This is a genomic window from Variovorax sp. MSC1_012 (assembly GCF_023667525.1).
GTDB lineage: Bacteria > Pseudomonadota > Gammaproteobacteria > Burkholderiales > Burkholderiaceae_C > Variovorax > Variovorax beijingensis_B.
This window is the reverse complement of record NZ_CM174443.1, coordinates 847278-904948: the sequence shown is the minus strand read 5'-3', so window position 1 is coordinate 904948 and position 57671 is coordinate 847278. Positions and strand designations below refer to the sequence as shown.

Genomic DNA, 57671 nt, shown 5'->3' with positions numbered 1-57671 from the left:
CAGCCCGAGCGTCAGCGGCACGAACAGGAAGTGGTAGAGCGCCGTGACGGCGAACTGCAGGCGCGATAGCGCAACGATGTCGAGGTCCATGGGGTGGCTTCCTTTTGTGTTCCCTGTTTCGGTCTTTGGCTTCTGTCGGTTCAGTCGGGCCGCAGCGCATTCAGTGCGGCGTCGAAGGCGGGGCTGCCGCGCCGCAGTTCGGCAACGATGCGGCCCTGGCGCATGCACACCAGGCGGTCGGCCAGCGCGGCCTCGCGCCGCAGGTGCGTGGCGATCAGCAGCGTGCGCGGGCCGGCCTCTCTGGACAGGCGCTGCAGCACGTCGTGCGCGATGGCGGCGTCCAGCGCCTCGGTGGGCTCGTCGAGCAGCCACAGCGGCACGGGGCGCAGCAGCAGCCGCGCGAGCGCGAGCCGGCGCGACTGCCCACCCGAAAGGCCGAGGCCGCCTTCGCCAAGCGCGGTGTCGAGTCCGGCGGGGAAGGAGCGCACGTCGCTCGCAAGGCCGGCCGATTGCAATGCGTTCCACAGGCGGGCGTCGTCCGCGGCGGGGTCGGCGAGCCGGAGGTTGTCGCGCAGGCTGTCCTGGAAGAGCTCGGTGCGCTGGGTCAGCAGGCAGGCTGGCTGCGCGTTGACGCTGCCGGCCAGCGGCGCGATTTCTCCGGCGATCACCGCGAGCAGTGTCGACTTGCCCGCGCCGCTCGCGCCGATCAGCGCCACCCGCTCGCCTGGCGCGATGGCCAGCGAGACATCGTTCAGCGCAGGGATGCCGCTGCCGGCGTGCGCCGCGCTCAGGTCGGCCAGGTTCACTGCGCACGCCGCGCCGGGTTCGACAGCGGCGACGCCTGGCCGCGCCTCGCCCGGCGCCATGCGCGGCGCGAGGCGCCGGACCGCGAGCCAGGTGCGGCCGGCATCGAGCGCTCCGCGCCGCAGGGCCGCGAAAGGCTCCGTGGCCGTCAGCGCCACGAGCAGCCCGAGCGCAGCGGCAGGTGCGCCGATGGCCCCCTCGCCCACGAGCGCGCCCACCGCCAGCAGCACGCCCACCAGCGTCAGCGTGCCGGCCACGCCGTAGGCCGCGCCGGCCGAAGTCTCGAGCCTGTTCAGCGCGAGGTCGGCCCTGGCCAGATGCGCATCGGCGTTCATCAGTGCTTCGCGCTGGGCATCGGCACGCCCCGCCATCACCAGGTCGGTCTGGCCCGCGACGAGATCGACGGTGCGCGCGCGCAGCGCCTCGATGCCATGTGCGCGGCGCACTGCCGGGCGCCGGGCGCGCCGCGCGATGAACAGCGCCAGGCCCCACCCGACCGCCACCAGCCACAGCAGCAGCGCGAGCCCCACGCCGGCGTGCATGAAGCCGAGCACCACGCCCGCGAGCAGCGCCGCGCCCAGCGCCGCTGCCGCAGGCACGAGCAGCCGCAGGTAGAGCGACTCCAGCGCATCGATGTCGGAAGTCAGCCGGAACAAGAGCCGCGATGGCCGCATCGCCAGTTCGAGCGCCGCGCCCGGGCGTGCCCAGCCGCGGAACAGGCGCACGCGCAATGCCGCGAGCACGCCGAAGGTTGCGTCGTGCGTGACCAGGCGTTCGCCGTAGCGCGATGCGGTGCGTCCTACCGCCAGCATTCGGATGCCGGCCGAGGGCATGAACACGTCGAAGGTGAAGGCCGTGGCCGCATGCAGGCCCGCGAGCGCTGTGGCGGTGATGAACCAGCCCGACAGGCCGAGCAAGGCCATGCCGGCCAGCACGGTGACTGCCGCCAGTACGCCGCCCCACAGCAGCGCGCGGGGCTGCGCTGCAAGGAACGGCCGCAGCACCAGCCGGAGGTCGCGCCAGCCGCCCCGTGAACTGCTCATGCTGCGCGCTCCAAGGCCGCATCGGCCGGCTCGGCATCGAGACGGATCGAGCGGTTCATGCGCGCCGCCAGCACCGGGTCGTGCGTGGCGACGACCAGGGTCTTGCCTCGCGCCAGTGCCAGCAGCGCGTCGGCCACCTGGGTGGCGGTTTCGGTGTCGAGGTGGGCGGTGGGCTCGTCCACCAGCAGCAGGTCGGCACACGGATGGACCGCGATGCGCGCCAGCGCCAGGCGCACTGCCTCGCCGCCCGACAGGCCGATGCCGCCCTCGCCCAGCGCCACGCCCGGATGCGCCTGCGCCACCGTCTCGAGCGACGCGAAGCGCATCGCCGCCGCGACCTGCGAGGCGCCCACGCCCGCGCGCCCGAGTGCGACGTTGGACTCGACCGAGCCCGCGAACACATGCGGCTTCTGCCCCATCCAGGCGATGCGCTGGCGCAGCGCATTCACAGTGCGATCGGACAATGGCACACCGCCGATCGAGATTTCGCCGTGCGCTACCGGCAGCAGCCCCGCCAGCAGCGACAGCAGCACCGTCTTGCCCGTGCCGCTCGCGCCGGTGAGCGCCACGTGCTCGCCGGCCGCAATACGCAGGTCCAAGCCATCGAAGACCTTGCGCTCCTCGCCCGGCCAGGCGAAATGCAGATCGCGGATCGCGATGGCGGGTGCGGAGCCTGCGCGGGCCGCGCCTGTGGCAGCACGTGCGACCGGCGCCTGCGCCCCAGGCAGGGGCAATGCGCGCCTTTGCAGCGAATCGAGCGCCTGCAGTGCCGCCTCGCCAGCCGCGCGGTCATGCCAGACCGCCGAGAGTTCGCGCAGCGGTTCGAAGAACGCCGGCGCGAGCAGCAGGATGAACAGCCCTTCCCCCAGGCTCAGCTGGCCTCCCCAGGCACCGAAGCCCAAGGTGCCCAGCAGGTGGAAGCCGACGTAGGCCGCCACCATGGCCACGCCCAGCGCCGAGAAAAGCTCCAGCACCGCCGACGAGAGAAAGGCGATGCGCAGCACCGCCATGGTCCGTTCCCGCAGCGACTGCGCTGACTGCGCGAGCCGCTCGGCGGCGGCATCCACCGCATCGAGCGCGCGCAGCGTGGCCAGCCCGCGCAGTCGGTCGAGCAGGAAGGCGTTCATGCCGCCCATCTCGACCATCTGCGCCTCGCTCGCGGCCTTGGCGCGCCAGCCGACGATGGCCATGAAAAGCGGGATGAGCGGGGCGGCAACCAGCAGCACGAGCGCCGCCACCCACGAAAGGCTGGCCACCACCGCCAGGATGACGACCGGGACCACCATCGCGCGCCAGCGCGCGGGCCGGTAGCGCACGAGATACGGCACCAGCGCTTCGGCCTGCTCGGCGAGCACACTGGCCGCGCGCCCGGACTCGGCACGCTCCCGGTCCAGCGGCGAACCGGCCGCCAGCGCGAAGGCGGTCTGGGCGCGAAGCGCCGAGAGCTGCGCCCTCGCACGCCCGAAGATACGCCGTGCGCCCCATGCCTCGCAAACAGCCCGCAGCACGCCGAGCAGCAGGATGCCGCAAGCCGGCCATTGCACCGCCAAGATCCCCTGCCCCGAGGCCAGCCCCTGCACGGCCATGGCCAGCAGCGCCGCCTGCGGAATCCACGTGAGCGCCGCCACGCCTTGCACGAGGCTTGCGGCATCCGACCGCGCAGAAAACTGCAGCGGCGGCCGTGGCGGAGGATGCTTGATCATTCCTTGATATTTTGTATTTTCAGTATTTACTGAATATTCGCAATCTTACCAAAGATGAAAACCCATGAAGCAGCCGGAGCGTGACTGCTCCGGCGGCCTCTTGCAACCCTTTATTTCAGCGGAAACGGCCGGCGCCCTGCACTGCCGGCACAGGGCGGCTCAGGTCAGAACGAGACGAGCATCCCGCTGACCAGCAGCGCCGCGAACAATGCCGCAACCGCGCGCCATGACGCCGGCCGCACCTCGACCCCGCGGTACAGCAAGAGCGCCGCGCCCACCGAAAGCCCGAAGGTGGCGGCCATGCCCAGCGCATCGATCCAGCCGGCATGCGGCCCCAGTTGCGCCACCACTGCGTTGGTGGCCAAGAGCACCGGAAAGTGGATGAGGAACAGCGAGTACGAAATGCGGCCCAGGCGCTGCAAGGGCATGGCCGCATCGGGCCAGCTTCCGAGCGACAGCCAGCCCCGCCGCTGGGCAACGGCAATCAGCAGCGCGCTCACGAGGGCGATGGCGATGCGGCTGCGCCAGTCGATGGCAAGCGCGCTCGCGCCGGTCAGCGCCAGCAGCACGACGGCGGTGTGCCAAGTGCTGGCCCGCGTGGCGCGTCCGATCCAGAAGGCCAGCATGCCGAGCCCGTAGGCACCGAAGAAATAGAACGCCGTGTCGTCGAGATCGGCATTGCGGTTGAAGAGCACCAGCGAGGTGGTGGCCGCCGCCAGCACCAGCGCCACGGGCGTCCAGCGCGCGCGCGAGACTGCCGTGCCCGGCGCCGGCGTCCGCCGCAGCATGGCGGGAAGCCCCATGAGCGTGAGCGCCAGCACGAACAGCTGGAAGTCGATCGCCACGTACCAGACGCCCGTGGACAGCGCCTCGTAGCCCAGCAGGTCCTGCATCAGCAATCCGTGCGCGAGCAGCTGGCCGATGCTCGGCGACGCCGGCACGTCGTCGCCGAGCATCCAGGGCCGCACGAGCGCCGCCACCAGCACGCACACCGTCAGCGCCGCCAGGTAGGGCATGATGAGGCGGCCATAGCGCTGCAGGATGCGCGCCATCGGCCGGTCGACGCGCAGCACGCCGTCGGGCGCCAGGCTGGCCGCCGCAAGAAAGCCGGCAATCACCAGGAAGACCTGCACCGCGAGCCGGCCGTCATCGGCCAGCCAGCCCAGGAAGCCCGGCGCCAGCGGAAAGGCGCCCACCGGCATCGTGCCGTAGCGCGTCAGGTGGTGCCCGACGATCACCGCACAGGCCACGCCCTTGGCGATGTCGAGCAGCGGCATCCGCCCGCGCTGCGCGGGCCCTGCGGCAGGCGCCGGATTGCCCGCGCCGCTCAAAGTGCGAGCCGCTGCCTTGCCTGCTGGTATTCGCGCTTGAGCTTTTCGATGAAGGCCGCGGCGCTGGCCACTTCGGTCACGGCGCCGATGCCCTGGCCCGAGCCCCAGATGTCTTTCCAGGCCTTGGCCTTGCTGCCCTCGCCGCCGCCGAAGTTCATGGTCTTGACGTCGCCTTCGGGCAGGTTGGCCGGGTCCATGCCGGCCTTGACGATGCTGGGCGCCAGGTAGTTGCCGTGCACGCCGGTGAACAGGCTGGAATAGACGATGTCGTCGGAAGTGCCCTCGACGATGGCCTGCTTGTACTCGTCGCTCGCGCGCGCTTCCTCGGTGGCGATGAAGGCGGTGCCGATGTAGGCGAAGTCGGCGCCCATGGCCTGCGCCGCGAGCACCGCGCCGCCGGTGGCAATGGAGCCCGACAGCGCAATGGGGCCGTCGAACCACTGGCGGATTTCCTGCACCAGAGCGAACGGGCTCTTCACGCCCGCATGGCCGCCGGCGCCGGCCGCCACGGCAATGATGCCGTCGGCGCCCTTCTCGATCGCCTTCTGCGCGAACTTGTTGTTGATGATGTCGTGCAGCGTGACGCCGCCGTAGCTGTGCACCGCATCGTTCACGTCGGTGCGCGCGCCCAGCGAGGTGATGACGATCGGCACCTTGTACTTGACGACCATTTCCATGTCGTGCTCGAGCCGGTCGTTGCTCTTGTGCACGATCTGGTTGATGGCGAAGGGCGCGGCGGGCTTGTCCGGGTTGGCCTTGTTGTAGGCCGCGAGCTCCTCGGTGATCTCGGCCAGCCAGTCTTCGAGCTGCGCCGCGGGGCGGGCGTTGAGCGCCGGCATGGAGCCGACCACGCCGGCCTTGCACTGCGCGATCACGAGCTTCGGGTTGCTGATGATGAACAGCGGCGAGCCGATGATCGGCAGCGGCAGGTTCGCGAGCACGGGGGGCAGCTTGGACATGTCTTCTCCGGGATAGGGTTCGGTTTTATATAGGAGAAAGGCCTGCATCGCCCGTCAGATGGGCGACACGGGCCGTGGGTCAGAAGGCGTCGAGCGCCAGTGCCGTGACGCTTTCAGCGCCGTCCACGATGCTGTCGCGCAGGCCCGGCGCCTTGGCAAGGATGTGCTCGGCGTAGAAGCGCGCGGTGGCGATCTTGGCCTGCATGAAGTCCACGTCGACGCTGTGCGACACCAGGTCCTCTGCAATGATCAGCGAGCGTGCCAGCTGCCAGCCCGCCACGAGGTTGCCCGCGAGCATCAGGTAGGGCACGCTGCCCGCGAACACCGCGTTCGGCGAGGCCTTGGTCTGGCCCGCGACGAAGTCGACCACTTCCGCGAAAGCCTCGCGCGCGGCCTTCAGGCGCTTCCGGACGGCGGCCGCGGCGGGGCTGCTGCTCTTGGCCAGCTCGGCCTCGGTCTTCTCGATCTGCACTGCAATGGCCTTGGCGGTCTGGCCGCCGTCGCGCGCGGTCTTGCGGCCCACGAGGTCGTTGGCCTGGATGGCGGTGGTGCCTTCGTAGATCGTGAGGATCTTGGCGTCGCGGTAGTACTGCGCCGCGCCGGTCTCCTCGATGAAGCCCATGCCGCCATGCACCTGCACGCCGAGCGAGGTCACTTCCAGGCTCATCTCGGTGCTGTAGCCCTTCACGAGCGGCACCATGAATTCGTAGAAGGCCTGGTTCTGCTTGCGCGCCTCGGCATCGGGGTGGTGGTGCGCGGCGTCGTAGGCGGCGGCGGCCACCGAGGCCATCGCGCGGCAGCCTTCGGTGTAGGCGCGCATGGTCATCAGCATGCGCTTGACGTCGGGGTGGTGGATGATGGGCGCGCTCGCGTTCATCGACCCGTCGACCGGGCGGCTCTGCACGCGGTCTTTCGCATAAGCCACGGCGTGCTGGTAGGCACGCTCGGCAATCGCGATGCCCTGCATGCCCACGGCATAGCGGGCGGAGTTCATCATGATGAACATGTACTCGAGGCCGCGGTTCTCCTGGCCGACGATGTAGCCCACAGCGCCGGGTCCGGCGCTGTCTGCGATGCTCGCCGCCATGCCGTCGCCATACTGCAGCACCGCGGTAGGCGAGGCCTTGATGCCCATCTTGTGCTCGATGCTCACGCAGTGCACGTCGTTGCGCTCGCCGAGCGACCCGTCCTTGCCCACGATGAACTTCGGCACCACGAACAGGCTGATGCCCTTCACGCCCTCGGGCGCGCCGGTCACGCGGGCCAGCACCAGGTGCACGATGTTCTCGGCCATGTCGTGCTCGCCGTAGGTGATGAAGATCTTGGTGCCGAAGACCTTGTAGGTGCCGTCAGGCTGCGGCTCGGCGCGGCTGCGCACCAGCGCAAGGTCGCTGCCGGCCTGCGGCTCGGTGAGGTTCATGGTGCCGGTCCACTGCCCGCTCACCAGCTTCTCGAGGTACACCGCCTTGAGTTCGTCGGAGCCGGCCGTGAGCAGCGCCTCGATGGCGCCATCGCTCAGGAGCGGGCACAGCGCGAAGCTCATGTTGGCCGAGTTGAGCATTTCGCCGCAGGCCGCGCCGATGGTCTTGGGAAGGCCCTGGCCGCCGAAATCCGCCGGATGCTGCAGGCCCTGCCAGCCGCCCGACACGTACTGCGCAAAGGCTTCCTTGAAGCCCGGCGTGGTCGTGACCTGGCCGTCCTTGAAGGACGAGGGATTGCGGTCGCCCTCGATGTTCAGCGGCGCAACCACGTCCTGGTTGAAGCGCGCACATTCCTCGAGCACGGCCTGCGCGGTTTCGAGGCCGGCGTCCTCGAAGCCCGGCAGCCTGGCGATCTCGCCGATGTTGGCCAGGTGCTCGATGTCGAACAGCATGTCCTTGAGGGGGGCGGTGTAGCTCATGTCATGTCTCCAGATACAGCGGATACGAAAAGGGCATCGCGAACGATGCCCTCCGGCTCAATCAATGCCTTGAGCCGATCAGAGCGCCTTCACCAGTTCCGGCACCGCCGTGAACAGGTCGGCCACGAGACCGTAGTCGGCCACCGAGAAGATCGGCGCCTCTTCGTCCTTGTTGATCGCCACGATCACCTTGGAGTCCTTCATGCCGGCCAGGTGCTGGATGGCGCCCGAGATGCCGCAGGCGATGTACAGCTGCGGTGCGACGATCTTGCCGGTCTGGCCCACTTGCCAGTCGTTGGGGGCATAGCCCGCATCCACCGCTGCGCGGCTCGCGCCCAGGCCGGCGTTGAGCTTGTCGGCCAGCGGGGTCATCACTTCGGTGAACTTCTCAGCGCTGCCGAGCGCCCGGCCGCCCGAGACGATGATCTTGGCGGCGGTAAGTTCGGGGCGGTCGCTCTTGGTGACTTCGCGGCCAACGAAGCTCGACTTTCCGCTGTCGGCCACGCCTTCGGCGGTTTCGACGGCTGCGCTACCGCCCGTTGCTGCTGCGGCGTCGAAGCCGGTGGTGCGCACGGTGATCACCTTGGTGGCGTCCGCACTCTGCACGGTAGCAATGGCGTTGCCGGCGTAGATCGGGCGCTCGAAGGTGTCGGGGCTCACCACCAGCGTGATGTCGGAGATCTGCGCCACGTCGAGCTTGGCGGCCACGCGCGGGGCGACGTTCTTGCCGTTGGCGGTCGAGGGGAACAGGATGTGGCTGTAGTTGCCGGCGATGGCGAGCACCTGGGCGGCGACGTTCTCGGCCAGGTTCTCGGCCAGGCTGGCGCTGTCGGCCACGATGACTTTGCTGACGCCCGCGATCTGCGCGGCAGCCTTGCCGGCTTCGGCGGCGTTGGCACCGGCCACGAGCACGTGGACGTCGCCGCCGCAGGCGAGCGCCGCGGTCACGGTGTTGAGGGTCGCGGGCTTGACGGTCGCGTGGTCGTGTTCGGCAATAACAAGTGCGGTCATGTTCAGATCACCTTCGCTTCGTTCTTCAGTTTGTCCACCAACGTTGCAACATCAGGCACCTTGATGCCGGCGCCACGCTTGGGCGGCTCGCTGACCTTGAGGGTCTTCAGGCGGGGCTTCACGTCCACGCCCAGGTCTTCGGGCTTGAAGACGTCGAGCTGCTTCTTCTTGGCCTTCATGATGTTGGGCAGGGTGACGTAGCGCGGCTCGTTCAGGCGCAGGTCGGTGGTGATGACCGCCGGCAGGCTGAGCGTGATGGTTTCCAGGCCGCCGTCGACTTCGCGCGTGACGGTGGTCTTGCCGTCAGCCACTTCGACCTTGGAAGCGAAGGTGGCCTGCGGCAGGTCGGCCAGCGCGGCGAGCATCTGGCCGGTCTGGTTGGCGTCGTCGTCGATGGCCTGCTTGCCGAGGATCACGAGCTGGGGCTGTTCCTTGTCGACCAGGGCCTTCAGGAGCTTGGCCACGGCCAGGGGCTGCAGCTCTTCGGTGGTCTCGACCAGGATGCCGCGGTCGGCACCGATGGCCATGGCGGTGCGCAGGGTTTCCTGGCACTTGGCGTCGCCGCAGGAGACGGCGATGACTTCGGTGACCACGCCCTTTTCCTTCAGGCGCACGGCTTCTTCCACCGCGATCTCGTCGAAGGGGTTCATGCTCATCTTGACGTTGGCAATGTCCACCCCGGTGCCGTCGCTCTTCACGCGCACCTTGACGTTGTAATCGACGACCCGTTTGACAGGCACTAGAACCTTCATTGACTTGACTCCATTGGGATTGCAAAAAGGGGGCTTCGAGGGCAGCCGGTCATTTTAGGGTCCGGCCCTTGCCGCACCTGCGCTCATGGCGACTGGCACCGCAGTGCAACAAAAAAGAACGATCGTGCTTTTTCGTGATTATACGGCAGCCTCGCGCGTGGCGGAAACGCCCGGCGGCAGCGACTCCACCCGCAGCACGCGCTGCGGATACGGAATGTCCACGCCCGCGCTGCGCAGGCCCTCGAGAATGGCAATGTTGATGGCCGAGCGCACGTTGTCCTTGCCCTTGTCAGGGTCGGCCACCCAGAAGTTCAGCGTGAACTCCAGCCCGTCGGGCGCAAAGCTGGCGAGATAGGTCACCGGCTCGGGATCGGTCATCACCCGGGCCTGCGCCTTGGCCGCTGCGCAGAGGATGGACTGCACCTGCGCTACGTCGCTGTCGTAGCCCACCACGATGCTGGTCGTGATGTTGAACTTGCGGTCCGCCATCGAGAGGTTCTCGACGCGGCTGGTGATGAGCGACTCGTTCGGCACGATGGCCTCGCGCCCGTTGCCCGCGCGGATGAGCGTGTAGCGGGTCTTGATGTCGGTGATGCGGCCCTCGAAGGTGTCGACCTTGACGTTGTCGCCGATGCGGATGGAGCGCTCCAGCAGGATCACGAAGCCGCTCACGTAGTTGGCCGCCAGCTTCTGCAGCCCGAAGCCCAGGCCCACGCCCAGCGCGCCGCCCAGCACCGAGAGTGCCGTGAGGTCGACCCCCACCGCCGACAGCGCGAACAGCAGCCCCACCAGCAGCAGGAAGGCGCGCACCGCATTCGACGCCACCTTGCGCATCGAGAGGTCGGTCACGGCCTCGCGCAGGATGCGCTTCTCGATGGTGGCGGCAATCCACAGCGCGATCACCAGCACCAGGCCGGCCGAGAGCACGCCCTGGAAGATGGTCTGCAGGCTGACGCGCGTCTTGCCGAAGGCCAGCGTGATGTCGTCGAGCTCGGCCAGCACCGGCGGCAGCAGCCCGACGATCCAGAGGATGGCGCCGATCCACGCCAGCCAGGAGATCGTGCGCTCCAGCAGCCGGACCAGGTTGGAGGTGGGAAAGACCGCCCGCATCACGCGCGCGAACAGCCGGATGACCGCCAGCGACAGGAACACCGACACCCCGATGCGCAGCACCAGCACGGGCTGGAAGTCGCTCACCAGGCGCCGGGCCAGTTCGGCGAAGACCAGCGCCAGCAGCGGGAACAGGAGCCCGTCGAAGGTGCGCTCGCCGAACCAGATGGAGTCCTTCGGCTGGTCGCGCCCGAACCAGCGGGTGACCACCCAGGCGATAACCACGCAGGCGACCAGTGCCGCCAGCTCGATGCCCAGGCCGCGCGCGTCGACCTGGCCCAGGCGTTGTGTGAAATCGTTGAAATTCATCTCTTGGGAAAACATGGCGCGGCGTGTGCGCCGGCAGCTCTACAGATCGGCAAGGACACGGACATGGGCTTCGACGCTGCGCGCGAGGGCGTCCAGGTTGTAGCCCCCTTCGAGCATCGAGACGATGCGCCCCTGCGCATGGCGCCGCGCGACGTCCCGGATGCGGCCCGTGATCCAGGCGAAGTCGTTCTCGGTGAGGCCGAGCTGGCCCAGGTCGTCCTCGCGATGGGCGTCGAAGCCCGCGCTCACGAAGACCATCTCGGGCGCAAATTCCTCGAGCCGGGGCATCCAGGCGGCCTCGATCAGCTCTCGCACGTCCATGCCCCTGGTGTAGGCCGGGATCGGCAGGTTGAGCATGTTCGAGGCCGGGTGTTCGGTGCCGCTGTACGGATAGAACGGATGCTGGAAGAAGCCCACCATCAGCACGCGCGGATCGTTCGACAGGATGTTCTCGGTGCCGTTGCCATGGTGCACGTCGAAATCGACGATGGCCACGCGCTCCAGCCCGTGCACCTCGAGCGCATGCCGCGCCGCAATGGCCACGTTGTTGAGGAAGCAGAAGCCCATCGCCTGTTCGTAGCAGGCGTGGTGCCCGGGCGGGCGCACCGAGCAGAACGCGTTCTCGATCTCGCCCGCCATCACCGCATCGGTGGCGGCAATGGCGGCGCCCGCGGCGCGGCGCGCGGCCAGCAGGGTGAAGCGGTTCAGAATGGTGTCGGGGTCGAGCTGCGCATGGCGGGGGCCGCCGGCCGGCTCGTCGGCCACCAGGCGCTGGTGCAGCGATTCGAGGTGTTCAAGGTGCGCCTCGCTGTGCGCGCGGGTGATCTGGGCCAGGGTGGCCAGCGGCACGTCGCGGTGTTCGAGGGCATCGCCCACGCCGGTGAGCAGCAGCCTGTCCTCGATGGCGTCGAGCCGCTCGGGACATTCGGGATGGCCCCGGCCCATGTCGTGCTTCCAGCAATCGCGATGTGTGAAGTAGCCGGTCTTGCCCATGTCTTTGCCGTGTCTCTGTCGTATCTAGACCTCACACGGCATGGGGCCGCGCAGTCTTACGGTATCGTTTGCATATGGATACAAATATGGACGTTGCTGCGAAGCTTGCCACTTTGCTGAGTCAGCTTAACACGGTGATCGTGGGCAAAGAGCCCCAGGTGCGCGACTGCGTGGCCTGCCTGCTCGCGGGCGGGCACCTGCTGATCGAGGATGTGCCGGGGGTCGGCAAGACCACCCTCGCCCATGCGCTTTCGCACACCTTCGGGCTGCAGTTCTCGCGCGTGCAGTTCACCGCCGACCTGATGCCGGGGGACCTCTCGGGCGTGGCCATCTACGACCGGGGCCAGCAGGCCTTCGTGTTCCACCCCGGCCCGATCTTCGCGCAGGTGCTGCTGGCCGACGAAATCAACCGCGCCAGCCCCAAGACGCAGAGCGCGCTGCTCGAGGCCATGGAAGAAAAGCAGGTCACCATCGAAGGCGAGACGCGGCCGCTGCCCACGCCCTTCTTCGTGATTGCCACGCAGAACCCGCAGGACCAGCTCGGCACCTTCGCCCTGCCCGAGTCGCAGCTCGACCGCTTCCTCATGCGCATTTCGCTGGGCTATCCCGACCGCGCCGCGGAGCGCGAGCTGCTCTCCGGCGCCGACCGCCGCGAGATGCTGGCCACCCTGCCCGCGCTCCTGACCGCGGGCGAGCTCACGGCGCTGCAGCAGCGCGTGCAGCAGGTGCATGCGGCCGAGCCGCTGCTGAACTACGTGCAGGACCTGATCGCGGCCACGCGCTCCGGCCGCTGGTTCCTGCAGGGCCTCTCGCCGCGCGCCGGCATTGCCGTGCTGCGCGCCGCCAAGGCGCAGGCGCTGCTGGCCAACCGCAACTACGTCGCGCCCGACGACGTGCAGTCGATCCTGCCGCAAACCGTTGCGCACCGCCTCACGCCGGTGGGCGACGCGGGCCGGGGCGCGGTGGAGCAGGTGCGCGCAATGATCGCGGACGTGCCGCTGCCGTGAAAACGAGCACGCCCGCCGGCCACCGATGATCGCGTCGCTACGCTCGCGCCTCGACGGCTGGTTCCTGTCGCGCCGGCCGCCTTCGGACACGCTGGAGCTCACGCAGCGCAACGTCTACATCGTGCCCACGCGCGCCGGCTGGACGCTGGGCGCCACGCTGCTGGTGCTGCTGATCGCGTCGATCAACTACCAGCTCAACCTCGGCTACCTGCTGACCTTCCTGCTCGCGGGCAGCGTGGCCGTGGGCATGCACGTGTGCCACGCCACGCTGCGCGGCCTGGCCATGCACATGATGCCGCCCGAGGCACACTATGCGGGCGCCGCCGCGGTCTTTCGCGTGGTGCTGCACAACACGCGGCGCAGCGTGCGCTACGGCATCGGCATGGCCGTGCGCGGCAGCGGCCAGTGGGCCTGGACCGACGTCCCGGCCGAGGGCAGCGCCACCGTCGAGATCGCCTTCAAGCCCGAGCGGCGGGGGCTCCATCCGGTGCCTCCGCTCACCGCCGAAACCCGCTTTCCGCTCGGTACGTTCCGCGTCTGGACGGTGTGGCGGCCAGCCGCAAAGATGCTGGTCTACCCGACGCCCGAGGCGCATCCGCCGCCGCTGCCGCCAGGCGAACCGCTGTCGGGCCCGGCCGCCACCTCGGCCGCCCTGCGCGCCCAGGCCGCCGGCGAGTACGACGGCCTCAGGGCCTACCGGCGCGGCGACCCGCTCAAGCTCGTGGTCTGGAAGAAGGCGGCCCGCGCCCAAGCCACCGGCTCCGAAGACCTGGTGAGCCGCGACACGCAGCAGACGCAGCGCGAAGAGCTGTGGCTCGACGCCCAGGCCACCCAGCTGGCCGACACCGAGGCCCGGGTGTCGCGGCTCTGCGCCTGGGTGCTGATGGCGGACCGCCTGGGCGTGGACTACGGCATCCGCGTGGCTGCACGCGTGGTGCAGCCCTCGCAGGGAGAAGCCCACCGCAGGGCTTGCCTGGAGGCGCTGGCGCTATGTTGAAGCTGCAAGCCGCTCGTTCTTCTTCAGGCCGGGAGCCGCGCGCATGAACAAGTTCATGCGCGAGATCTCGGCACTGCCAAGGGACGCCAGGGACACGCTGTTCCTGCTTGCGGTCATCGCGCTCATCGTCCTGCCGCAGGTCGGGAACCTGCCCTGGTGGTGCACCGCCATCACGGCAATGGTGCTGGTCTGGCGCGCCACGCTCGCCATGGAAGCCCGGCCGCTGCCGGGCAAGTGGGCGCGCGTGGGCCTGCTGGCGCTGACGCTGGCCGCCACCTTCGCCACCCATCGCACCCTGCTGGGGCGCGACGCCGGGGTGACGCTGGTCGTGATCCTGCTGGCGCTCAAGACGCTGGAGCTGCGCGCGCGCCGGGACGCCTTCGTCATCTTCTTCCTGGGCTTCTTCGCGATGCTCACGAACTTCTTCTACTCGCAGTCGCTGATGACCGCGGTCACCATGCTGCTTGCGCTGCTGGGCCTGCTCACCGCGCTGGTCAATGCGCACATGCCGGTGGGCAAGCCGCCGTTGATGCAGGCGGCGCGCACCGCCAGCTGGATGGCCCTGGCGGGCGCGCCGATCATGCTCGCGCTGTTCCTGCTGTTCCCGCGCTTCGCGCCGCTGTGGGGCACGCCCGGCGACGCGATGGCCGGGCGCACGGGCCTGTCGAACACCATGCGCGTGGGCGCCATCGCCGAACTGGCGCTCGACGACAGCATCGCGGCGCGCATCAAGTTCGAGGACAACCGCGCACCGCCCCAAAGCCAGCTGTACTTCCGCGGCCCGGTGCTCGCGCAGTTCGACGGGCGCGAGTGGACGGCGCTGCCGTCCTGGGCGCGCGGCGCGCCGCCATCGGGCAACCTGCGCACCAGCGGCCAGCCTGTGCGCTACGAGGTCACGCTCGAGCCCAACCACCGCCCCTGGCTGCTCACGCTCGATGCGGCGCAGAGCGCACCGCAGGCGCCCGGCCTCGAGGTCACGGGCACGCCCGACCTGCAATGGCTCGCGAACCGCCCCATCTCCGACCTCGTGCGCTACCGCGCCGAGAGCTACACGCAGTTCCACAGCGGACCCCTGCGGCAGACGGCCGCGCTGCGGCCCTATCTCGCGCTGCCGCCCGGATCGAACCCGCGCACCGCCGCCCTCGCCGCCGAAATGCGCGCCCAGCCCGCGCTGGCCAACGCCGGCACGCAGGCCTTCATCCGCGCCGCACTGCAGCGGCTGCGCACCGGCGGCTACACCTACACGCTGGAGCCCGGCTTCTACGGCAACGAGACGGCCGACGAGTTCTGGTTCGACCGCAAGGAAGGCTTCTGCGAGCACATCGCCTCGGCCTTCGTGGTGCTGATGCGCGGGGCGGGCATTCCGGCGCGCATCGTGACCGGCTACCAGGGCGGCGAACTCAATGGCGTCGACAACTACTGGGTGCTGCGCCAGAGCGACGCGCACGCCTGGGCCGAGGTCTGGGAGGAAGGCGTGGGCTGGGTGCGCGTCGATCCCACCGGTGCGGTGTCGCCGGGCCGGGTCGGCCAATTGCAGCGGCTCGTGCCGCAGCCGGGCCTGTTTGCCGGCGCCATCGGCGCGATGAGCCCCACGCTGGCGCAGAACCTGCGCGCCGCCTGGGAAGCGGTGAACAACAGCTGGAACCAGTGGGTGCTCAACTACACGCAAAGCCGCCAGCTCAACCTGCTCAAGACCATCGGCTTCAACGCGCCCAGCCTCGAGGACCTGGCCTACGTGCTGCTCTACCTGCTGGTGGGCGCGAGCCTTGCCGGCGCGGCGTGGACCTTGTGGGAGCGCAGCCAGCACGACCCGTGGCTGCGCCTGCTCGGCCAGGCACGCGCGCGCCTCGCCAAGGCCGGCCTCCAGCTGTCCGACACCGCGCCGCCGCGCCAGATGGCCGCCCAGGCCGAGGCACGCTTCGGTCCGGCGGCACAGGCCGTGCGCGAATGGCTGCTCAAGCTCGAGGCCCAGCGCTACGCCCCGGCCTCGCCGGCTTCGCTCGCGGCCCTGCGGGCCGAGTTCCGGCGCCTGGACTGGCCCGCTGCGCCGAATCCCCGGCGCTGAAAGCGCAGGTGTCCCGCCAAGGCGGGCTCGCGCGGACGGCACAATCGGCTCCATGCGATTTTTTCTTCCCGCGCCACGCCGCGCCGCCGCCGTCGCCCTCCTCGCCGCCTGCTGCGCAGGGTCCATGGCCGCGCAGGCCCAGAAAGCCCCCAGCGCCCGCAGCGTGAAAACCGTGGCCGGCAGCACGCCCTACGCCACGCGCGAGGACGCCATGCGCTTTGCCGACGAGGTGGCCGAGCGCCGCGGCCTCGACCGCGAATGGGTGCGCGCCACCATCGGCAGCGCGCGCTTTTTGCCGAACGTGCCGCGCCTGATGCTGCCGGGCCCGGCCGGCACGGTGAAGAACTGGCAGGCCTATCGCAGCCGATTCATCGACGCGACGCGCATTGCCGCCGGGGTGCGCTTCTGGCGCAGCAATGCCGACACGCTCGCGCGCGCGGAGGCGATGTACGGCGTGCCGGCCGAGATCATCGTGGGCATCGTCGGCGTGGAAACCATCTACGGCCGCAACATGGGCAACTTCCGCGTGATCGATGCACTGGCCACGCTGTCGTTCGACTTTCCGCAGGCCCATCCGCGTGCGGCCGAGCGCGAAGCCTTCTTCCGCGGCGAGCTCGAGAGCTTCCTGAGCACCGAAAGCCGCACTTCTGACAACCCCCTGCTGCCCGTGGGCAGCTATGCGGGCGCCATGGGCATGCCGCAGTTCATGCCCAGCAGCATCGCCAAGTACGCCATCGACTTCGACGGCGACAGCCGCATCGACCTGGTCGACAACCCCGCCGACGTGATCGGCTCGGTGGCCAACTACTTCAAGGCCTTCGGCTGGACGCCCGGCATGCCCGCGACCTACCCGGTGCACTTCGAGGAGGCCCGCCTCAAGAAGGCACTGCTGCTGGCGCCCGACATCCTGCCGAGCTTCAGCGCCGACAGCTTCGTGGCGGCCGGCGCGGTCCCCGAAGGCGAGGGCCTGCGCCACAAGGGCCTGCTCGCGCTGATCGAGCTGCAGAACGGCGCCGATGCGCCGCCGACCTACGTGGCCGGCACGCGCAACTTCTATGTGATCACGCGCTACAACTGGAGCAGCTACTACGCGATGTCGGTGCTCGACCTTGGCCAGGAGGTCAAGGCCGCCATGGAGCAATAGCCGATGGCGCCCGAGGCACTGCGGGCCAACTGGAACGCCGCATGGCGCGCCCTGGGCGTGGCGACTGCCGACGAGGCGCTGTACATCGAGCTGCAGCGCTGCTACGGCGAGCCGCAGCGCCACTACCACACGCTGCAGCACCTCGGCGAATGCCTGGCCTGGTTCGAGCGCGAGAAGGAACTGGCCGAACGCCCTGGCGAAGTGGCGCTCGCGCTCTGGTTCCACGACGCGGTCTACGACGTGCATGCCCATGACAACGAGGCCCGCAGTGCCGAATGGGCGCGCAGCGCCATCCTCTCGGCCGGCGCGCCGGCCGACGCGGCCGGCCGCGTGCATGCGCTCGTGATGGCCACGCGCCACGATGCCGTGCCCGAGGGCCGCGATGCCGAACTGCTGATCGACATCGACCTGTCGATCCTCGGCGCGGACCCCGCGCGCTTCGACGAATACGAACGGCAGGTGAATGCCGAATATGCCTTCGTGCCCGACGAGGTGCGCCGGCCGCGCCGCCGCGCGATCCTGCAGCGCTTCCTCGCGCGGGAGCCGATCTACGCCACGCAGCGAATGCACGCGCTGCTGGAGGCAAGGGCCCGCGCCAACCTGGCCCGGTCGATCGCGGCGCTGGCCTGATCGCTCCGCCCCAGGGCGGCCCTGCAATGCTTCAGGCCGGCACCAGCCGCCACCATTCGGAGCGCGGCTTCTCGCCGTTGCGCTCCTCTTCCACCACGCCGACCAGCAAGCCGGCGCTTGCGGCGCCCAGCTTCGAGAGTTCCAGCAGCTGCTGCGGATCGCGGCTGAGCGCGAAGCTCGCGTCGCCCTGCCATTCGAGGCAGCGACCCACCTCCGCCAGCATCAGCGCGGGCTGGCCCTGCATGAAGGTGAACGGCATCAGCATGCCGGCGTCCAGCTGCGCCAGGCCCGCATGCGTCGCACCCCAGGCGCCGCGCAGGCTCGACACGCGCAGGCGGGCGCCCGCGGGCAAGACGGCCTCGCCCGCGGCATCGAGGCACTGCCGGGCCCCGAACATCGCCAGTTCGGTCCAGAGGCCGACGCGCCGCGGCCGCCGGCCGAGCCGGTGTGCGAGCCGGTCGCGCCAGTCCGCAGGCAGCGGATCGGCCGCGAAATGGGCGACGGTGCGCCATGCCTGGGCAGAGCCGGCGGTCATCGGCCATCCTCCAGCACCAGCGAGGTGTGCCCGCCGCCGAACCCGACCACGTTGAGCAGGATGTTGCGCAGACCGGAAGGCACCCGCATGCTCAGGGCAATGCCGAGTTCATCGTCGATGGCATAGCCGGCCGACGGCCACACGCCAGCTTCGATGCAGGCAACAAGCAAGGCCAGCTCGGCGGCCCCCGAGGCGCCCAGCGTGTGGCCGATCGCCGACTTGAGCGACACCAGCGGCGGCAGCGGATCGAAGACCTGCTTCAGTGCCAGCGCCTCGATCGCATCGTTGACCGGGCTGCCCGCGGCCTGCACCTTGACCAGGCCGATGTCCTGCGGCCGCAGCCCGCTCTGCGCCAGCGCTCGATGGCACATCGCAAGCACCGCGCTGGCTTCGGTGCCCGAGGGATTGCGCCCGTCGACCACGTTGGCGCCGCCCGCAATGCGCCAGCGCGCCGCGCGCGAGCCAAGGCGCAATGCGGCCACCGCCTCGCCGAGCACCAGCCCGTTGCGCCCGGCGCCGAAGGGCTGCGCGCCGTCCGGCGAGAGCAGCTGCATCGCACCGAAGCCGGCCACCGTGAAGCGGTTGCCGAGCTCGGCGCCGATCACCAGCGCCTCGTCGGCCTGCCCGCTTCGGATCAGGTCGCAAGCCGCGAGCACCGCATTGAGCGCCGAGGTGCAGGCCGTGGAAATGGTGAAGACCGGTCCCTGCCAGTCGAGCGCACCGGCCACGAGGCCGGCAAAGTCCTGCAGGTCGCCGCCGAGCCGCAGGTCCTGCACCGCGTGTTCCATGCCGCCGATGTCCAGCGAGGACGACGCGACGAAGAGCGGGCCGGACCGCGCTGCTGTCGTTCCTTCGTACGCCTGTGCGGCCACGCCGCGCACGATGCGCTCCAGGCGCTGCTTCCAGTCGCCCTCCTGCGGCGGCAGCCTGTGCACCGGCCACTGCACGCCATCCGAGACGGCGACCGGCACGGGCCGCACGCCGCCGCGCGCCAGGGCCGCCACGGCGGACGGAAGATCATTGCCCAGCGTGCAGGCCAGGCCCATGCCGGCAAGGTACACGCCCGCTGCGCTCATTGGTGCACCCCTGGCGCTGCGCTCATGCCTTGCCCGCTTGCACCAGGTGGTCGGCCAGGTGGACGATGGAGGTGAGCGCGCGGCGCGTTTCCTTGCTGTCGGGCATGCGCACGCCAAAGCGCTGCTGGATCGTCATCGACACCTGCAGCGCGTCGAGCGAATCGAGGTCGAGCCGGGCCTCCGGCCCGAACAGCGGCTCGTCGTCGCCAAGGCCGCCCGGCGGCGCGTCCTTTTCGACGGCCTCGAGCACCATGGCCTTCAGGCTGGCAATGAATTCAGCGGAATGGGAGTGGGTCACGATGCGCGCCTGCGAAACAGAAAGACGGCCAGAAGGAACATGGCTGCCGCAAACACCACGAGCCGGCCGACCTGCGGCAGCGTGTCGGCCACGCCGCCGCCGCGCAGCAGCACGGTGAGCAGCGCCTCCAGCCCCCAGTTCATCGGCGAGATCTCGACCAGCCGCTGCATGAAGCCCGGCATCACGAACTTGGGCACCATGATGCCGCCCGCCGCCGCCATCAGCACATTGACCATCGGCCCGATGGTGGCAGCCTGCGCATGGCTGCGCACCGCGCATGCGAGCGCCAGCGACAGGCTCACCGCGGCCAGGCTCACGGCCGCCAGCGCCAGCACCAGCGCGCCCCAATGGATGCCCGCGAGCGAAAGCGCGTCGCCACCGATCAGCGGCATCAGCCAGATGCCGGCGGCCAGCATCAGCACGGCCTGCAGCGCGTTCACGCCCAGGTAGGGCAGCGCCTTCGACATCAGCAGCATGACGCGTGACACGCCCAGGCTGCGCAGCCGGCCCAGCGCGCCCGAGCCGCGTTCCTGCACGAACAGGCTGGAGAGCGAAGCGACCACGAAGAACATGCCGAACACCAGCCATGCCGGCACGTTCTGCTGCACCGAAGTGGGCCGCGGCCCGGCGGTGGCATAGCGCTCGGCCTGCACCAGCGCCTGGATCGATGCGCCCGGCGGCGGGCCCGAGGTGCCGGGCACCGCCAGCGCCAGGCGCGCCTTCAGTTCGCCGGACGCGCCGACGAGTTCGGCCCGCAGCGCGTTGAACAGGTTGGCGTCGATGCCCGGCTCCGTCAGCAGCCGGATGTGGGCCTGGGTCGACAGCGCGGCCGATTCGAGTTCCTCTGACAGGCCGGGCTCCAGCACGATCACGTACTTGAGTGCGCCGCTCTTCAACTGCGCCTGCCAGTCGGCATCGAGCGCCTTGGGTGCGCCGTGGCTGCGCTGCCAGATCTGCTGCAGCCATTGCGCCGGCGTCCCGGTGTCGCGCCGGTCGACCGCATAGCTCAGTTCGGCCAGCGGCGGGCGGTAGATGTCCTTCAGCGTGAGCGACATCAGCACGATGAAGACCATCGGCATCAGGAACAGCGCCGCCAGCCCGTGCATGTCGCGCACGAGTGCGAGCAGTTCCTTCCTGATGAGCGCGAAGAGCATGGCGTTCTTCAGTCGCGCAGCGAGCGATGGGTGAGCGCCATGAAGAGCTGCTCGAGATCGTGGCGGCCGAACTCGGCGTGGCGCACCTCGATGCCTTCGGCCTCCAGGGCCTGCAGCACGGGACCGGGCCCGGTACCTTCGCGCAGGTGGATGCGCCAATGCACGCCGCCCTGCTCCACCGTACCGAAGCGCGAGAGCATCTGCGCGTCGAGCCCGTCGGCCGCCAGCGTGAGCAGCATGGCGCTCTTCGACAGCAGCTGTTCGAGCGAGCCTTCGCGCAGCACGCGGCCATGGTCGAGGATGGCCACGCGGTCGGCGATGGCCTCGATCTCTTCCATGTAGTGCGAGGCGTAGATCACCGCCGCGCCCTGCTGCGCCAGGCTCTTGATGGCATCGAGGATGAAGGCGCGCGACTGCGGATCGACGCCCACCGTGGGCTCGTCGAACAGCATCAGCTCGGGCTCGGGCAGCAGCGCGATGGCCAGGTTGAGGCGGCGCTTGAGGCCGCCCGAGAGCCGCTCGGCGCGCACGCCGGCAAACTGTTCGAGCTGCGCAAAACGCGTGCAGGCCTCGATGCGCTCCTTCTTGCGCGCACCGGCGAGGCCGCCCGCCGCGGCGAAGCATGCGAGGTTCTCGGCCACGGTGAGCATCGGATAGAAGGCCTGGTCCTGCGGCGCGACCGCGATGCGCGTGGGGGCCTTGGCGCGCACCTGCTGCAGCGGCTGGCCGTCGATGCGGATCTCGCCCGACTGCACCGCGAGCGCACCCGAGAGGTGCGAGATCAGCGTGGTCTTGCCCGCGCCGTTGGGGCCGAGCAGGCCCATCACGCAGCCTCGGGGCACCGCGAGCGAGACGTCGACCAGCGCGGCGGCGTCGGCGTGCGGATAGCGGTAGCCGAGGTTCTTCAGTTCCAGCATTGGGGTGCAGCTGAGCGCTGTTGTTCTTGTTCGGAGCGCTGCTGTTCGGGGCGCGTGCACAACTGATCAACGACCGCTCTGTCCAACGCTCCCGTCGATGGGGTGCCTTGCGCAGCGAAATAAAGGAGGAGCCGAAGGCGGGGGACATTCGCTTCGCCGCGTACCCCGTCGGCGGGAGCGCGCCCTGAATGTCCTTCCACGCGACGAACGGAAAAACAAGACTCCATTCAGGCAACAGCGGCCTTGAGGTCGCGAAAGAATGTCTCTTCCTGCTGCGCCTGCTCGCGCAGCTTGCCGGCCAGCGCCGCGGGATCGACCGGCTCGCGCCCCTTCACCATGCGCGCCGCTTTCAACGCGAAGGCGCGCCAGCCGTCGCCGATGGCGATGAGCCGTTCGGACATCTGCTGCAACTGCGGCTTGTCGAGCAGTTGCGCCGCCTCCTGCAGGAAGCCCGCGTAGATGAAGCGGAAACCCGCGCCGCCCGTGCCGATTTCTTCCTGCATGCGCACCACGTGGCCGATGAAGTCGACGCTGCGCGGATCACCCGGCGGCAGCTTCTGCATGCGCCTGGCCAGCGTGCGCATGCCGCGCACGCCGACGATCGGAACCGGTGCAAGCATGGTGCGCACCGTCTTGCGGATCGCCTTGGTCACCGAGGCCGCATCGACCGTCTTGCGCTCGATCGCCTGCGGGTAGTACATGAGGCCCTTGGGCGCGAGCACGCCCTTGGCGAAGCGCGCACGCGAAAGATCGGCGCTGGCGCAGCGCACCGGCTCTTCGAACACCGGGTCGCTGATCAGGTAGTCGTCGCCGTCCTTGCCGTACACCAGCAGGTTGTGCGCATTGAAGTGGAAGCGCATGTTGGGCGGAAAGTACGGCAGCCAGTAGACCGAGGTCTGCAGCCCCACGATCTGCCCGCCCGCAAGCAGTGCATCGAGACGCTGCGCGCCGGCCTCGGCGCTGCGGAAGGTCTCGAAGCGAAAGCGCGCGGCCATCGGCGCCAGGAGGCCCTTGATGATGGCCTTGGGCGGCATGCGGTACGAGATGAGCGGCAGGCCCGAGAGCTTGATGAAAGGCAGGTAGGCGAAGGACAGCGCCGACGACAGGCCGAGCGCCATGCTCTCGGTCATGGGCACGCCGTGGTGGCGCATCAGGTTCGAGATGACGCCGCTTTCGCAATGCGCCGCTTGCTGGTGTTCGAATTTCACGGCAGGCCCTGCAAGGTGGAAACGGGAAGCCCCAGCGCCTCGGAATAGCGCGCCAGGTGCTTCTGGGGCAGCGCCGCGAAGTGCTTCGGCTTCAGGTGGCGCCGCACGCGCCATTGCCAGAAGCCGCTGGTCTGCGAGAGCAGCGCCACGTCCATGCGGCGCTCGTACATCCAGTATTCGAGCGGCGACGCGAGCCCGCGGGCCACGCGTTCCCTGGCGTCGCGGGCCTGCTCGACCAGCACGTCGACCGCATGGCTGGTGACGATTTCCTCCGCCTCCCAGCCGCGCGAGCGGGTGGTGACCACGCGGCCCTGCGCGTCGCGCGCGTACATGAGCTTGGCGTGGCCGTCGAGCGTGGCGTTGCCTTCCTGCGGAACAGCATCGAGGTCCATGTCAGGCCTTCCGGCGAGTTGTGGCGTGGTTCATGTCACACGGCCTCCATGTAGATGAAGCCACTCGAGAAGCGGCCGCTTTCGGGCACGAACATCAGCAGCTTGTGGCCGGGCTCGATGCGGCCCGAGCGGAACAGTTCGTCGAGCATGATGTAGGGCGACGCCGATCCGGTGTTGCCCTTGGTCGCGAGGTTGCTGAACCAGCGCTCGCGCGGAATCGCAAAGCCCATCGACTCGAGGCAGCGGCTCACGGGCTCGACGAAATAGCCGGACGACAGGTGCGGCAGGAACCAGTCGACGTCCGCCGCCTTCAGGCCGCGCTTCTCCACGATGGCTGCCAGCGGCTCGCCCAGCGTGGCGCGCACGATGTTCTCGTTGAGCAGGCGCACGTCCTGCTTGACCGCGAAGGTCGACTCGCGCCGCCAGTCTTCGGGGTCGGTGCGCGCCCAGCCGTCGAGCCCGCCCGCGGCATTCTTGTCGGCGCCCGCATACATGCACACCGGCAGCTCGTGCGCGGCGGAAGACAGGTCGATCCATTCCACGCGCAGCGACAGCGGGCCGCGCGGCTCGCGCTCGAGCAGCACCGCGCCGGCGCCGTCGGAAAGCATCCAGCGCAGGAAGTCCTTCTCGAAGGCGAGTTCGGGCCGCTCCTCGAGCGCTTCGAGCTTGTGTTCGAGCTCGGCTTCGAAGCGGGAGCCGCGCATCACGGCCGAAGCCAGCTCCGAGCCGGTGGCCACCGCGCGCCGCGCATCGCCCGAGCGCACCGAGAGCCAGGCGTGCTTGAGCGCCGTGGTGCCCGCCAGGCAGATGCCCGCGCAAGCCACCACCTCGAGCCGCGGCCAGCCGAGCTCGCCATGCACCATCACCGCGTGGTTGGGCATCAACTGGTCGGGCAGCGAGGTGCCGGTGACGAGGCAGTCCACCGGGCCGGTGTCGCCGAGCGCCCGGATGGCCTCGGCGGTGAGCTGCGCATTGCTCATGGCGAGCCGGCCGGTGGCCCGGTCGATCGCGTAGTGGCGCGACTGGATGCCGTTGCTGCGGAGAATCAGCCGCCGCGCGCGCGAGGCCTTGCCGCCGATGCGGCCGAGGACGTCTTCGATGTCTTCATTGCTGACCGGGGAAAAGGGCAGGAAGGCGGCGGTGCGGGTCAGGAAGACTTCAGTCGTCATAGAGGGGGAAACGGTCCGTGGCCGAGCCCGAGGGGCGTTCGAAGCTGGCTGTCATTTTAGTCAGCCACCCCTTGAACAGCGGCCGCAGCAGCGCCTGGAGGCTCAGGCTCACCGGGACGACCGTGACAATCAGCACGAGCAGGAACACCACGTAGAGCAGCAGCAGCGGCTTGCGCTGCCAGGCGCCGGGCCGGCCCGCCGCCATGATCAGCTTGCCCCAGAGGAAAAAGCTGCGCGTGCCGGCCTTTTCGCTGATGAGAAGCCGCGCATCGGCCCGCACCGCGCCCAGGCCTGCGAGCAGCGGCTGCGATCCGCGCTCCCGGTCGCCATGCAGCGCCTCGCGCAGCGCCCGGCCGAAACGGCCCGCGCCCCGGATCTGTGCGTCGCTCAGGCCGGCATCGGGCATGCCCCAGAAACCGCGCTTGCGGCCCCAGATCAGCCAGGCCGGCGTGGTGAAGAAGGTGGCCAGCGTCGGGCCGGGATCGGTGAACACCACGTTGTCGATCAGGCGCGCGCCCGCCGCGTCGAGCAGGCCCTTGAGCTTCTCGTGGGCCAGCAGCCACATGTTGCGGCAGGCGATGACCGTGACCACCGGCTTGCCCTCGAGCAGGCGCTGCGCCAGCGGATGCTTCAGGAAGGCGACGACCGGCTGCGACGGCGCCAGGAACCACACCTGGTACGGCAGGATGACGAGGTCGAAATCCTCGTCGCCCGTGAGCGAGAGCGGCGCCAGCGGCGGCGGCTTCATGTGGGCCGACTCCGGGAACGCGTCGAAGAAGGTCAGGAACGGCCACGGGAACGGAAAATCCGCCTCGGGGCGCAGGGTTTCGACGTGCACGGAGATCCCCGGATCGGCCCTGAGCGGCGCGACGATCTGCTCGGCGACGCTGCCGAGCTGGCCGGTCTGCGAATAGTGGATCACCAGGACACGCTTGGTGCGCGCGGCGGGGCTGGAAATGCTTGAGTTCACTTGCTGGGGCGAGGCGGGGGCCGTCGAATGTAAGCCAACCGTCGCACTGGCGCATCTGCCATTGGTCATGCCGTCGCGTCGATCCCACGAATGGACGAAAAAAAGGGCCGCACCCTTCGGCGCAGCCCTTCGTCGGACGCTGTTCGGCAAGAAGCAGCCGCTCAGCGCGCCTTGCCTTCCTTCCAGGCTGTCAGCATCTTGCTGTACTCGATGGTCTCGCCCTTGGGCTTCTCGTTGGCCAGCTTCTTCCACGGGGCATTCTTGTCGCTGAGCCACTTGTTCGGATCGCCCTTGGCATTGAGCTTGGGCGCGCAATGGGCCATGCCGGCGCGCTGCAGGCGGGCCATCACGTTGTCCATCTCGTCGGCCAGGTTGTCCATCGCCTTCTGCGGGGTCTTCTCGCCCGTCACGGCCTCGGCCACGTTCTTCCACCAGAGCTGCGCGAGCTTCGGATAGTCGGGCACGTTGGTGCCGGTAGGCGTCCATGCCACGCGGGCCGGGCTGCGGTAGAACTCGACCAGGCCGCCGAGCTTGGGCGCCATGTCGGTCATGGCCTTGCTCTGGATGTCCGATTCGCGGATCGGGGTCAGGCCCACGATGGTCTTCTTGAGCGAAACGCTCTTGGACGTGACGAACTGGGCGTAGAGCCAGGCGGCGGCCGTCTTGTTGGCGTCATGGCCGTTGAAGAACGACCACGAACCCACGTCCTGGTAGCCGTTCTGCATGCCCTGCTTCCAGTACGGGCCGTTGGGGCCGGGCGCCATGCGCCACTTGGGCGTGCCGTCCTCGTTCACCACGGGCAGGCCCTTCTTGGTCATGTCGGCGGTGAAGGCCGTGTACCAGAAGATCTGCTGCGCGATCTGGCCCTGCGCCGGCACCGGGCCGGATTCGCCGAAGGTCATGCCCATGGCTTCCTTGGGCGCGTATTTCTTCATCCAGTCGATGTACTTGGTGAGCGCGTACACGGCGGCCGGCGAATTGGTGGCGCCGCCGCGTGCCACGGAGGCACCCACCGGCGTGCACTTGTCGTCGGCCACGCGGATGCCCCACTCGTCGATGGGCATGCCGTTGGGGTTGCCGATGTCGGCGGTGCCGGCCATCGAGAGCCATGCATCGGTGAAGCGCCAGCCGAGCGACGGGTCCTTCTTGCCGTAGTCCATGTGGCCGTAGATCGGCTTGCCGTCGATGGTCTTCACGTCGACGCTGAAAAACTCGGCGATGTCCTCGTAGGCGCTCCAGTTCAGCGGCACGCCCAGGTCGTAGCCGTACTTGGCCTTGAACTTGTCCTTCAGGTCCTTGCGGTCGAACAGGTCGGCGCGGAACCAGTAGAGGTTGGCAAACTGCTGGTCGGGCAGCTGGTAGAGCTTGCCGTCGGGCGCGGTGGTGAACTTGGTGCCGATGAAGTCCTTGATGTCCAGGCCCGGGTTGGTGAACTCCTTGCCCGCACCGGCCATGTAGTCGGTCAGGTTCATCATCTTGCCGTAGCGGTAGTGCGTGCCGATCAGGTCGGAGTCGGAAATCCATCCGTCGTAGATCGACTTGCCCGACTGCATCGAGGTCTGCAGCTTCTCGACCACGTCGCCTTCCTGGATCAGGTCGTGCTTCACCTTGATGCCGGTGATTTCCTCGAAGGCCTTGGCCAGCGTCTTCGATTCGTATTCATGCGTGGTGATGGTTTCGGACACCACCGAGATCTCCTTCACGCCCTTCGCCTGCAGCTTCTTGGCCGCATCGATGAACCATTTCATCTCGGCAGCCTGCTGGTCCTTGCTGAGCGTGGATGGCTGGAACTCGCTGTCGATCCATTTCTTGGCCTCGGGCTCTGCGGCCCATGCACCCTGCGCGGCGAACATCGCCGCTGCCATTGCCAATGCCGTGTAGCGCATCTTCATGAATGTGTCTCCTCGGTTGAAAGCTTCCCCGGTTTTTTCGATCGCGGCTCCGGGGAGGCGGAGAGCCGGTCGCGTCTAAAAAGAAATCGTTGGCCCTGGCCTAGCCCTTGCGCATCACCAGCGCCAGAAGAAACATCGACAGCACGAAGCTGATCCAGATCGAGGGCTCGGCCTCCAGGCTCAGCCATTCCTGGAACTTGCCGGCCAGGCCGATGAAGACCAGGTTCACATAGGCCGCGGCCAGCAGCCCGATGAAGAGCCGGTCGCCGCGCGTGGTGGCAATCGGCAGCCAGCCGCGCCGCATGGTGGTGGGCGACTTGAACTCCCACACCGTCATGCCGACCAGCATGAGCGCGATGCAGATGAAGAAAACGGCCACCGGGGTGGTCCAGACCATCCAGTCGAACATGTTTTTCCCTCCTCTTAGACGCGGCCCATCGCAAAGCCTTTTGCGATGTAGTGGCGCACGAACCAGATCACGATGGCGCCGGGCACGATGGTGAGCACGCCGGCAGCGGCCAGCGTGGCCCAGTCCATGCCGGAGGCGCTCACGGTGCGCGTCATCGTCGCGACGATGGGCTTGGCGTTCACGCTGGTGAGCGTCCGCGCGAGCAGCAGCTCGACCCAGCTGAACATGAAGCAGAAGAACGCCGCCACACCCACGCCGGCCTTGATGAGCGGCAGGAAAATCTTGACGAAGAAGCGCGGGAACGAATAGCCGTCGATGTAGGCCGTCTCGTCGATCTCGCGCGGAATGCCGCTCATGAAGCCTTCGAGGATCCACACCGCCAGCGGCACGTTGAAAAGCAGGTGCGCGAGCGCCACGCCCAAGTGGGTGTCCATCAGGCCGACGGTGCTGTAGAGCTGGAAGAACGGCAGCAGGAACACCGCGGGCGGGGTCATGCGGTTGGTCAGCAGCCAGAAGAAGACATGCTTGTCGCCCAGGAACGAGTAGCGCGAAAACGCATACGCCGCCGGCAGCGCCACGGTGAGCGAGATCACGGTGTTGATGGCCACGTAGATCAGGCTGTTGATGTAGCCCGAGTACCACGACTCGTCGGTGAAGATGCGCGCGTAGTTGGCCCAGGTGAGCTCGTGCGGAAAGAACGAGAAGCTCGAGACGATTTCCTCGTTCGTCTTGAAGCTCATGTTGACCATCCAGTAGATGGGCAGCAGCGCGAACAGGATGTACAGCACCAGGAAGATGCTGCGCTTGCGGAATCTCTTTTCGTTCATGTCAGTGGCTCCAACGCGCATGTTCGGGGTACTTCTGTTCAGGGCGGGTGCACAGGCCACCGGGTACTCCCCTCCGCGAATGTCCCCCGCCTTCGGCTCCTCCTTTATTTCGCTGCGGGGAGCACCCGATGCCCTGCGCACGATGAGCGCGGTCGTTGTGCTGGCCGATCAACGACCGCTGCGCATGACGATCACGCCGATGGGGTGCCTTGCGCAGCGAAATCAAGGAGGAGGCCGCAGGCCGGGGGACATTCGCGGAGCAAGGTACCCCGTCGGCGGGAGCGCGCCCCGAAAAATGGCTGTTCATTTCTCCACCTCCGCTTCCTGCGTACCCACACGCTGCATCCAGTTGTAGAGCACGAAGCAGAACAACAGGATGATCAGGAAATAGATCAGCGAAAAAGCAGCCGCCGGCCCCAGGTCGAACTGCCCCACGGCCTTCTGCGTGAGGTACTGGCTCAGGAAGGTGGTGGCATTGCCCGGCCCGCCGCCCGTGAGGACGAAGGGCTCGGTGTAGATCATGAAGCTGTCCATGAAGCGCAGCAGCACCGCGATCATCAGCACGCCGCGCATCTTCGGCAGCTGGATGTAGCGGAACACCGCGAACTTGCTCGCGCCGTCGATGCGCGCGGCCTGGTAGTAGGCGTCGGGAATCGAGCGCAGGCCGGCAAAGCACAGCAGCGCCACCAGCGGCGTCCAGTGCCACACGTCCATCACCAGCACCGTGAGCCACGCGTCCGTCGCGCTGCCCGTGTAGTTGTAGTCGATGCCCAGCTTCTGCAGCGCATGGCCCAGCAGGCCGATGTCGGCACGGCCGTAGATCTGCCAGATGGTGCCGACCACGTTCCAGGGAATGAGCAGTGACAGCGCCACCACCACAAGCACCGCGGAAGACTTCCAGCCCTTGGCCGGCATCGACAGCGCCAGGCAGATGCCCAGCGGAATCTCCACCAGCAGCACCGACAGCGAAAAGCCCAGCTGGCGCCACAGCGCCTGGTGCAGCTCGTCGTCGCGCATCACCGAGGCGAACCATTCGGTGCCGACGAACACGCGCCGGTCTGGCGAGATGATGTCCTGCACCGAATAGTTGACCACCGTCATCAGCGGCACGATGGCCGAGAAGGCCACGCAGATCAGCACCGGCAGCACGAGCCACCAGGCCTTTTGATTGATGGGCTTGTTCGTAGCGTTCATGGCTTGGCTCCTCCCCCTTCCGGGGGAAGGTTGGGATGGGGGCAGGCAGAGCGCCCGATGGAGGCGCCGCTTGCCCCCACCCCGGCCCTCCCCCGAAAGGGGAGGGAGAAAGACAAAGGCACCACGCTGCCTGTGATCGGGGTGTTCATGCCACCAGCTCCTCGTCCTTGTAGTAGCAGGTGTGGGTGTCGAGCACCCGCAGCCACACGGTGTCGCCCACTGCCGGCGGCTGGTCGTCCGAGTGCAGGCGCACCTTGACCACGCCGCCGTCGACCTCGGCGCTCAGCATCGCGTGCGTGCCGACGTCCTGCACCTGCTTCACCACGGCCGGCACGGCGCCGGCCGCGCCCGCATTCGACAGGCGCAGGTACTCGGGGCGGATGCCGATCTTGAGCGTGCCCTGCGGCAGTTCGCGCGTCGGCACGAGCGGCGTGCCTGCCACCTCGAGCGCGCCGTTCGCGCTCTTCGCCGAAAGAAAGTTCATGCCCGGCGAGCCGATGAAGTGCCCGACGAAGGTGTGCGCCGGCCGCTCGAACAGCGCCTCGGCGCTGCCCACCTGCACGGCCTTGCCGCGCGTCATCACCACCACCTCTTCGGCGAAGGTGAGCGCTTCGACCTGGTCGTGCGTGACGTAGATCAGCGTGAGCTTGAGCTCGCGGTGGATCTGCTTGAGCTTGCGGCGCAGCTGCCACTTGAGGTGCGGATCGATCACCGTCAGCGGCTCGTCGAACAGCACGGCCGAGACGTCGCTGCGCACCAGGCCGCGGCCGAGCGAGATCTTCTGCTTGGCGTCGGCCGCAAGGCCCGAGGCGCGCTGGTTCAGCTGGCCGCTCATGTCGAGCATCTCGGCAATCTCGCCCACGCGCTTCCTGATCTGGTCTTCGGGCACCTTGCGGTTGCGCAGCGGAAACGCGAGGTTCTCGGCCACCGTCATGGTGTCGTAAATCACCGGGAACTGGAACACCTGCGCGATGTTGCGCTCCTGCGGCGTGGCGCGCGTCATGTCGCGGCCGTCGAAGGTCACCGTGCCCTGCGACGGCACCAAGAGGCCCGAGATGATGTTGAGCATGGTCGTCTTGCCGCAGCCCGAGGGGCCGAGCAAGGCGTACGCGCCGCCGTCGCGGAAGCTCATCTTGAGCGGCAGCAGCGCATAGTCGCTATCCTGCGTCGGGTTGGGACGGTAGGCGTGGGCCAGGTCGAGATCGATGCGTGCCATGTCAGCTTCCTTTGCGCCATGCCGGCGCGAGCGCCAGCTTTTCGCCGGCATCGAACACATAGGCTTGCGAAGCGCTGAAGTACAGCGTGATCGGCGCGCCCAACTCGAAGCGGTGCACGCCGGTGAGCTGCGCCACCAGTTCGCCGACCGCCGTCTCGACGTGAACGAAGGTGTCGGAGCCCGAGATCTCGGCCAGCTCCACCTTGCCGGGCAAGGCGATGTCGCCCTCCCCCGCGTCCACGTTCAATGCGCTCGCGCGCAGGCCGACGGTGACGGCGCCCGAGACGCTTGCAGGCACGGCCAGTGCCAGCGACGGGCCGCCCGCGAGCTGCACTCGGCCGGCTGTTGCGGTGCCGGCCAGCAGGTTCATCGGCGGATCGCTGAAGGCGCGCGCCACGCGCAGCGACTGCGGCGCATGGAACACCTCGGCGGTCGGGCCGTATTGCAGCAGTTCGCCCTCGTCCATCACGGCCGTGTAGCCGCCCAGCAGCAGCGCCTCGCCGGGTTCGGTGGTGGCGTAGATGACCGTCGAATCACCGGTGGCGAACAGCTGCGTGAGCTCTTCGCGCAAGCCTTCGCGCAGCTTGTAGTCGAGATTCACCAGCGGTTCGTCGAGCAGCATCAGCGGCGCGTTCTTGGCCAGTGCGCGCGCCAGCGCCACGCGCTGCTGCTGCCCGCCCGACAGCTCGGCCGGCAGGCGGTCGAGGAACATGCCGATGTGCAGCTTGTCGGCCAGCGCCTTCACGCGCGCCTCGACGTTCTTCTCGCCGCGCAGCCTGAGCGGCGAGGCGATGTTGTCGGCCACCGTGAGCGACGGATAGTTGATGAACTGCTGGTACACCATGGCGACGTTGCGCTCGCGCACCGGCATGCCGGTCACATCCTTGTCGTCGACCAGCACGCGGCCGGTGCTGGGCGTGTCGAGCCCCGCCATCAGGCGCATCAGGCTGGTCTTGCCGGCCTGCGTGGCACCCAGCAGCACGGTGACCGCGCCGCTCCTGGGCGCGATGCTCTGCTCGTAGAGCCAGGTCTGCGCGCCGACCTTCTTGGTGACGCGCTCCAGAGTCAATTGCATCAGCGCTCCCCGTTGATCATGTAGCTGTTGTTGGTGGTGCGCGCCTGCAGCCAGGCGGCCACCTGCCGGCGCTCGTCGGCCGTGTAGCGCAGGCCGAGCTTCGACCGGCGCCAGAGCACGTCGTCGGCGCTCACGGCCCATTCGTTCTCTTGCAGAAAGCGCAGCTCGCGCTCGTGAAGCCCCGGCGCCACGGCTTCGCCCATGTCTTCCATGGACTGGGCATCGCCGAGCAGCTCGGCCACGCGTGCGCCGTAGGCACGTGCCAGGCGGCGCGCGAGCGGCGCGTCCAGCCATGCATGGCGCGCCTGCACCGCGGCCACGAAGCGTTCGAAATCGTCGTCGGGCCGCGTGGCGGCGCCGATCCATGCGGAAAGATCGCCGCCGGCCAGGAAGGCGCCATCGGTCCAGGGCGGACGCTGCGCACTCGACTGTCCGAGCATCTTGCCGACCTCGTCGGCCGCGTCCTCGGCCAGCTTGCGGAAGGTGGTGATCTTGCCGCCCCACACCGACAGCAGCGGCGCCGCCGTGGTGTTCGACTCGAGCATGTAGTCGCGCGTGACGGCCGACGGATCGCCCGACGCGTCGTCGAGCAGCGGGCGCACGCCCGAATAGGTCCAGACCACGTCGGCCGGCTTGACCGGCTTGTCGAAATAGCGGCTCGCCTGCAGGCAGAGGTAGGCGATTTCTTCCTCGGCGATGCGCGCCGCGCCGGGATCGTCGCCATTCAGCTCGATGTCGGTGGTGCCGATCAGCGTGAACTCGTCCTGGTAGGGAATCGCGAAGATGATCCGCTTGTCGGGGTTCTGGAAGATGTAGGCATGGTCGTGCTCGAACAGGCGCGGCACCACGATGTGGCTGCCCTTGACCAGCCGCAGGTGCCGCGTGGCCAGCGGCTCGCCCTTGGCCGACTGCGCCACGCCACGCAGGAACGATTCCGCCCACGGCCCCGCGGCATTGACCACGGCGCGCGCGCGCACCACACGGATGCTGCCGTCGGCGGCTTCGAGCGTGGCCGTCCAGCCATCGGCGTCGCGCTGCGCATGCACGCAGCGCGTGCGCGTGAGCACCTCGGCGCCGCGCGCCCTGGCGTCGATGGCGTTGAGCACCACGAGCCGCGCATCGTCGACCCAGCCGTCGGAATAGACGAAGCCGCGCTTGAACTGCGGCTTGAGCGGCGCGCCGGCCGCATGGCTGCGCAGATCGATGCTGCGCGAGCCCGGCAGCACTTCGCGCCTGGCGAGATGGTCGTACATGAACAGGCCGATGCGGATCATCCAGGCCGGCCTCATCGAAGGGTCGTGCGGCATCACGAAGCGCAGCGGCCACATGATGTGCGGCGCGCTCTTGAGCAGCACCTCGCGCTCCTGCAGCGCCTTGCGCACGAGCGAGAACTCGTAGTACTCCAGATAGCGCAGCCCGCCGTGGATCAGCTTGGTGGAGGACGACGAGGTGTGCGAGGCGAGATCGTCCTTCTCGCACAGCACCACGCGCCAGCCCCGGCCGGCCAGGTCGCGCGCAATGCCGCAGCCGTTGATGCCGCCGCCGACGATCAGCACGTCGCAATCGGTTGCCGGCGAAGGCGGATTGGAGGAGAAATCGCTCACAGAAGATGGGCCCGTTGGTTCATGACTTCGATCACGGAAGGGCGCCATTGTATTTTCGCGTCTTTTCATTTGGATTCCTTTTGACGCGATTTTCCTCCGAGTTTTCCCTTAGTAAGATTCGTTTTCGTTCGTTTTAAAGTGGCACGGCCTGTACTCTCTGGAGAGTCTTCCCGCTTTCCACGACGTTTCCGTGAACTCCAATCCGCGCCAGATCAATCTTCTCGATACCGTGCGCACGCGCGGCTCGGTCACCGTCGAGCAGTTGGCCGACATGCTGGGCGTCACGCTGCAGACGGTGCGACGCGACGTGCAGCGGCTGGCCGACCAGGGATTGCTCACGCGCTTTCATGGCGGCGTGCGCGTGCCGAGTTCCACCACCGAGAACATCGGCTACCAGCAGCGCGAAACGCTGCACGCGGAGGGCAAGGCGCGCATCGCGCGGCGCGTGGCCGAGCTGGTGCCCAACGATTGCTCGCTGATCCTCAACATCGGCACCACGACCGAGGCCATCGCCAAGGCGCTGCTGCGCCACACGGGCCTGCGCGTGATCACCAACAACCTGAACGTGGCGACCATCCTGAGCGGCAACACCTCGTGCGAGGTGATCGTGGCGGGCGGCTCGGTGCGACCGCGCGACCGCGCGATCGTGGGCGAGGCGACCATCGATTTCATCCGCCAGTTCAAGGTGGACATCGCGCTGATCGGCGTGTCGAGCATCGAGCCCGACGGTTCGCTGCGCGACTTCGACCTGCGCGAGGTGAAGGTGGCGCAAACCATCATCGCGCAGGGGCGCGAGGTGTGGCTGGCAGCGGACGCGAGCAAGTTCAACCGGCCCGCGATGATTCAGCTGGGCACGCTGTCGCAGATCGACCGGCTGTTCACGGATGCGGAGCCGCCGGCGCCTTTTGCGGATCTGCTGCATGCGGCGCAGGTTCGGCTCGAGATTGCGCGCGATTGAAGATGGAACCTTGCTTCTCTTCTGTTGTGCGGTTGGCGCTGCGTTCAGGGCGCGCTCCCGCCGACGGGGTACCTTGCTCCGCGAATGTCCCCCGGGCTTCGCCCTCCTCCTTTATTTCGCTGCGCAAGGCACCCCATCGACGTGATCGTTGGAACGAGCGGTCGTTTATCGGCGGTTCACCGAGAGCGTGCCCAGGTGCACAGAGCATCGGGTGCTCCCCGCAGCGAAATCAAGGAGGAGGCCGAAGGCCGGGGGACATTCGCGGAGGGGAGTACCCGGTGCTCTGTGCACACGCCCTGAACAACAAGAACAACAGCGCCAGGAACAAATGACATGACCCGACCCCGAGGACCACTCAAGCCATGACCTACCTGCTCGCCCTCGACCAAGGCACTTCGAGCTCCCGCAGCATCGTGTTCGACCGCGAAGGCCGAATCGTCGCCATCGCGCAGAAGGAACTCACGCAAATCTATCCGCGCCCCGGCTGGGTCGAGCACGACCCGATGGAGATCTGGCAGAGCCAGCTTGCCACCGCACGCGAAGTGCTCGTCAAGGCGAAGCTTCAGGCCACCGACATCCACGCCATCGGCATCACCAACCAGCGCGAGACCACCCTGCTGTGGAACCGCAAGACCGGCCAGCCGGTACACCACGCCATCGTCTGGCAGGACCGGCGCGCCGAACCGATGTGCGCGCAGCTGCGCGAGCAAGGCATGACCGCCACCATCCAGGAGAAGACCGGGCTCGTCATCGATGCCTATTTTTCCGGCACCAAGCTGCGCTGGCTGCTCGACAATGTGCCCGGCGCACGCGCGCAGGCCGAGGGCGGCGAACTCGCCTTCGGCACCGTCGACAGCTGGCTCATGTGGCAGCTCACCGGCGGCAAGGTGCACGTCACCGACGTGAGCAACGCTTCGCGCACCATGCTCTTCAACGTGCACCGCAACGAATGGGATGCCGACCTGCTCAAGGCGCTCGACATTCCCGCCGCGCTCATGCCCCGGGTGCAGCCGTCGAGCTCGCACTTTGCCGACACCGATGTCGCCCTGCTCGGCCGCGCACTGCCCATCGGCGGCGTGGCTGGCGACCAGCAGAGCGCCCTCTTCGGCCAGGCCTGCTTTGCGGCCGGCATGGCCAAGAATACCTACGGCACCGGCTGCTTCCTGCTGATGCACACCGGCGGAGAATTCCAGCCCTCGCACAACGGCCTGCTCGTGACCAGCGCCGCGCAGACCGACGCCACGCCCCAGTACGCGATGGAAGGCAGCGTCTTCGTCGGCGGCGCCGTGGTGCAGTGGCTGCGCGACGGCCTCAAGGCCATCAAGGGCAGCGCCGAAGTGCAGTCGCTCGCCGAAAGCGTGCCCGACGCGGGCGGCGTGATGATGGTGCCGGCCTTCACCGGACTGGGCGCACCTTACTGGGACGCCGACGCGCGCGGCACCATCACCGGCCTCACGCGCGGGACCACGGTGGCGCACATTGCGCGCGCCGCGCTCGAGAGCATCGCCTACCAGAGCGCGGCGCTGCTGCAGGCCATGAGCCGCGACGCGGTCGCGGCCGGCGGCACGCCCGTGGCCGAACTGCGCGTGGATGGCGGCGCCAGCGTGAACGACCTGCTGATGCAGTTCCAGGCCGACCTGCTGGGCATTCCCGTGGTGCGGCCCGAAGTGATCGAGACCACCGCGCTCGGCGCCGCCTACCTTGCGGGCCTGTCGACCGGCGTCTACAGCGACGCGCGGCAGCTGTCGAAACTGTGGAAGGTGGAGCGGCGCTTCATGCCGACCATGGGCCGCGCGCAAGCCGAGGAGTCGATGGCGCGCTGGGAACGCGCGGTGCGGCAGGCCACGGCGACCTGAGGCCTGCTGACAGCGCCAGCTTACCAGCCCCAGACCAGGCGCCGCGCCACCCAGCCGGTGCCGCCGCCTTCGTGCCGGACCTTGACCCAGTCGCCCCGGCGCTCGAGCGTGCGCAGCACGTCGCCATAGACCGCCCGCTTCACCACCGGGCTGCGCGTGCTTGGAGACCTGCGCAGGACGGCCACCTTCGCCTTCACCACATGGTGCGGCGTCTTGCCGGTCATCGGGCGGTAGACCCATGCCTTGTCGTTCTCGAAGTCGCTGACCCGCAGCCAGTCGCCCTTCCTGCCGATGACGCGGAACGGGTAGCCCTTGCCCACGGTCCAGTGCGCTTCGTAGCGCTGGCCCGGACCGGTGCGCATGTTCAGGGTCTTGGCCGCGGAACTGACCATCTGCCGCTCGGCGGCGAATGCGGACGGCAATGCCATCCACGAGAGAACGAATGCGAGGAGCAGCGCGGGCAGTCGGCTGGATCTGGACATGGAGCGGGGGTTCCTTTCTATCGGGCTTCAAGAAGAATGCCCGGCGATGCCGGGCGAGCCCGTCTGGGCCCGCGAGACGCAATAAGTTCCGTCGGGATATCCCGCAGTGCCGCGCCAAAGACCCCGTCGCAGCCCGGACTCTGGCAGGCACCGCGCACGCCCCGGGGCAAAATGCGCCCGCCCTTCCGACCTCCCGCTTTGCACGATTGACCACCCTCCACTCAGAAGCGTCCGCTGCCCGGAACGCCTCGCACCGGCACCCCCTGTTCCCCTGCGGCGCGGTCGGCGCCACGCTGCTGGCACTCATCGCGCTGGGCCATGACGGCCGGCGCATCGCGCAGCTCGCGGTGCTCGCCGCGCCGATGGTGCTGTGGCTCGCGTGGCCGCTGCGCAGCGCACGGCTGCGGCGCGTGCGCGCAGGATGCGTCTGGCTCTGGGCCATGGGCTTCGCGCTCGACGGCGTGATGCGTGCCTACCTGCTCGACACCTACCAGGCGGCACCCGATGGGGCCATGGTGCTGGGCGCCGTGGCCAATACCAATGCGCGCGAAAGTACCGAATACCTGAGGATGCATTGGCGATCCGCCGTCGTCTGGTCGATGGCAGTGCTGGCCGCCGGCATGCTGGCGGCGGTGTTCGTGCGGCGCGGTGCGGTGGCGGCTTCGGTTTCGGCATCGCCTGGCTCGCGCATGCATCTGCCTTTCTGGCTGAAATCGCTGGTGTTCGCCGTGCTGCTGCTCGCCTGCCTGGCCTACGCGAGCAAGCCATGGCGCCGACTTCACCCTGCGGTCTTCTGGACCCAGTGGTCGCATTCGGTCCAGGCGCTGCGCGCCGCATGGGCCGACCAGCAGCAGGTGCGCGACCGCATGATGGCGCGCGCCAGGGAGATCGCGCCCGTGCCGTCGGAGGCCGGTCCGTCGACGGTGGTGCTGGTGATCACCGACAGCATCAACCGCGACAACATGGCGCTCTATGGCTACGGCCGCCCCACCACGCCGCGCCTGCTGGCGCACAAGGCGCAGGCCGGTGGCCAGATGGCCGTGCTGCGCCATGCATGGTCGGCGGATGCAAGCACCCTGCCCGCGCTGCGCAACATGTTCCACTTCGGCCTGCCCGAGAGCGAGAACCCGCCGCACCTGCTGGCGCTGGCACGCGCCGCCGGCTACAAGGTCTGGTGGATCAGCAACCACGACGACCTGGCCATCGAGCAGCAGCATGCGCGTTTCGCCGATGTGGTGGACATGGTGAACCGCACGCCCGGCCGCGCCAGTGCCTCGCTGGACGGCGAGATCCTCGACTGCGTGCAGGAAGCGCTGCAGGACGCGGGCACCGACCGCAAGCTGATCGTGGTTCACCTCATGGGCGCACATCCGCACTACAGCCTGCGCTTTCCCGAGAACGCCAATCCGTTCGACGACGACATCGACGCGGTCGAGACCGGCCTGGTGAAGGACGGCCGGTCGGCCTGGGTACGCCGCTTCCGCCAGGAGTACGACGCCGCGCTGCTGTATCACGATTTCGTGGTGTCCGAGCTTTTACAGCAGACGCGCAGCACGGGCCAGCCGAATGACTACCGTGCGTGGATCTACCTGTCGGACCACGGCCAGGAAGTGGGGCATGGCAGCGACCGTGCGGGCCACAGCCCTTCGACCGCGTCGGGCTACCGCATTCCGGCGGTGATCTGGCGCAACCGGCAGGCGCTGCCGGACGGCACCGCGCAGCAGCAGCCCTTTCGCGCCGACTGGACGGCCTGGACCCTGATGGACCTGCTCAAGATTCGCTGGAGCCACCAGATGCCGGAGCGCAACGTGCTGGACGCTGCGTATCGCTGGCAGCCGCCGAAGATCCCGGTGACCGTCGAGTCGTTCTCGCGCTGACGACGGCCCGCCGGGGTGGCCTGGTCAGTGCGCCGGCACCAGGAAGTCCTGGCTGATCCGCCCGCCGAGTTCGTTCACCCGGTCGAGGAACTGCGTGAGGTAGGCATGCAGCCCGGTCGCGAGAATCTCGTCGACGCGCGCGTACTGCAGGTCGGCCAGCAGCTTGCCGGCGCGTCGCTGGGTTTCGGCGCTCTGCTCGTTCTGCACCTTGGCGAGGTTGTTCACCACTTCGACCAGGCTCGCATGCAGCGAGCGCGGCATGTCGGCGCGAAGAATGAGCAGCTCGGCCACGCGCTCGGGCTTGATCACGTCGCGGTACACCTTGCGGTACACCTCGAAGGCCGAGACGCTGCGCAGGATCGCGCTCCAGTGATAGAAGTCGTACTCCTGGTCTTCTTCCGTGGCGGTGCCGAAGAATTCGCTGTTGAGCGCGTGGAACTTCACGTCCACCAGCCGCGCGGTGTTGTCGGCGCGCTCCAGAAAGGTGCCAAGGCGCGAGAAGTAGAACGCCTCGTCCTGCAGCATGGTGCCGAGCGTGACGCCGCGCGACAGGTGCGAGCGGAACTTGACCCATTCGAAGAACTGCGCCGGGTCGCGCTCGAAATCGCCGGCGCGCAGCATGCGGTTGACTTCGAGCCAGGTGGTGTTCTGCGTTTCCCAGGCTTCGGTGGTGAGCGCGCCGCGAACCGCCCGCGCATTCTCGCGCGCGGCCTTGAGGCACGAAAGGATCGAGGACGGATTGCTCTCGTCCTTGACCATGAACTCCATCACGTCGTGCGGCGTGATCTGCTCGTACTTCTTGTTGTACGAAGGCAGCAGCTCGCTGATGGAAAGCACGCCCTGCCAGCCGTACTTGGCCACTTCGGCCGACTGGGGCAGCAGCGAGGTCTGGTAGTTGACGTCGAGCATGCGGGCGGTGTTCTCCGCGCGCTCGGTGTAGCGGGACATCCAGTAAAGATGATCGGCGGTGCGTGACAGCATCGTTTGTGCTCCTACGATTGGCTTTGCGACTGTGCCGCCTTGTTGGGCCGGGGGGCGCGGTCGGCTTCGAGGATCCAGGTGTCCTTGGTGCCGCCGCCCTGCGATGAATTGACCACCAGCGAGCCCTCCTTGAGCGCCACGCGCGTGAGGCCGCCGGGCACCATCTGAACTTCGCTGCCTGAAAGCACGAAGGGGCGCAGGTCGATGTGGCGCGGGGCAATGCCGGCATCGACGAAGGTCGGCGAGGTCGACAGGCTCAGCGTGGGCTGCGCGATGTAGCCGTCGGGCTTGGCGATCACGGCTTTCTTGAAGTCCTCGATCTCAGCCTGCGTGGCGGCCGGGCCGATCAGCATGCCGTAGCCGCCGGCGCCGTGCACCTCCTTGACGACCAGGTCCTTCATGTTGTCGAGCGTGTACTGCAGCTCGTCCTTGTTGCGGCACATGTAGGTGGGCACGTTCTTCAGGATCGGCTTTTCGCCGAGGTAGAACTCGACCATCTTGGGCACGTAGGGGTAGATCGACTTGTCGTCGGCCACGCCGGTGCCCACGGCATTGCAGATGACGACGTTGCCGTCGCGGTAGGCGCGCATCAGGCCCGCGCAGCCGAGCGTGGACGTGGGGCGGAACACCTCGGGGTCGAGGAAGTCGTCGTCGACGCGGCGGTAGATCACGTCGACGCGCCGCGGCCCGCGCGTGGTGCGCATGTAGACGAAGTTGTCCTTCACGAACAGGTCCTGCCCCTCGACCAGTTCGACGCCCATCTGCTGGGCAAGGAAGGCATGCTCGAAGTAGGCGCTGTTGTACATGCCGGGCGTGAGCACCACCACCGTGGGCTCGGCCGTGGCGGCCGGCGCGCTGGCGCGCAGCGTCTCGAGCAGCAGGTCGGGGTAGTGCGCCACGGGCGCGATGCGGTTCTGGTTGAACAGCTCGGGGAAGAGCCGCATCATCATCTTGCGGTTCTCCAGCATGTAGCTCACGCCGCTGGGCACGCGCAGATTGTCTTCGAGCACGTAGTACTCGCCGTTGCCCTGGGCATCGGGCGCGCGCACGATGTCGATGCCCGAGATGTTGGAGTACACGTTGTGCGGCACGTTGACGCCCATCATCTCGGGGCGGAACTGCGCGTTGTGGAGGATCTGCTCGGCCGGAATGATGCCGGCCTTGATGATTTCCTGGTCGTGGTAGACGTCATGCAGGAAGCGGTTGAGCGCCGTCACGCGCTGCACCAGTCCCTTTTCCATGCTCTCCCACTCGTGGGCGGGAATGATCCGCGGCAGCAGGTCGAACGGGATGAGCCGCTCGGTGCCGGAACCGTCCTCGTCCTTGGCGCCGTACACCGCAAAGGTGATGCCGACCCGGCGGAAGATCATTTCCGCCTCTTCGCGCCGCGATCGCATCACCTCGCCGGGTTGCTTCGCGAGCCATTGGTCGTAGCGCTTGTAGTGCTGTCGGATCGCAGCCCCCGCATAGGGCAACTGCTCATACATCTCGTCGAATTTGTGCATGGAACGACCAATCTCCTTGAGCCATAGCTTAGCAAGTTCGAGGCCAGTGAAAGCCCTATGTTGAGGCGAAACACCGCGCCGCCGCCCGCTTTCACGGCAGGCGGTGGTGCCAATAGCGGGCATTGCGCTCCCGTTCGCAGCCGACTTCGGCCGGTTCCTGGCTGCGCCACAGCGCGGCGCCGCAGGGCACGCTCTCGACCAGCTTCACGCCCTGCTCGGCATAGCGCTCGACCACTTCCGGGGCCGGGTGGCCGAAACGGTTGCGGTAGCCCGCCTGGACCAGCGCGATGCGCGGGCGCACCGCTTCGAGGAACAGCGCGCTCGACGAAGTCTTGCTGCCATGGTGCGGCGCGAGCAGCACGTCGGCGAGCAGATCGGCCGTGCGCGACACCAGCGCGGCCTCCTGCAGGCGCTCGATGTCGCCGGCCAGCAGCACCGTGGCGCGGCCGTTGGCGATGCGCAGCACGCAGGAAATGGCATTGGGCTTGGTGAACGACAGATAGTCGGCCGGCGCCGGGTGGAGAACCTCGAAATCCACCCCATCCCAGTTCCAGCGCTGGCCCGCCTCGCAGCGCCGGGCCGGCCGTACCGACTGCAACGGGTGCGCGGCTTCGATCGAGCTCAACAGCTTCGCCTGCGGCTGCATCGCGAGCACCGCGGGCGCGCCGCCGGTGTGGTCGCTGTCGCGGTGGCTCAGCACCAGCGTGTCCAGCCGCTCATCGAAGGCGCGCAGCAGCGGCACGAGCACGCGATGGCCGGCGTCGCTCTCGAGGCTGTAGCGCGGGCCCGCGTCGTACAGCAGGCTGTGCGTTGCGGTGCGCACCAGCACCGCGTTGCCCTGCCCGATGTCCGCGGCCAGCAGTTCGAACTGCCCCATGGCCGGCCGGGGCGCGTGCCAGAGCAGCACCGGCAGGAGGAGCGGCAGGCCCAGCGTGCGCAGCGACCACGGCAGCCGCATGGCGAGCAGGACGCCGCCCGCCACGCCGCAGGCCGCCATCCATACAGGCGGCGCCGCCATCGAGAGCGTGGCATACGGCAGTGCGGCCAGCCACCTCAGCAGCACGGCCAGCGCCTGCACGGCCCATGCGGCCAGCGTCCACAGAGGCGCCGCCACGGTGCCCAGCATTGCCAGCGGCGTGACCACCAGCGTGACCCAAGGGATGGCCACTGCATTGGCCAGCAGGCCCACCACCGACACCTGCTGGAAAAGCAGCAGGCTCAATGGCGTCAGCGCCAGCGTGATCACCCATTGCTCGCGGAAGAACGCCAGCAGCCGGGCCGATCTGCCCGCCGCCTCCTCGGCCGGCCGCATGAAGCCGGTCGCGAACAGGATGCCGACCGCCACGAAGCTGAGCCAGAAACCGGCCTGCATCAGCGCCCACGGGTCGACGGCCACCACCACCGCCGCGATCAGCAGCCAGACATGGGGCCATGGCCAGCGCCGCCCCGTGAGCCGCAGCAGCGCCGCGGTCGCGAGCATCCACACCGTGCGCTGCGAAGGCACGCCCCAGCCGCTGAAAAGCGCATAGAGCCCGGCAAGCAGCACGCCGCCGGCCAGCGCGGCCTGCGGCGCGGGAACGCGAAGCATCAGTCGGCCGCTGCACCGCCAGAGCGCACCCACCACATGCGCGGCGAGCCAGGCGAACATGGTGATGTGCAACCCCGAGATCGACATCAGGTGCGCCACGCCGGTGGCGCGAAAGACATCCCAGTCGCTGCGATCGATGGCGCTTTGGTCGCCGGTGACGAGTGCGGCGATGACGCCCGCCTGCCGCGCGTCGGCCACGCGCTCGAACACCGCGTCGCGCACCGCCTCCCGCGCACGCTCGACGGGATGCAGCCACGTGGATTGCAGATGTGCCGGCGCGGCGTCGCGGGCACCGGTTCGCACATAGCCGCTGGCGTGCACGCCCTGCTCCCAGAGCCACAGTTCGTTGTCGAAACCATGCGGATTGAGATTGCCGTGCGGCGCCTTGAGCCGCACCGTGAGGCGCCAGCGTTCGCCGGCATGCAGCGCAGCCGCATCGCCGGCTGCGGCACGGCCTTCCGTCGCGCGTCCCCAAAGAGCGCTGTCCTCGCGGTACCAGCCGAGCGCGATGCGCGCCGGAACGCGCGGCGCAGCCCCGGCGCGCCCGTCAGCCCAGCGCGCCGACTCCACATCGAGCCGAAAGCGCGTGCCGCCCTCGTTGCGCTGGGGCATCTGCGCGACCACGCCCACCACCTGCAGGTCGCGGCCTTCGAGGGCCGGGTCCAGTGCGCCCCCTGCATAGGCCACCGCGCGCCAGCCCGCGAGCCCGCCGGCGGCAAGCGCACCGCAGGCCAGCGCAAGGACGATCGCAAGCCCTGCCGGCATGCGCCATGCGCGAAGCGGCCGGCGCCATCGGCGCGACAGTGCCGCCATGCCGGCCAAGCCTGCGAAGAGTAGCGCCGCATAGGCACCCGCGCTCCACAGCCTCGGCTGGTGCAACTGCAAGGCCGCGCCGAGCAGCGATCCGCCCAGCGCAGCAAAGGCCCACGATGCGGCAACGGCGCCGCCGGACGCGTGCGCCGGCCTCACCGGCAAACTCCAGAACACATGGTGCAAACCCTCCCCAGACTCACGCTCAGTGGCGCGTTAATTGCTTTGCTACCAGGGCCTGCCACCAATTCTCGAAGGCGCTTAATTGGTGACAGGCCCTAGGCTAGTATGCGTCTCACAAGAGACATCTTTTCGATGCAATCTCGCAGTACTGCACACAAAACGCATGTCCATTCACGCCGCACTCCACCACGTCACCCACTACAAATACGACCGCCTGGTGCAGTTGGGCCCGCAGGTCGTGCGCTTGCGTCCCGCGCCGCACTGCCGCAGCAACGTCATCTCGTATTCGCTGCAGGTCGAGCCGGCCGAGCACTTCGTCAACTGGATGCAGGACCCGTTCGCCAACTACCAGGCGCGGCTCGTGTTTCCCGAGAAGACGCGCGAGTTCAAGGTCACGGTCGACCTGGTCGTCGAGATGGCGGTCTACAACCCCTTCGACTTCTTCCTCGAGCCGCAGGCCGAGAACTTCCCGTTCAAGTACACCGCCTCGCAGGCCGAGGAACTCGCGCCCTACCTCGTCACCGAGGAACCCACGCCGCTACTGTCGGCCTACCTGGACAAGATCGAGCGCAAGGAGCAGCGCACCATCGATTTTCTGGTCGGCCTCAACCAGCAGGTGCAGCAGGACGTCAACTACCTGATCCGCATGGAGCCCGGCGTGCAGACGCCGGAAGAAACACTTGCCAGCGGCAGCGGCTCCTGCCGGGACTCGGGTTGGCTGCTGGTGCAGCTGTTGCGCCACTGCGGCCTGGCCGCGCGCTTCGTCTCGGGCTACCTGATCCAGCTCACGCCCGACGTGAAGGCGCTCGACGGCCCGAGCGGCACCACGGTCGACTTCACCGACCTGCACGCCTGGTGCGAGGTCTTCCTGCCGGGCGCGGGCTGGATCGGCCTTGACGCCACCTCGGGCCTGCTGGCCGGCGAAGGGCACATTCCGCTCGCCTGCACGCCCACGCCTTCGAGCGCCGCGCCCATCGAAGGCGCAGTGGACGAAGCCGAGGTCGACTTCGGCCATGAGATGAAGGTCACGCGCATCTACGAATCGCCGCGCGTGACCAAGCCCTACACCGAGGAACAGTGGGCCGAGGTGCTCGCGCTCGGCGATGCGGTCGATGCGCGCCTGAAAGCCGGCGACGTGCGGCTCACGATGGGCGGTGAGCCCACCTACGTGGCCACCAGCGACCGCGACGCGCCCGAGTGGAACACCGATGCGCTCGGCCCCACCAAGCGCGGCTACGCCACCGAGCTCGTGCACAAGCTGCGCGCCGAATACGGCCAGGGCGGCTTCCTGCATTTCGGCCAGGGCAAGTGGTACCCGGGCGAGCAGCTGCCGCGCTGGGCGCTGTCGATCTTCTGGCGCGCCGACGGCCAGACGCTCTGGCACGACCCCGAACTCTTTGCCGACGAGCGCGTGCCCACGCACTACACGAGCGAAGACGCGCGCCGCTTCACCACCGTGCTGGCGCACAAGCTCGGCATCACCGAGCGCTACGTCCAGCCCGGCTACGAAGACGTCTACTACTACCTCTGGCGCGAACGCCGCCTGCCGGTCAACGTCGACCCCTTCGAATCGAAGCTCGACGACGAGCTCGAGCGCGTCCGCCTGCGCCGCGTGTTCACGCAGAAGCTCGACGCGGTCATCGGCTACATGCTGCCGCTCGAACCCGCCAATGCCGATGCCGACGCGCCGGCACTCGAAGGCCCGGGCTGGAAAACCGGCCCCTGGTTCCTGCGCGACGACCGGCTCTACCTGATCCCGGGCGATTCGCCGATGGGCTACCGCCTGCCACTCGATTCACAGCCCTGGGCCAGCAAGGGCGACTACCCTTACCTGGTCGAGCGCGATCCCACCGCGCCGCGCGCTGCGCTGCCGAGTTCGGCCGACTACCGTGCGCGCTATACCGTGCCGGCCGGCGGCGCGGCGGGCGCCGACCTGGGCGCCGTGCCCTATGCCTTCGGCGCGCCGCCAGTGGTGCCTGCGGCCCTGCGCATGCAGGCGCCGGGCGAGACGGCCGCAGCAGGCACAGCCGCGAGCGGCGATGCCGCCGCAGCAGCAGCCACCCGTTCCTCCGCCACGCCGTCCACGCGCCAGCCGGTGCGCGGCGAGTCGGCCCACTGGGTCACACGCACCGCGCTGTGCGTCGAAGTGCGCGATCCGCGCCGCGCCAACGGCCCCGCGGCCGAGAAAAAGGGCAGCGCCTCGGGCGTGCTCTACGTCTTCATGCCGCCGCTCGCGCGCCTGGAGGACTACCTCGACCTGGTCGCGGCCGTCGAAGCCACCGCCCAGCAGCTTGGCATGCGCATCGTGATGGAAGGCTATCCGCCGCCGCGCGATCCGCGCCTGAAGATGCTGGCCGTCACACCCGACCCGGGCGTGATCGAAGTCAACATCCATCCGGCCCACAACTGGAAGGAACTGGTCGCCCACACCGAGTTCCTCTACAACGCCGCGTTCGAGACCCGCCTCTCGGCCGAGAAGTTCATGACCGACGGGCGCCACACCGGCACCGGCGGCGGCAACCACTTCGTGATGGGCGGCGCCACGCCGGCCGACAGCCCGTTCCTGCGCCGGCCCGAGCTGCTCGCGAGCCTCCTGCTCTACTGGCACAACCACCCCTCGCTGAGCTACCTGTTCTCGGGCATGTTCATCGGCCCGACCAGCCAGGCGCCGCGCGTGGACGAGGCGCGCAACGACCAGGTCTACGAGCTCGAAATTGCGCTGAAGGAAATCGCGAGGAGCCGCGAGATCCACGGCCAGAACATGCCGGCCTGGCTGGTGGACCGCACGCTGCGCAACATCCTGATCGACGTGTCGGGCAACACCCACCGCAGCGAGTTCTGCATCGACAAGCTCTACTCGCCCGACTCGAGCACCGGCCGCCTCGGCCTGCTGGAGCTGCGCGCCTTCGAGATGCCGCCGCATGCGCGCATGAGCATTGCGCAGCAGCTGCTCATTCGCGCGCTGGTGGCCCGCTTCTGGGACGAGCCGTACAAGGCACCCGTCACCCGCTGGGGCACCGAGCTGCACGACCGCTTCCTGCTGCCGACCTTCGTCAGGATGGATTTCGACGACGTGATCAGCGAGATGCGCCAGGCCGGCTTCGCCTTCGATGCCGACTGGTTCGCGCCGCACCTGGAGTTCCGCTTTCCGCTGGTGGGCCAAGTGCAGGCCATGGGCGTGGAACTGTCGCTGCGCAATGCGCTGGAGCCCTGGCACGTGATGGGCGAGGAAGGCTCCGCCGGCGGCACGGTGCGCTACGTCGATTCGTCGCTCGAGCGCATCGAGGTGCGCGTGACCGGCCTGAACGAAAGCCGCCACGTGATCACCGTCAACGGCAAGGTGCTGCCGCTGCAGCCCACGGGCACCGTCGGCGAGTTCGTGGCGGGCGTGCGCTACAAGGCCTGGAACCCGCCATCGGCGCTGCATCCGAGCATCGGCGCCCATGCACCGCTGACCTTCGACATCGTCGACACCTGGATGAAGCGCTCGCTGGGCGGCTGCCGGTACTTCGTGGCCCACCCCGGCGGGCGCAACTACGACACCTTTCCGGTCAATGCCTACGAGGCGGAAAGCCGGCGCATGTCGCGCTTCACGCGCATGGGCCACACACCGGGTCTGATGCGCACGCCGCCGGCCACCATCGAGCTCGCGGGCAGCCGCGAATTCCCGTTCACGCTCGATTTGCGGCGCTAAGAGGGGTTTGAAAAGCCCGCAAGAGGACATTCAGCACATCGCCCGTCATCCGACCGGTGACGGCAATGTGACAATCCACCTCCTGTGGAACCCCTGAACGAATCCCTGTTCGACGCCCAGGCGCTGGAATTTCCAGCCGCCCTGGCGTCGGCGCTCGCGCCGGCCGCCCTACCCGGCCACTTCGATGAACTGCGCGGGCAGGCCACGCCCGCGGTGCCCGCGCGGCCGGCCGCGGGCACCGCGGCATTGGCGCCGATGCCGCCCATGCTCTACGACGCTGCGGCGCAGCCGCCAGGTCCGTCGCAGGCCCAAACCCAGACCCAGGTCCTTCAGCCCCCCTCCGGCGACACCCCGCCCCTCACGCCCGCCTGGAACGCCTTCTTCGAGCAGCTCGGCCCGGGCGGCTTCAGCGACCTGCCAAGGCGCGCAGTCAGCCTCGAGCGGCAGATCCGGGACAACGGCGTCACCTACAACGTCTATGCCGACGCCGACGGGCCGCAGCGCCCTTGGTCGCTCGACCTGTTCCCGCTGATCGTCTCGCCCGAGAGCTGGAGCCAGATCGAAACCGGCGTGCTGCAGCGCATGCGCGTGCTCGACCGCGTGATGGCCGATGTCTACGGCCCGCAGCAGCTGCTGGCCGAAGGCCTGCTGCCGGCGGCGCTGGTGTGCGGCCACCCCGGCTACCTGCGCGCCCTGCACGGCGTGAAACCGCCGGGCGACACATGGCTGCACATCGCGGCCTTCGACCTCGCCCGCGGGCCCGACGGCAACTGGTGGGTGGTGTCGCAGCGCACCCAGGCACCCTCGGGCCTGGGCTACCTGCTCGAGAACCGACTGGCCATCACGCGCCAGTTCCCGCAGGCCTTCGAGGCCCTGCAGGTGCAGCGCCTGGCCGCAACCTACAGCGCCATGATGGACGGCCTTCAGCGCATGTGCCCGGCCGGCGCGCCGCCGCACATCGCGCTGCTGACGCCCGGCCCCTACAACGAAACCTACTTCGAGCACGCGTACCTGGCACGCTATCTGGGCTTGACGCTGGTCGAGGGCAGCGACCTCACCGTGCGCGACCAGCGCCTCTACCTCAAGACCCTGCAGGGGCTGCGGCCGGTGCACGGTCTCATCAAGCGGCTGGACGACCAGTTCCTCGACCCGCTCGAGCTGCGCCCCGATTCCACGCTGGGCGTGCCGGGCCTGCTGCAGGCGATTCGGGCCGGCAATGTGCTGGTGGCCAACATGCCGGGCTCGGCTTTCCTCGAATCGCCCGCGCTGCTGGGCTTCCTGCCCGGGCTCGCGCGCCGCCTCATCGGCGAAAAGCTCAAGCTGCCGGCGCTGCCGACCTGGTGGTGCGGCGAGCGCGCCGCGCTCGAGGCGGTGCTGCCGCAGCTCGGCGACTGCGCCATCAAGCCCACCTATCCCGGGTCCGACGGACAGACCAGCTTCGACGCGGTGCTCGGCAGCCAGCTGAGCCGGCGCCAGCTCGACGAATGGGCCGGCCGCATCGTGCGCGAGGGCGAGGCCCACACGGTCCAGAGCTACCTGCCGCTGTCGCAGATGCCCACCTGGGCCAATGACATGGGCCCAGGCCACATCGCGCCGCGCGCGATGCTGCTGCGCGTCTTTGCGGTGAGCGATGGGCCGCAGTCCTGGCGCGTGCTGCCGGGCGGGCTGGCGCGGCTGGCGGGCCGCGATGCGCAGATCGCCTCCATGCAGCGCGGCGGCAGCAGCGCCGACGTGTGGGTGCAGACGCACGGCGAAGTCGACCGCACCACACTGCTGCAGCCGCATGCCACGCCGGCCTCGCTCGCGCGGCACCGCGCGCCCGTGACCAGCCGCGCGGCCGAGAACATGTTCTGGCTCGGCCGCTACACCGAGCGCGCCGAAAACGCGGTGCGCCTCGCGCGCCTCACGCTCAATCTGCTGGGCAGCGAAGACCAGTCGTCGCGCCCGCTGCTCGACTGGCTGCACCGCATGGCGCTGCGCAATGCGCTGGTGCCGGCCGAGGCGCCGAGCGCGCCACAGTCGCGCCGCGTGTTCGAACGCGCGCTGATCGCCGAGCTCGGAGACGTGGAGCGCGGCGGCAGCGTGGGCTTCAGCCTGCGCTGCATCCGGCAGGCCGCCGCCGCCGTGCGCGAACGGCTCTCGCAGGACACCTGGAACCAGATCGTGCGCGCCGAGGCCGACTTCCTGCGGCGCGCGGCCGAGCAGGCTGGCGAAGGCAGCTTCGCCACCGGCGCCGCGCTGCGCGCGCTCGAATCCGCCAGCACCGCGCTCGCCGCCATGACCGGCGCGCAGACCGACCGCATGACGCGCGACGACGCCTGGCGCCTGCTGTCGATCGGCCGCCACATCGAACGGCTGGGCTTTCTTGCGAGCGCGCTGGAGGCCGGCTTCGAGAACGGCGCCGTGCACGAAGTGAGCGGCTTCGAAGCCATGGTGGCGCTGTTCGACAGCACCATCACCTTCCACGCCCGCTACCAGCAGCGGCGCGACGTGGCCACGCTGGTCGACCTGCTGGTGCTCGATGCCGAGAACCCGCGCTCGCTGGCGTGGGTCACGCAGACGCTGCGCGGGCGCATTGCGCGCCTGGCCGGCAGCGCGCCCGGCAAGCTCACCGCGCTGTCGTACGAACTGCCCGATCCCGCCGCCTGGACGCTCGAGCATCTCTGCGCGGCCGGCGCCGAGGCCGACTACCCGGCACTGGTCCAGCTTCTGGCCAGTTGCGAGACGGCGGCCTACCATGTGTCCGACGCCGTCGGCACGCGCTATTTCACGCTCACTTCCGAATCGCTGCGCTCGGTCGGAGCCTGACTGCGCTTTCCCCTGCGAGGCCCCATGCTCCTTCACGTCACGCACGAAACCCGCTACGAATATTCGCCCGCGGTCGAAACGGCGCAGCACCTGGCCCACCTGAAGCCGCTGGCCACCGGTTCGCAGCGGCTCGTGAGCCACAAGCTCGCGATCGAGCCGCAGCCTGCCCAGCGCAGCGAAGTGCCCGACGTCTACGGAAACACCCGCGCCTTCTTCGCGCTCGAGGCCACGCACGACAGCCTGGTCGTCACGGCCGAAAGCGTGGTCGAAACCTCGACGCCGCAGCTCGCGCCCGCCATTGCGCGCGAGCTGCCCTGGGAGGCCGTGCGCGAGCGCTTCCGCTACCGCAAGGACGCCATCTTCGACCCGGCCTCGGAGTTCGTGTTTCCGTCGCCCTACGTGCCGCGCCATGACGACTTCGCAGCCTATGCCCGCGCGAGCTTCGCACCCGAGCGGCCGACCTTCGACGTGGCGATGGACCTCACCGAGCGCATGTACCGCGACTTCGCCTACGACGCCGACAGCACCGAGATCAACACGCCCGCCGCCGAGGCACTGGCGCAGCGCAAGGGCGTGTGCCAGGACTTCGCCCACATCATGATCGCCTGCTTCCGCGTCATGGGCCTGCCGGCGCGCTACGTGAGCGGCTACCTGCTCACGCAGCCGCCGCCGGGCCAGCCGCGGCTGGTGGGCGCCGATGCCTCGCACGCCTGGGTGTCGGTCTACCTGCCGGGCGCGGGCGACGGCCCCGAAAGCGCCGGCGGCTGGGCCGACTTCGACCCCACCAACGGGCGCCAGCCGGGCGAAGACTATGTCGCGCTCGCGATCGGCCGCGACTACTCCGACGTCTCGCCGATGCGCGGCGTGCTGCACGGCGGCGCGCGCCACACGCTCAAGGTGGGCGTGACGGTGCGCCCCATCGAGGAGCTGCGCGCGCAGGCCGAAGAGGCCGCGCAGTCACAATCACAGACTCAATCGCAACCCACTGAAAAGGATCTTCAATGAGCGTTTACGACAAGCTTTCCAGCCTCGGCATCACCCTGCCCCCGGTCGCCGCCCCCGCCGCGGCCTACGTGCCCTTCGTGCGCACCGGCAACCTCGTTTTCCTCTCGGGCCACATCGCCAAAAAGGACGGCAAGGTGTGGGCCGGACAGCTCGGCGCAAACATCGGCACCGAAGAAGGCAAGCAGGCCGCGCGCGCCATTGCCATCGACCTGCTCGGCACGCTGCATGCGGCCGTGGGCGACCTGAACAAGGTCACGCGCATCGTCAAGGTCATGAGCCTGGTCAACTCCGTGGGTACGTTCACCGAACAGCACCTCGTGACCAACGGCGCGAGCGAATTCTTCGCCGAAGTGTTCGGCCCCGAGAAGGGCGCGCATGCGCGCAGCGCGTTCGGCGTGGCGCAGGTGCCGATGGGTGCCTGCGTCGAGATCGAGCTGATCGCCGAAATCGCCTGAGCGGCCGGCGCCTGCGCGGCGCCTAGGCCGGCTGCGACGAGCCCCGCACCACCAGTTGCCCCGGCAGCAGCAGCTGGCGCGGTGCGGCATCCAGCCCTCGCAGCCGCTCGATCAGGCAAGTGGCGGCCGTGCGGCCGATGGCGTCGGTCGGCTGCGCCACGGTGCTCAGGCCGGGGCCGATCAGCGAAGCCCATTCGGGATCGTCGAAGCCGACGAAGCCCAGGTCCTGCCCGAACTGCCAGCCCAACCGCGCCATCGACTGCGCGATGCGCAGCGTGACCACCGCATTGCCCGCGACCACCGCCGCCCGGCGCCCGCGCCTGGCGCGCTGGCGCAGGGCACGCAATGCCTCGTCGAGCGCATCGCTGTCGCCCTCGACGCTTTCGAACACCTCGCCCGCCACGCGCGGCTCGTGCGCGGCCACGCAGGCACCGAAGGCGGCCGTGCGCTCGCGCCGCGAGCTCACGCCCTTCTGCGGCTCCGTCACGTAGAGCAGTTCACGGTAGCCGCCCTCGACGAGGTGGCCGCAGGTGTCGCGCATGGCCGAATGGTTGTCGAGCGAGACGAAGTCGGTGTGCATGCCGGTGTGGCGGCGGTCCACCAGCACCGCGGGCTTGCCGTGCAGCGTGACCGCATCGACCACGTTGCTGCCGCGGCCCAGCGTGTTGAGGATGAAGCCGTCGACCTGGTAGCCCGCGAGCGCATCGATGGCTTCGCGCTCGCGTTCGCTCTCGTTACCCAGGTTGAACAGCATCACGAGGTAGCCGGCGTCCTGGCAGGCCTTCTCGGCGCCGCGCAGCACGGCCACCGAATAGGGGTTGGTGATGTCGGCCACGATCAGGCCGATGAGCCGCGAGCGCCCATGGCTCAGCGCCTGCGCCATCGGGCTCGGCGTGTAGGCCAGCTTGGCGATGGCCGCCTCCACGCGCGCCGCGATGTCGCGGCTCAGCAGCCGCTCGCGGTGGTTGAGAAAGCGCGAGACGGTCGCCTTGGAAACGCCCGCCGCCTCGGCGACGTCGGCGATGGTGGCGCGGCCGCTGGGGTTCATGGATTTGCTCCTTCCTCCGCCGGGGGAAGGTTGGGATGGGGGCAGGCAGAGCGCTCGATGGACGCGCCGCTGGCCCCCACCCCCGCCCTCCCCCGAAAGGGGAGGGAGAAAATCCTCAAGGGACTCATGCAGCCGCCGTGTCGTACGGCGCAGTCGGCTTCTCGCCGGCCAATGCCTGCAGCAGGTTGGTCGTCGCAAGTTCCGCCATGGCGTGCCGCGTCTCGTGCGTGGCCGATCCGATGTGCGGCAGCGGCGTCACGCGCGGATGCGTGCGCAGCGGCGAATCGGCGGGGAGCGGCTCCTTCGCGAACACGTCGAGCCCGGCCGCGCGCAGCGTGCCGTGGTCCAGCGCGTGCAGCAGCGCTTCTTCGTCCACCGTGGCGCCACGGCCGCCGTTGATGAAGGCCGCGCCGGGCTTCATGCACGCGAAGAAGGCGGCGTCGATCATGCCGCGCGTCGCATCGGTCAGCGGCAGCATTGCCAGCACGATGTCCGAGCGCGCGAGCAGCTCGTCGAGTGGTGTGTGCGTGGCGAGGCCCTGCAGTTCGGGCGCCTGCGCGGCCAGGTCGACCGGGCGGCGCGCGTGGTAGAGCACCGGCATGCCGAAGCCCAGCGCGGCGCGCCGTGCCACGGCCTGGCCGATGCGGCCGAAGCCGAGGATGCCGAGCGTCTTGCCATGGACGTCGGTGCCGAAGAGTTCTTCGCCGATGTTCTTCGTCCAGCGGCCTTCGCGCACGAGGTTCGAGAGCTCGACCACGCGGCGCTGCGTGGCCATCAGGATCGCGAACACCGTGTCGGCCACAGTCTCGGTCAGCACGTCGGGCGTGTGGCACAGCACGATGCCGCGCTTGTGAAGTTCCGCGAGCGGATAGTTGTCGACACCGACCGACACGCTCGAAATCACCTGGAGCTGCGGTGCCGCGTCGAGCAGCGCAGCATCCACGGTGTGGCTCGAACCTATGAGGCCGTTCGCGGTGCGCAGCGCCGTGGCAAAAGCCTCAGGCTCCTTGCGCGGATCGGCCACGGTCACATGGTGCGCGACCTGCAGGCGCACCAATTGGTCTTCGGGCAATGGCCGAAAAACAAGCACGTTCTTTTTTGTCGTCATGGTCAGAGTCCCGCTTCTTCGAGTTGCGCACGCGTCGGCAAGCCTTCGGTATCGCCCAGCACCTGCACCGCGCGCGCGCCGATCCAGGCGCCGCGGCGCACGGCCTCGGGCACGCTCCTGCCCTCGAGCAATGCGCTCACCACGCCGGCCGCGAAGCCGTCGCCCGCGCCCACGGTGTCGATCACTTCCTTCACCGGAAAGCCGTCGACATGCCCGGTGCCGGCCACGTCGCTGTCGTAGTAGGCACCGGCGGCGCCGAGCTTGACGACCACGAGCTTCGCGCCGCGGTCGCGGTAGAACCTCGCCACGTCTTCGGGCTTGTCATGGCCGGTGAGCAGCAGGCCTTCCTCGATGCCCGGCAGCACCCAGTCGGCGCGCGAGGCCAGCTCGTTGATCCAGTGGCGCATGGTCTCGGTCGACGGCCACAGCGTGGGCCGCAGGTTGGTGTCGAACGAGATCGTGCGGCCGGCCGCGCGCATCACCTCCATGGACTTGAGCGCAGCCTGCAGGCTGGTGTCGGAGATGGCCGCGAACACGCCCGTGGCATGCAGGTGGCGCGCCGAGCGCAGCCAGGCCTCATCGACATCGGCCGGGCCCATCTGGCTCGCGGCCGAGCCCTTGCGGTGGTATTCGACCGGCGGATCGCTGCCGTCGGTGACGCGGCCCTTGAACTGGAAGCCGGTGCGCTGCGCCGGGTCGCAGATGACGTGCGAGCAGTCGATGCCCTCGCCCTTCATCGCCGCGATCAGGTAGCGCCCCATCGAGTCGGTGCCCAGGCGGCTGGCCCAGCCCACCTTGAGCCCCAGGCGCGAGAGGCCGATGGCCACGTTGGTCTCGGCGCCGGCCGTGCGCTTGTGGAACGCCTGCGCGTCCTCCAGCGGGCCGGGCCGGTCGGCCACGAGCAGCAGCATGGCTTCACCGAACAGGGCGACGTCGAAAGCAGTGGGTTCTGTCATGTGTTTCTCCCTAGGCCCGCGCAGCGCGGATGAAGTCGACCTGCGCGCGCACGACGGCCGGCAGGTCGTCGCCCACCAGAGGATATTCGATGGCATGCGGCACATCGGCGGGCAGCGTGCGCAGCACCGCGCGCCACGGCGCGGCCGAGTCGGCCAGCGGCACCGCCACCCACTTGTGCGGCAGCCGCTGCGCGCCCTTGCAGTGCACGTAGCGCACGCGGCGGCCCAGCGCCTGTGCGGCCTGCAGCGGGCACTCGCCGAGCCAGTGCCAGTTGCCCATGTCGAAGGTCATGCCGAGTTCGACGCCGGCGCGGTCGGCCGCATCGAAGAAGGCCTGCAGCGCGGGCAGCGTGCCGGCGCGCACGGTCTGGTCGTTCTCGATCAGCAGTTCGACGCGGGTTTCCGCAAGCTGCACCTTCAGGCCCCAGAGCGAACCGTGCGAAGAAGCGCGGAAGTCGCCGATCGACATCTTGAGCCGCCGGGCACCCAGCCTGGTTGCGGCCGCGATGCCGCGCGCCAGCGCGGCGCTGTCGAGCCAGCCGCCTTCGGCCCAGAGCCCTTCGGGGCTCGAATACACCGAGGCCAGGCCGGCCAGCGCAGGCAGCTCCGCGTCGGCGTTGCGCAGCATCTCGCCGCGCACCTCGACCGAATCGGCACCGGCCTCCAGCGCCATCTGCGCACACCAGAGCTGCCCATGCCTACCCACCTCGGCCGCACCGAAGGACGACAGAGAAATCAGTACCTGGAGGGACATCAGTGGGCCTGGTGCGAACTCAGGATCTGGCCGAGGAACTGGCGCGTGCGCTCGTCCTTCGGATTGCCGAAGAATTCCTGCGGCGGCGCCTGCTCGACGATCTTTCCGTCGGCCATGAAGATCACGCGGTCGGCCACGCTGCGGGCAAAGCCCATCTCGTGCGTCACGCACAGCATGGTCATGCCGTCTTCGGCCAGGCCGATCATGGTGTCGAGCACTTCCTTGACCATCTCGGGGTCGAGCGCCGAGGTGGGCTCGTCGAACAGCATGATCTTGGGCGCCATGCACAGCGCCCGCGCAATCGCCACGCGTTGCTGCTGGCCGCCCGAAAGCTGGCTAGGGTACTTGCCGGCCTGCTCGGGAATGCGCACGCGCGTGAGGTACTTCATGGCCACCTCTTCGGCCTGTGCACGGGTCATGCCGCGCGAGCGCATCGGCGCCAGCGTGCAGTTCTCCAGGATGGTGAGGTGCGGAAACAGGTTGAACTGCTGGAACACCATGCCCACTTCGGCGCGCACCGCGTCCACGTTCTTGCCGCCGGCCGTGAGCTCGATGCCATCGACCACGATGCGGCCCTTCTGCACCGTCTCGAGCCGGTTGATGCAGCGGATGAGCGTGGACTTGCCCGAGCCCGAAGGCCCGCAGATCACGATGCGCTCGCCCTGGCGCACCGACAGGTCGATGCCGGTCAACACCTGGAATTCACCGTACCACTTGTTGACCGCTTCCATGCGGATGATCGATTCCGTCGTCATGCCAGGATTCCTTCTTCTTCAGCCTTCGAAGCTCACTGCATCTTGGGCAGGTCGGCCTGCAGCCACTTCTGGTAGAGCTTGTTGAGCTCGCCATTGGCGGTGTTCTTCGCGACGAATTCGTTCACGGCCTTGGCCAGCTCTTCCTGGCCCGGACGCATCGCGATGCCCATCGACTGCTGCACCAGCGTGAACTTGTTCTCGTAGGTGCCGGCGGGCACGCGCTTGGCAATCTGCGCCGCCACGGTGACCGAGCAGCCGATCGCATCGACCTGGCCCGACATCAGCGCCTGCATGGCCGAGGCGTCGTCGTCGAAGCGGCGGATTTCGGTGCCCTCCGGTGCGGCCTTGGTCACGGCCACGTCCTGCGTGGAAGCGCGCGCCACGCCCACGCGCAGGCCTTTCAGGTCGCCGGCCGCCTTGATGGGGGTCTTGGTGGCGCCATAGAGCACGATGGTCGCGGCCGCGTAGGGCTGCGAGAACTGCACCTGCTTGGCGCGCTCCGGCGTGATGGCCAGCGAAGCGACCAGCACATCGACCTTGTTGGTCAGCAGGAAGGGAATGCGGTTCGGGCCGGTCACCGGCACGATGTTGGCCTTGACGCCCCAGTCCTTGGCCAGCAGCCTGGCCACGTCGGCGTCGTAGCCGTCGGGCTGGTTCTGCGCATTGGTGGTGCCGTAGGGCGGAAAGTCGACCAGCATGCCAATGGTGATCTCGCCCTTCTTCTTGATGTCGGCCACGGTCTGTGCCGAGGCGAAGGGTGCGAACACGGTGAGTGCGGCGCCCAGTCCCAGGGATGCGAGGGCTGCCAGCGCTGCGCGGCGGGTGGTGGTACGGGTCATGGAAAGTGTCTCCTGGATAAAGAAGGAAGCAATGAGAAAGGGAAAGGAATCAGCGGACCAACGCACGGGCACGCTTGCGCTCCATGCGGGCTGCAAGCAGCGACAGCGGCCAGCAGATCGCGAAGTAGATGGCGGCCACCACCGAGAACACGACCAGCGGCTGGAAGGTGGCGTTGTTGACGATCTGCCCGGCGCGCGTGACCTCGACGAAGCCGATGATCGCGGCGAGCGATGTGCCCTTGATGATCTGCACCACATAGCCCACCGTGGGCGCGAGCGCGATCTTCAGCGCCTGCGGCAGCACCACGTCGCGCA

General features: G+C 68.6%; 49 protein-coding genes (2 of these 49 cut by a window edge). 12 read left to right on the top strand and 37 right to left on the bottom strand.

What is annotated here, in order from left to right:
- The 10 genes from L1081_RS04180 to L1081_RS04135 form a co-directional block, all read right to left on the bottom strand.
- Positions 1–90, bottom strand: the 5' portion of a protein-coding gene (locus L1081_RS04180; protein ID WP_489415320.1) for a cytochrome ubiquinol oxidase subunit I. The gene continues 1515 nt to the left of window position 1, outside the view; only the first 90 of its 1605 coding nucleotides appear in the window; the start codon lies at positions 88–90; its stop codon lies off the left edge, out of view.
- Between the two features lie 50 nt (positions 91–140).
- Positions 141–1847 carry an ATP-binding cassette domain-containing protein gene (locus L1081_RS04175; protein WP_489415319.1) on the bottom strand — a complete coding sequence of 569 codons (1707 nt, stop codon included), beginning with the start codon at positions 1845–1847 and terminating at the stop codon, positions 141–143.
- A complete protein-coding gene (gene cydD / locus L1081_RS04170; RefSeq protein ID WP_489415318.1) occupies positions 1844–3550 on the bottom strand; it encodes a thiol reductant ABC exporter subunit CydD in 1707 nt (568 codons plus the stop codon). The genes L1081_RS04175 and cydD overlap by 4 nt, the downstream gene beginning before the upstream one ends.
- Positions 3551–3714: 164 nt before the next feature.
- Positions 3715–4827, bottom strand: a complete 1113-nt coding sequence (locus L1081_RS04165) for an acyltransferase family protein (protein ID WP_489415317.1) — start codon at positions 4825–4827, stop codon at positions 3715–3717.
- Between the two features lie 50 nt (positions 4828–4877).
- A complete protein-coding gene (locus tag L1081_RS04160) occupies positions 4878–5840 on the bottom strand; it encodes an NAD(P)H-dependent flavin oxidoreductase (protein ID WP_124962207.1) in 963 nt (320 codons plus the stop codon).
- Positions 5841–5919: 79 nt separating this feature from the next.
- Positions 5920–7740 carry an acyl-CoA dehydrogenase C-terminal domain-containing protein gene (locus L1081_RS04155; protein WP_489415316.1) on the bottom strand — a complete coding sequence of 607 codons (1821 nt, stop codon included), beginning with the start codon at positions 7738–7740 and terminating at the stop codon, positions 5920–5922.
- 78 nt (positions 7741–7818) lie between these two features.
- Complete coding sequence (locus L1081_RS04150) at positions 7819–8751, bottom strand: FAD-binding protein (protein WP_489415315.1); 933 nt, start codon at positions 8749–8751, stop codon at positions 7819–7821.
- A 2-nt stretch (positions 8752–8753) separates the two neighbouring features.
- Positions 8754–9503, bottom strand: coding sequence for an electron transfer flavoprotein subunit beta/FixA family protein (locus L1081_RS04145; RefSeq protein WP_489415314.1), 750 nt, complete (start codon positions 9501–9503; stop codon positions 8754–8756).
- Positions 9504–9641: 138 nt separating this feature from the next.
- Entirely contained in the window at positions 9642–10922 is a 1281-nt protein-coding gene (locus tag L1081_RS04140; RefSeq protein WP_489416859.1) for a mechanosensitive ion channel domain-containing protein, read from the bottom strand.
- Positions 10923–10961: 39 nt separating this feature from the next.
- On the bottom strand, positions 10962–11915 hold the full coding sequence (locus tag L1081_RS04135) for a histone deacetylase family protein (protein WP_489415313.1): 954 nt from the start codon (positions 11913–11915) through the stop codon (positions 10962–10964).
- 86 nt (positions 11916–12001) lie between these two features.
- Here L1081_RS04135 and L1081_RS04130 point away from each other — a divergent pair, with 86 nt between their 5' ends.
- From L1081_RS04130 to L1081_RS04110, 5 genes are read left to right on the top strand one after another with little or no spacing between them, the layout of a single operon-like run.
- Complete coding sequence (locus tag L1081_RS04130) at positions 12002–12922, top strand: AAA family ATPase (RefSeq protein WP_489415312.1); 921 nt, start codon at positions 12002–12004, stop codon at positions 12920–12922.
- Positions 12923–12947: 25 nt separating this feature from the next.
- On the top strand, positions 12948–13919 hold the full coding sequence (locus tag L1081_RS04125) for a DUF58 domain-containing protein (protein ID WP_489415311.1): 972 nt from the start codon (positions 12948–12950) through the stop codon (positions 13917–13919).
- 43 nt (positions 13920–13962) lie between these two features.
- A complete protein-coding gene (locus L1081_RS04120) occupies positions 13963–15984 on the top strand; it encodes a transglutaminaseTgpA domain-containing protein (RefSeq protein WP_489415310.1) in 2022 nt (673 codons plus the stop codon).
- A gap of 52 nt (positions 15985–16036) precedes the next feature.
- Positions 16037–17128, top strand: a complete 1092-nt coding sequence (mltB, locus tag L1081_RS04115) for a lytic murein transglycosylase B (protein WP_489415309.1) — start codon at positions 16037–16039, stop codon at positions 17126–17128.
- A 3-nt stretch (positions 17129–17131) separates the two neighbouring features.
- The gene (locus L1081_RS04110) at positions 17132–17758 is read left to right on the top strand and encodes an HD domain-containing protein (RefSeq protein ID WP_489415308.1); all 627 of its coding nucleotides are present in this window, start codon (positions 17132–17134) and stop codon (positions 17756–17758) included.
- A 31-nt stretch (positions 17759–17789) separates the two neighbouring features.
- Here L1081_RS04110 and L1081_RS04105 read toward each other — a convergent pair whose 3' ends face one another.
- From L1081_RS04105 to glpD, 16 genes are all read right to left on the bottom strand, one after another.
- The gene (locus L1081_RS04105; RefSeq protein ID WP_489415307.1) at positions 17790–18293 is read right to left on the bottom strand and encodes a hypothetical protein; all 504 of its coding nucleotides are present in this window, start codon (positions 18291–18293) and stop codon (positions 17790–17792) included.
- The gene (locus tag L1081_RS04100; RefSeq protein ID WP_489415306.1) at positions 18290–19369 is read right to left on the bottom strand and encodes a beta-ketoacyl synthase N-terminal-like domain-containing protein; all 1080 of its coding nucleotides are present in this window, start codon (positions 19367–19369) and stop codon (positions 18290–18292) included. Before L1081_RS04100 ends, L1081_RS04105 begins: the two co-directional genes overlap by 4 nt.
- Before the next feature lie 22 nt (positions 19370–19391).
- Complete coding sequence (apeE, locus tag L1081_RS04095; RefSeq protein WP_489416858.1) at positions 19392–19670, bottom strand: ApeE family acyl carrier protein; 279 nt, start codon at positions 19668–19670, stop codon at positions 19392–19394.
- Entirely contained in the window at positions 19664–20821 is a 1158-nt protein-coding gene (locus L1081_RS04090; RefSeq protein ID WP_489415305.1) for an ABC transporter permease, read from the bottom strand. Before L1081_RS04090 ends, apeE begins: the two co-directional genes overlap by 7 nt.
- Before the next feature lie 8 nt (positions 20822–20829).
- The gene (locus L1081_RS04085; RefSeq protein WP_489415304.1) at positions 20830–21738 is read right to left on the bottom strand and encodes an ATP-binding cassette domain-containing protein; all 909 of its coding nucleotides are present in this window, start codon (positions 21736–21738) and stop codon (positions 20830–20832) included.
- Between the two features lie 227 nt (positions 21739–21965).
- Positions 21966–22946: a BtrH-related acyltransferase DarH gene (gene darH / locus L1081_RS04080; protein WP_489415303.1), complete on the bottom strand. Its 981-nt coding sequence runs from the start codon at positions 22944–22946 to the stop codon at positions 21966–21968.
- On the bottom strand, positions 22943–23338 hold the full coding sequence (locus tag L1081_RS04075; protein ID WP_489415302.1) for a DarG family dialkylresorcinol biosynthesis protein: 396 nt from the start codon (positions 23336–23338) through the stop codon (positions 22943–22945). Before L1081_RS04075 ends, darH begins: the two co-directional genes overlap by 4 nt.
- Before the next feature lie 35 nt (positions 23339–23373).
- Complete coding sequence (locus L1081_RS04070) at positions 23374–24507, bottom strand: StlD/DarB family beta-ketosynthase (RefSeq protein ID WP_489415301.1); 1134 nt, start codon at positions 24505–24507, stop codon at positions 23374–23376.
- The gene (locus tag L1081_RS04065; protein ID WP_489415300.1) at positions 24497–25477 is read right to left on the bottom strand and encodes a dialkylresorcinol condensing enzyme; all 981 of its coding nucleotides are present in this window, start codon (positions 25475–25477) and stop codon (positions 24497–24499) included. Before L1081_RS04065 ends, L1081_RS04070 begins: the two co-directional genes overlap by 11 nt.
- A 161-nt stretch (positions 25478–25638) precedes the next feature.
- A complete protein-coding gene (locus L1081_RS04060) occupies positions 25639–27369 on the bottom strand; it encodes an ABC transporter substrate-binding protein (protein ID WP_489415299.1) in 1731 nt (576 codons plus the stop codon).
- Positions 27370–27469: 100 nt separating this feature from the next.
- Complete coding sequence (locus tag L1081_RS04055) at positions 27470–27778, bottom strand: DUF2160 domain-containing protein (protein WP_145747295.1); 309 nt, start codon at positions 27776–27778, stop codon at positions 27470–27472.
- A gap of 14 nt (positions 27779–27792) precedes the next feature.
- Positions 27793–28605 (bottom strand): carbohydrate ABC transporter permease, encoded by an 813-nt coding sequence (locus L1081_RS04050; protein WP_145747294.1) that lies wholly within the window; start codon positions 28603–28605, stop codon positions 27793–27795.
- A gap of 303 nt (positions 28606–28908) precedes the next feature.
- Positions 28909–29799, bottom strand: a complete 891-nt coding sequence (locus tag L1081_RS04045; protein WP_124961111.1) for a carbohydrate ABC transporter permease — start codon at positions 29797–29799, stop codon at positions 28909–28911.
- A gap of 145 nt (positions 29800–29944) precedes the next feature.
- A complete protein-coding gene (locus L1081_RS04040) occupies positions 29945–31015 on the bottom strand; it encodes an ATP-binding cassette domain-containing protein (RefSeq protein ID WP_489415298.1) in 1071 nt (356 codons plus the stop codon).
- Between the two features lies 1 nt (position 31016).
- The gene (locus L1081_RS04035; protein WP_489415297.1) at positions 31017–32090 is read right to left on the bottom strand and encodes an ATP-binding cassette domain-containing protein; all 1074 of its coding nucleotides are present in this window, start codon (positions 32088–32090) and stop codon (positions 31017–31019) included.
- The gene (gene glpD, locus L1081_RS04030) at positions 32090–33763 is read right to left on the bottom strand and encodes a glycerol-3-phosphate dehydrogenase (RefSeq protein WP_489415296.1); all 1674 of its coding nucleotides are present in this window, start codon (positions 33761–33763) and stop codon (positions 32090–32092) included. Before glpD ends, L1081_RS04035 begins: the two co-directional genes overlap by 1 nt.
- A 121-nt stretch (positions 33764–33884) precedes the next feature.
- On the opposite strand from glpD, the gene L1081_RS04025 reads away from it, so the two are divergent.
- Positions 33885–34652 (top strand): DeoR/GlpR family DNA-binding transcription regulator, encoded by a 768-nt coding sequence (locus L1081_RS04025; protein WP_018907393.1) that lies wholly within the window; start codon positions 33885–33887, stop codon positions 34650–34652.
- A 362-nt stretch (positions 34653–35014) separates the two neighbouring features.
- On the top strand, positions 35015–36508 hold the full coding sequence (glpK, locus tag L1081_RS04020) for a glycerol kinase GlpK (protein ID WP_489415295.1): 1494 nt from the start codon (positions 35015–35017) through the stop codon (positions 36506–36508).
- A 20-nt stretch (positions 36509–36528) separates the two neighbouring features.
- On the opposite strand, the gene L1081_RS04015 is transcribed toward glpK, so the two are convergent.
- Complete coding sequence (locus tag L1081_RS04015) at positions 36529–36990, bottom strand: SH3 domain-containing protein (RefSeq protein WP_489415294.1); 462 nt, start codon at positions 36988–36990, stop codon at positions 36529–36531.
- A gap of 206 nt (positions 36991–37196) precedes the next feature.
- Here L1081_RS04015 and L1081_RS04010 point away from each other — a divergent pair, with 206 nt between their 5' ends.
- Entirely contained in the window at positions 37197–38867 is a 1671-nt protein-coding gene (locus L1081_RS04010; RefSeq protein ID WP_489415293.1) for a sulfatase-like hydrolase/transferase, read from the top strand.
- 24 nt (positions 38868–38891) lie between these two features.
- Here the strand turns inward: L1081_RS04010 and L1081_RS04005 are convergent, their stop codons facing one another.
- The 3 genes from L1081_RS04005 to L1081_RS03995 form a co-directional block, all read right to left on the bottom strand.
- On the bottom strand, positions 38892–39848 hold the full coding sequence (locus L1081_RS04005; RefSeq protein WP_012748499.1) for an alpha-E domain-containing protein: 957 nt from the start codon (positions 39846–39848) through the stop codon (positions 38892–38894).
- Positions 39849–39859: 11 nt separating this feature from the next.
- Complete coding sequence (locus L1081_RS04000; RefSeq protein WP_489415292.1) at positions 39860–41353, bottom strand: circularly permuted type 2 ATP-grasp protein; 1494 nt, start codon at positions 41351–41353, stop codon at positions 39860–39862.
- Positions 41354–41444: 91 nt separating this feature from the next.
- Positions 41445–43910 carry a DNA internalization-related competence protein ComEC/Rec2 gene (locus L1081_RS03995; RefSeq protein ID WP_489415291.1) on the bottom strand — a complete coding sequence of 822 codons (2466 nt, stop codon included), beginning with the start codon at positions 43908–43910 and terminating at the stop codon, positions 41445–41447.
- A gap of 187 nt (positions 43911–44097) precedes the next feature.
- Here L1081_RS03995 and L1081_RS03990 point away from each other — a divergent pair, with 187 nt between their 5' ends.
- The 4 genes from L1081_RS03990 to L1081_RS03975 all read left to right on the top strand — a co-directional run bounded on the left by L1081_RS03990 (position 44098) and on the right by L1081_RS03975 (position 51896).
- A complete protein-coding gene (locus tag L1081_RS03990; RefSeq protein ID WP_489415290.1) occupies positions 44098–47628 on the top strand; it encodes a transglutaminase family protein in 3531 nt (1176 codons plus the stop codon).
- A gap of 84 nt (positions 47629–47712) precedes the next feature.
- On the top strand, positions 47713–50436 hold the full coding sequence (locus tag L1081_RS03985; protein ID WP_489415289.1) for a circularly permuted type 2 ATP-grasp protein: 2724 nt from the start codon (positions 47713–47715) through the stop codon (positions 50434–50436).
- 24 nt (positions 50437–50460) lie between these two features.
- Positions 50461–51441 carry a transglutaminase N-terminal domain-containing protein gene (locus tag L1081_RS03980; protein WP_489415288.1) on the top strand — a complete coding sequence of 327 codons (981 nt, stop codon included), beginning with the start codon at positions 50461–50463 and terminating at the stop codon, positions 51439–51441.
- A complete protein-coding gene (locus L1081_RS03975; RefSeq protein WP_489415287.1) occupies positions 51438–51896 on the top strand; it encodes an Atu1372/SO_1960 family protein in 459 nt (152 codons plus the stop codon). Before L1081_RS03980 ends, L1081_RS03975 begins: the two co-directional genes overlap by 4 nt.
- A 22-nt stretch (positions 51897–51918) precedes the next feature.
- Here the strand turns inward: L1081_RS03975 and L1081_RS03970 are convergent, their stop codons facing one another.
- From L1081_RS03970 to L1081_RS03940, 7 genes are all read right to left on the bottom strand, one after another.
- Positions 51919–52944 (bottom strand): substrate-binding domain-containing protein, encoded by a 1026-nt coding sequence (locus L1081_RS03970; protein ID WP_489415286.1) that lies wholly within the window; start codon positions 52942–52944, stop codon positions 51919–51921.
- A gap of 124 nt (positions 52945–53068) precedes the next feature.
- Positions 53069–54052 carry an NAD(P)-dependent oxidoreductase gene (locus L1081_RS03965; protein ID WP_489415285.1) on the bottom strand — a complete coding sequence of 328 codons (984 nt, stop codon included), beginning with the start codon at positions 54050–54052 and terminating at the stop codon, positions 53069–53071.
- Positions 54053–54054: 2 nt separating this feature from the next.
- The gene (locus tag L1081_RS03960; protein ID WP_489415284.1) at positions 54055–55008 is read right to left on the bottom strand and encodes a PfkB family carbohydrate kinase; all 954 of its coding nucleotides are present in this window, start codon (positions 55006–55008) and stop codon (positions 54055–54057) included.
- A gap of 10 nt (positions 55009–55018) precedes the next feature.
- Complete coding sequence (locus tag L1081_RS03955; protein WP_489415283.1) at positions 55019–55762, bottom strand: sugar phosphate isomerase/epimerase family protein; 744 nt, start codon at positions 55760–55762, stop codon at positions 55019–55021.
- Entirely contained in the window at positions 55762–56517 is a 756-nt protein-coding gene (locus tag L1081_RS03950) for an ATP-binding cassette domain-containing protein (RefSeq protein ID WP_489415282.1), read from the bottom strand. The genes L1081_RS03955 and L1081_RS03950 overlap by 1 nt, the downstream gene beginning before the upstream one ends.
- A gap of 32 nt (positions 56518–56549) precedes the next feature.
- On the bottom strand, positions 56550–57356 hold the full coding sequence (locus tag L1081_RS03945; protein ID WP_489415281.1) for a transporter substrate-binding domain-containing protein: 807 nt from the start codon (positions 57354–57356) through the stop codon (positions 56550–56552).
- Positions 57357–57405: 49 nt separating this feature from the next.
- Positions 57406–57671, bottom strand: partial view of an ABC transporter permease subunit gene (locus L1081_RS03940; RefSeq protein WP_489415280.1) — the 3' end only. Its footprint extends 388 nt past the window's final position; the window shows 266 of its 654 coding nt (coding positions 389–654); its start codon lies beyond the right edge, outside the window — the gene reads right to left on this strand; the stop codon is at positions 57406–57408.

Bases quoted from the DNA above. Each gene is read 5' to 3' on its own strand.
- L1081_RS04005 (WP_012748499.1), bottom strand. From the start codon at position 39,848: ATGCTGTCACGCACCGCCGATCATCTTTACTGGATGTCCCGCTACACC.
- L1081_RS03945 (WP_489415281.1), bottom strand. From the start codon at position 57,356: ATGACCCGTACCACCACCCGCCGCGCAGCGCTGGCAGCCCTCGCATCC.
- L1081_RS04120 (WP_489415310.1), top strand. From the start codon at position 13,963: ATGAACAAGTTCATGCGCGAGATCTCGGCACTGCCAAGGGACGCCAGG.
- L1081_RS04045 (WP_124961111.1), bottom strand. From the start codon at position 29,799: ATGAACGCTACGAACAAGCCCATCAATCAAAAGGCCTGGTGGCTCGTG.
- L1081_RS03965 (WP_489415285.1), bottom strand. From the start codon at position 54,052: ATGACGACAAAAAAGAACGTGCTTGTTTTTCGGCCATTGCCCGAAGAC.
- L1081_RS04140 (WP_489416859.1), bottom strand. From the start codon at position 10,922: ATGAATTTCAACGATTTCACACAACGCCTGGGCCAGGTCGACGCGCGC.
- L1081_RS03955 (WP_489415283.1), bottom strand. From the start codon at position 55,762: ATGTCCCTCCAGGTACTGATTTCTCTGTCGTCCTTCGGTGCGGCCGAG.
- L1081_RS04075 (WP_489415302.1), bottom strand. From the start codon at position 23,338: ATGGACCTCGATGCTGTTCCGCAGGAAGGCAACGCCACGCTCGACGGC.
- L1081_RS04000 (WP_489415292.1), bottom strand. From the start codon at position 41,353: ATGCACAAATTCGACGAGATGTATGAGCAGTTGCCCTATGCGGGGGCT.
- L1081_RS04060 (WP_489415299.1), bottom strand. From the start codon at position 27,369: ATGAAGATGCGCTACACGGCATTGGCAATGGCAGCGGCGATGTTCGCC.
- L1081_RS03990 (WP_489415290.1), top strand. From the start codon at position 44,098: ATGTCCATTCACGCCGCACTCCACCACGTCACCCACTACAAATACGAC.
- L1081_RS04040 (WP_489415298.1), bottom strand. From the start codon at position 31,015: ATGGCACGCATCGATCTCGACCTGGCCCACGCCTACCGTCCCAACCCG.
- mltB (WP_489415309.1), top strand. From the start codon at position 16,037: ATGCGATTTTTTCTTCCCGCGCCACGCCGCGCCGCCGCCGTCGCCCTC.
- L1081_RS03975 (WP_489415287.1), top strand. From the start codon at position 51,438: ATGAGCGTTTACGACAAGCTTTCCAGCCTCGGCATCACCCTGCCCCCG.
- L1081_RS04015 (WP_489415294.1), bottom strand. From the start codon at position 36,990: ATGTCCAGATCCAGCCGACTGCCCGCGCTGCTCCTCGCATTCGTTCTC.
- L1081_RS03980 (WP_489415288.1), top strand. From the start codon at position 50,461: ATGCTCCTTCACGTCACGCACGAAACCCGCTACGAATATTCGCCCGCG.
- L1081_RS04100 (WP_489415306.1), bottom strand. From the start codon at position 19,369: ATGAGCGCAGCGGGCGTGTACCTTGCCGGCATGGGCCTGGCCTGCACG.
- L1081_RS04150 (WP_489415315.1), bottom strand. From the start codon at position 8,751: ATGACCGCACTTGTTATTGCCGAACACGACCACGCGACCGTCAAGCCC.
- L1081_RS04035 (WP_489415297.1), bottom strand. From the start codon at position 32,090: ATGCAATTGACTCTGGAGCGCGTCACCAAGAAGGTCGGCGCGCAGACC.
- L1081_RS04130 (WP_489415312.1), top strand. From the start codon at position 12,002: ATGGACGTTGCTGCGAAGCTTGCCACTTTGCTGAGTCAGCTTAACACG.
- L1081_RS04110 (WP_489415308.1), top strand. From the start codon at position 17,132: ATGGCGCCCGAGGCACTGCGGGCCAACTGGAACGCCGCATGGCGCGCC.
- L1081_RS03970 (WP_489415286.1), bottom strand. From the start codon at position 52,944: ATGAACCCCAGCGGCCGCGCCACCATCGCCGACGTCGCCGAGGCGGCG.
- L1081_RS04050 (WP_145747294.1), bottom strand. From the start codon at position 28,605: ATGAACGAAAAGAGATTCCGCAAGCGCAGCATCTTCCTGGTGCTGTAC.
- L1081_RS04165 (WP_489415317.1), bottom strand. From the start codon at position 4,827: ATGCCGCTGCTCGACATCGCCAAGGGCGTGGCCTGTGCGGTGATCGTC.
- glpK (WP_489415295.1), top strand. From the start codon at position 35,015: ATGACCTACCTGCTCGCCCTCGACCAAGGCACTTCGAGCTCCCGCAGC.
- L1081_RS04070 (WP_489415301.1), bottom strand. From the start codon at position 24,507: ATGACGACTGAAGTCTTCCTGACCCGCACCGCCGCCTTCCTGCCCTTT.
- L1081_RS04145 (WP_489415314.1), bottom strand. From the start codon at position 9,503: ATGAAGGTTCTAGTGCCTGTCAAACGGGTCGTCGATTACAACGTCAAG.
- L1081_RS04090 (WP_489415305.1), bottom strand. From the start codon at position 20,821: ATGCTCTTCGCGCTCATCAGGAAGGAACTGCTCGCACTCGTGCGCGAC.
- L1081_RS04175 (WP_489415319.1), bottom strand. From the start codon at position 1,847: ATGAGCAGTTCACGGGGCGGCTGGCGCGACCTCCGGCTGGTGCTGCGG.
- L1081_RS04135 (WP_489415313.1), bottom strand. From the start codon at position 11,915: ATGGGCAAGACCGGCTACTTCACACATCGCGATTGCTGGAAGCACGAC.
- L1081_RS04155 (WP_489415316.1), bottom strand. From the start codon at position 7,740: ATGAGCTACACCGCCCCCCTCAAGGACATGCTGTTCGACATCGAGCAC.
- L1081_RS03960 (WP_489415284.1), bottom strand. From the start codon at position 55,008: ATGACAGAACCCACTGCTTTCGACGTCGCCCTGTTCGGTGAAGCCATG.
- cydD (WP_489415318.1), bottom strand. From the start codon at position 3,550: ATGATCAAGCATCCTCCGCCACGGCCGCCGCTGCAGTTTTCTGCGCGG.
- L1081_RS04085 (WP_489415304.1), bottom strand. From the start codon at position 21,738: ATGCTGGAACTGAAGAACCTCGGCTACCGCTATCCGCACGCCGACGCC.
- L1081_RS03950 (WP_489415282.1), bottom strand. From the start codon at position 56,517: ATGACGACGGAATCGATCATCCGCATGGAAGCGGTCAACAAGTGGTAC.
- glpD (WP_489415296.1), bottom strand. From the start codon at position 33,763: ATGAAAAGACGCGAAAATACAATGGCGCCCTTCCGTGATCGAAGTCAT.
- L1081_RS04105 (WP_489415307.1), bottom strand. From the start codon at position 18,293: ATGACCGCCGGCTCTGCCCAGGCATGGCGCACCGTCGCCCATTTCGCG.
- L1081_RS04125 (WP_489415311.1), top strand. From the start codon at position 12,948: ATGATCGCGTCGCTACGCTCGCGCCTCGACGGCTGGTTCCTGTCGCGC.
- L1081_RS04055 (WP_145747295.1), bottom strand. From the start codon at position 27,778: ATGTTCGACTGGATGGTCTGGACCACCCCGGTGGCCGTTTTCTTCATC.
- L1081_RS04160 (WP_124962207.1), bottom strand. From the start codon at position 5,840: ATGTCCAAGCTGCCCCCCGTGCTCGCGAACCTGCCGCTGCCGATCATC.